General features: G+C 35.0%; 50 protein-coding genes (2 of these 50 cut by a window edge). 32 read left to right on the plus strand and 18 right to left on the minus strand.

The features are described 5' to 3' along the window. The 4 genes in view from STRMA_RS02865 to STRMA_RS02880 are tightly spaced (each overlapping or abutting the next) and all read left to right on the plus strand, a layout consistent with a single transcriptional unit that may run on beyond the window. Nucleotides 1–435 carry the final stretch of an ABC transporter ATP-binding protein gene (locus tag STRMA_RS02865; RefSeq protein ID WP_003078566.1) on the plus strand. The gene continues 720 nt to the left of window position 1, outside the view, so 435 of the gene's 1,155 nt are visible here — the last part of the coding sequence; its start codon lies beyond the left edge, outside the window; the stop codon is at nucleotides 433–435. Beyond that, nucleotides 419–1,213, plus strand: a complete 795-nt coding sequence (locus tag STRMA_RS02870) for an ABC transporter permease (protein ID WP_040841481.1) — start codon at nucleotides 419–421, stop codon at nucleotides 1,211–1,213. Before STRMA_RS02865 ends, STRMA_RS02870 begins: the two co-directional genes overlap by 17 nt. Further along, nucleotides 1,210–1,986, plus strand: a complete 777-nt coding sequence (locus STRMA_RS02875) for an ABC transporter permease (protein WP_003079130.1) — start codon at nucleotides 1,210–1,212, stop codon at nucleotides 1,984–1,986. Before STRMA_RS02870 ends, STRMA_RS02875 begins: the two co-directional genes overlap by 4 nt. After that, nucleotides 1,979–3,049, plus strand: coding sequence for an ABC transporter substrate-binding protein (locus tag STRMA_RS02880; protein ID WP_003078533.1), 1,071 nt, complete (start codon nucleotides 1,979–1,981; stop codon nucleotides 3,047–3,049). Before STRMA_RS02875 ends, STRMA_RS02880 begins: the two co-directional genes overlap by 8 nt. Nucleotides 3,050–3,268: 219 nt before the next feature. On the opposite strand, the gene STRMA_RS02885 is transcribed toward STRMA_RS02880, so the two are convergent. Beyond that, complete coding sequence (locus STRMA_RS02885) at nucleotides 3,269–3,778, minus strand: helix-turn-helix transcriptional regulator (protein ID WP_003081023.1); 510 nt, start codon at nucleotides 3,776–3,778, stop codon at nucleotides 3,269–3,271. Between the two features lie 490 nt (nucleotides 3,779–4,268). On the opposite strand from STRMA_RS02885, the gene STRMA_RS02890 reads away from it, so the two are divergent. The 19 genes from STRMA_RS02890 to STRMA_RS02980 all read left to right on the plus strand — a co-directional run bounded on the left by STRMA_RS02890 (nucleotide 4,269) and on the right by STRMA_RS02980 (nucleotide 32,686). Continuing rightward, nucleotides 4,269–5,678, plus strand: coding sequence for a collagen binding domain-containing protein (locus STRMA_RS02890; RefSeq protein ID WP_003079430.1), 1,410 nt, complete (start codon nucleotides 4,269–4,271; stop codon nucleotides 5,676–5,678). Nucleotides 5,679–5,822: 144 nt separating this feature from the next. Continuing rightward, complete coding sequence (gene cls / locus STRMA_RS02895; protein WP_040841749.1) at nucleotides 5,823–7,361, plus strand: cardiolipin synthase; 1,539 nt, start codon at nucleotides 5,823–5,825, stop codon at nucleotides 7,359–7,361. A 383-nt stretch (nucleotides 7,362–7,744) separates the two neighbouring features. Next, the gene (locus tag STRMA_RS02900) at nucleotides 7,745–8,821 is read left to right on the plus strand and encodes an aspartate-semialdehyde dehydrogenase (protein WP_003079115.1); all 1,077 of its coding nucleotides are present in this window, start codon (nucleotides 7,745–7,747) and stop codon (nucleotides 8,819–8,821) included. 17 nt (nucleotides 8,822–8,838) lie between these two features. After that, nucleotides 8,839–9,720, plus strand: a complete 882-nt coding sequence (gene dapA, locus STRMA_RS02905; protein WP_003080925.1) for a 4-hydroxy-tetrahydrodipicolinate synthase — start codon at nucleotides 8,839–8,841, stop codon at nucleotides 9,718–9,720. A 189-nt stretch (nucleotides 9,721–9,909) separates the two neighbouring features. Further along, nucleotides 9,910–10,248: an ATP cone domain-containing protein gene (locus STRMA_RS02910; RefSeq protein WP_003080675.1), complete on the plus strand. Its 339-nt coding sequence runs from the start codon at nucleotides 9,910–9,912 to the stop codon at nucleotides 10,246–10,248. Between the two features lie 176 nt (nucleotides 10,249–10,424). Beyond that, nucleotides 10,425–11,393 carry a hypothetical protein gene (locus STRMA_RS02915; protein ID WP_003080437.1) on the plus strand — a complete coding sequence of 323 codons (969 nt, stop codon included), beginning with the start codon at nucleotides 10,425–10,427 and terminating at the stop codon, nucleotides 11,391–11,393. A gap of 121 nt (nucleotides 11,394–11,514) precedes the next feature. Then, nucleotides 11,515–12,366, plus strand: coding sequence for a ribosome biogenesis GTPase YlqF (ylqF, locus tag STRMA_RS02920; protein ID WP_003082274.1), 852 nt, complete (start codon nucleotides 11,515–11,517; stop codon nucleotides 12,364–12,366). Continuing rightward, on the plus strand, nucleotides 12,353–13,126 hold the full coding sequence (locus tag STRMA_RS02925; protein ID WP_003079953.1) for a ribonuclease HII: 774 nt from the start codon (nucleotides 12,353–12,355) through the stop codon (nucleotides 13,124–13,126). The genes ylqF and STRMA_RS02925 overlap by 14 nt, the downstream gene beginning before the upstream one ends. 101 nt (nucleotides 13,127–13,227) lie before the next feature. After that, nucleotides 13,228–13,494 (plus strand): hypothetical protein, encoded by a 267-nt coding sequence (locus STRMA_RS02930; RefSeq protein WP_003080622.1) that lies wholly within the window; start codon nucleotides 13,228–13,230, stop codon nucleotides 13,492–13,494. A 3-nt stretch (nucleotides 13,495–13,497) separates the two neighbouring features. After that, on the plus strand, nucleotides 13,498–14,046 hold the full coding sequence (locus tag STRMA_RS02935) for a sugar O-acetyltransferase (RefSeq protein WP_003079462.1): 549 nt from the start codon (nucleotides 13,498–13,500) through the stop codon (nucleotides 14,044–14,046). A gap of 125 nt (nucleotides 14,047–14,171) precedes the next feature. Further along, nucleotides 14,172–15,008 (plus strand): DNA-processing protein DprA, encoded by an 837-nt coding sequence (gene dprA, locus STRMA_RS02940; protein ID WP_003081306.1) that lies wholly within the window; start codon nucleotides 14,172–14,174, stop codon nucleotides 15,006–15,008. A 101-nt stretch (nucleotides 15,009–15,109) separates the two neighbouring features. Beyond that, nucleotides 15,110–17,224, plus strand: a complete 2,115-nt coding sequence (gene topA / locus STRMA_RS02945) for a type I DNA topoisomerase (protein ID WP_003081026.1) — start codon at nucleotides 15,110–15,112, stop codon at nucleotides 17,222–17,224. A gap of 284 nt (nucleotides 17,225–17,508) precedes the next feature. Beyond that, nucleotides 17,509–18,843, plus strand: a complete 1,335-nt coding sequence (gene trmFO, locus STRMA_RS02950; RefSeq protein ID WP_003080974.1) for a methylenetetrahydrofolate--tRNA-(uracil(54)-C(5))-methyltransferase (FADH(2)-oxidizing) TrmFO — start codon at nucleotides 17,509–17,511, stop codon at nucleotides 18,841–18,843. A 198-nt stretch (nucleotides 18,844–19,041) separates the two neighbouring features. Then, on the plus strand, nucleotides 19,042–23,298 hold the full coding sequence (locus STRMA_RS02955; RefSeq protein WP_003079439.1) for a glycoside hydrolase family 70 protein: 4,257 nt from the start codon (nucleotides 19,042–19,044) through the stop codon (nucleotides 23,296–23,298). A 252-nt stretch (nucleotides 23,299–23,550) separates the two neighbouring features. Next, the gene (locus tag STRMA_RS02960; protein WP_003081055.1) at nucleotides 23,551–27,897 is read left to right on the plus strand and encodes a glycoside hydrolase family 70 protein; all 4,347 of its coding nucleotides are present in this window, start codon (nucleotides 23,551–23,553) and stop codon (nucleotides 27,895–27,897) included. Nucleotides 27,898–28,266: 369 nt separating this feature from the next. Then, complete coding sequence (locus tag STRMA_RS02965) at nucleotides 28,267–29,019, plus strand: ABC transporter ATP-binding protein (RefSeq protein WP_003081539.1); 753 nt, start codon at nucleotides 28,267–28,269, stop codon at nucleotides 29,017–29,019. A 1-nt stretch (nucleotide 29,020) separates the two neighbouring features. Continuing rightward, nucleotides 29,021–31,021 carry an ABC transporter permease gene (locus STRMA_RS02970; protein ID WP_003080046.1) on the plus strand — a complete coding sequence of 667 codons (2,001 nt, stop codon included), beginning with the start codon at nucleotides 29,021–29,023 and terminating at the stop codon, nucleotides 31,019–31,021. Between the two features lie 43 nt (nucleotides 31,022–31,064). Then, nucleotides 31,065–31,736 carry a response regulator transcription factor gene (locus tag STRMA_RS02975; protein WP_003078836.1) on the plus strand — a complete coding sequence of 224 codons (672 nt, stop codon included), beginning with the start codon at nucleotides 31,065–31,067 and terminating at the stop codon, nucleotides 31,734–31,736. Further along, nucleotides 31,733–32,686, plus strand: a complete 954-nt coding sequence (locus STRMA_RS02980) for a sensor histidine kinase (RefSeq protein WP_003079522.1) — start codon at nucleotides 31,733–31,735, stop codon at nucleotides 32,684–32,686. The genes STRMA_RS02975 and STRMA_RS02980 overlap by 4 nt, the downstream gene beginning before the upstream one ends. 157 nt (nucleotides 32,687–32,843) lie before the next feature. On the opposite strand, the gene xerS is transcribed toward STRMA_RS02980, so the two are convergent. Further along, entirely contained in the window at nucleotides 32,844–33,914 is a 1,071-nt protein-coding gene (xerS, locus tag STRMA_RS02985; RefSeq protein ID WP_003079238.1) for a tyrosine recombinase XerS, read from the minus strand. A 315-nt stretch (nucleotides 33,915–34,229) separates the two neighbouring features. Here xerS and STRMA_RS02990 point away from each other — a divergent pair, with 315 nt between their 5' ends. Both STRMA_RS02990 and STRMA_RS02995 read left to right on the plus strand, forming a co-directional pair. Next, a complete protein-coding gene (locus STRMA_RS02990) occupies nucleotides 34,230–35,138 on the plus strand; it encodes an ABC transporter ATP-binding protein (protein ID WP_003079899.1) in 909 nt (302 codons plus the stop codon). 18 nt (nucleotides 35,139–35,156) lie between these two features. Then, nucleotides 35,157–35,909, plus strand: coding sequence for an ABC transporter permease (locus STRMA_RS02995; RefSeq protein WP_003079121.1), 753 nt, complete (start codon nucleotides 35,157–35,159; stop codon nucleotides 35,907–35,909). A 35-nt stretch (nucleotides 35,910–35,944) separates the two neighbouring features. On the opposite strand, the gene STRMA_RS03000 is transcribed toward STRMA_RS02995, so the two are convergent. From STRMA_RS03000 to STRMA_RS03025, 6 genes are all read right to left on the minus strand, one after another. Beyond that, nucleotides 35,945–36,823 carry a sensor histidine kinase gene (locus STRMA_RS03000; protein WP_003078878.1) on the minus strand — a complete coding sequence of 293 codons (879 nt, stop codon included), beginning with the start codon at nucleotides 36,821–36,823 and terminating at the stop codon, nucleotides 35,945–35,947. Continuing rightward, nucleotides 36,823–37,512: a response regulator transcription factor gene (locus STRMA_RS03005; RefSeq protein ID WP_003080629.1), complete on the minus strand. Its 690-nt coding sequence runs from the start codon at nucleotides 37,510–37,512 to the stop codon at nucleotides 36,823–36,825. The genes STRMA_RS03000 and STRMA_RS03005 overlap by 1 nt, the downstream gene beginning before the upstream one ends. 594 nt (nucleotides 37,513–38,106) lie before the next feature. Next, nucleotides 38,107–39,090 carry a phosphate acetyltransferase gene (gene pta, locus STRMA_RS03010; protein ID WP_003081785.1) on the minus strand — a complete coding sequence of 328 codons (984 nt, stop codon included), beginning with the start codon at nucleotides 39,088–39,090 and terminating at the stop codon, nucleotides 38,107–38,109. Between the two features lie 15 nt (nucleotides 39,091–39,105). Beyond that, complete coding sequence (locus STRMA_RS03015) at nucleotides 39,106–40,002, minus strand: RluA family pseudouridine synthase (RefSeq protein ID WP_003080445.1); 897 nt, start codon at nucleotides 40,000–40,002, stop codon at nucleotides 39,106–39,108. Then, nucleotides 39,999–40,832: an NAD kinase gene (locus STRMA_RS03020; protein ID WP_003081143.1), complete on the minus strand. Its 834-nt coding sequence runs from the start codon at nucleotides 40,830–40,832 to the stop codon at nucleotides 39,999–40,001. The genes STRMA_RS03015 and STRMA_RS03020 overlap by 4 nt, the downstream gene beginning before the upstream one ends. Then, nucleotides 40,813–41,472: a GTP pyrophosphokinase gene (locus STRMA_RS03025; RefSeq protein WP_003079807.1), complete on the minus strand. Its 660-nt coding sequence runs from the start codon at nucleotides 41,470–41,472 to the stop codon at nucleotides 40,813–40,815. Before STRMA_RS03025 ends, STRMA_RS03020 begins: the two co-directional genes overlap by 20 nt. A 97-nt stretch (nucleotides 41,473–41,569) precedes the next feature. Here STRMA_RS03025 and STRMA_RS03030 point away from each other — a divergent pair, with 97 nt between their 5' ends. The 6 genes from STRMA_RS03030 to STRMA_RS03055 all read left to right on the plus strand — a co-directional run bounded on the left by STRMA_RS03030 (nucleotide 41,570) and on the right by STRMA_RS03055 (nucleotide 46,311). Continuing rightward, on the plus strand, nucleotides 41,570–42,157 hold the full coding sequence (locus STRMA_RS03030) for a CYTH domain-containing protein (protein ID WP_040841484.1): 588 nt from the start codon (nucleotides 41,570–41,572) through the stop codon (nucleotides 42,155–42,157). 186 nt (nucleotides 42,158–42,343) lie between these two features. Beyond that, the gene (locus tag STRMA_RS03035) at nucleotides 42,344–43,324 is read left to right on the plus strand and encodes a ribose-phosphate diphosphokinase (RefSeq protein WP_003078873.1); all 981 of its coding nucleotides are present in this window, start codon (nucleotides 42,344–42,346) and stop codon (nucleotides 43,322–43,324) included. A 2-nt stretch (nucleotides 43,325–43,326) separates the two neighbouring features. Continuing rightward, nucleotides 43,327–44,442: a cysteine desulfurase family protein gene (locus STRMA_RS03040; protein ID WP_003081125.1), complete on the plus strand. Its 1,116-nt coding sequence runs from the start codon at nucleotides 43,327–43,329 to the stop codon at nucleotides 44,440–44,442. A 2-nt stretch (nucleotides 44,443–44,444) separates the two neighbouring features. Continuing rightward, the gene (locus tag STRMA_RS03045; RefSeq protein WP_003079108.1) at nucleotides 44,445–44,798 is read left to right on the plus strand and encodes a DUF1831 domain-containing protein; all 354 of its coding nucleotides are present in this window, start codon (nucleotides 44,445–44,447) and stop codon (nucleotides 44,796–44,798) included. 157 nt (nucleotides 44,799–44,955) lie between these two features. Next, nucleotides 44,956–45,606, plus strand: coding sequence for a redox-sensing transcriptional repressor Rex (locus STRMA_RS03050; RefSeq protein WP_003081925.1), 651 nt, complete (start codon nucleotides 44,956–44,958; stop codon nucleotides 45,604–45,606). Nucleotides 45,607–45,615: 9 nt separating this feature from the next. Further along, entirely contained in the window at nucleotides 45,616–46,311 is a 696-nt protein-coding gene (locus STRMA_RS03055; protein ID WP_003080173.1) for a gamma-glutamyl-gamma-aminobutyrate hydrolase family protein, read from the plus strand. 6 nt (nucleotides 46,312–46,317) lie between these two features. On the opposite strand, the gene radC is transcribed toward STRMA_RS03055, so the two are convergent. From radC to STRMA_RS03100, 9 genes are all read right to left on the minus strand, one after another. Next, entirely contained in the window at nucleotides 46,318–46,998 is a 681-nt protein-coding gene (gene radC / locus STRMA_RS03060; protein WP_003082114.1) for a RadC family protein, read from the minus strand. A 135-nt stretch (nucleotides 46,999–47,133) separates the two neighbouring features. Next, entirely contained in the window at nucleotides 47,134–47,865 is a 732-nt protein-coding gene (locus STRMA_RS03065; RefSeq protein WP_003080122.1) for a DUF3307 domain-containing protein, read from the minus strand. After that, a complete protein-coding gene (locus STRMA_RS03070) occupies nucleotides 47,852–48,541 on the minus strand; it encodes a SatD family protein (RefSeq protein ID WP_003081618.1) in 690 nt (229 codons plus the stop codon). Before STRMA_RS03070 ends, STRMA_RS03065 begins: the two co-directional genes overlap by 14 nt. Before the next feature lie 198 nt (nucleotides 48,542–48,739). After that, nucleotides 48,740–50,293, minus strand: a complete 1,554-nt coding sequence (gene ffh / locus STRMA_RS03075; RefSeq protein ID WP_003080618.1) for a signal recognition particle protein — start codon at nucleotides 50,291–50,293, stop codon at nucleotides 48,740–48,742. A 34-nt stretch (nucleotides 50,294–50,327) separates the two neighbouring features. Further along, entirely contained in the window at nucleotides 50,328–50,660 is a 333-nt protein-coding gene (locus STRMA_RS03080) for a putative DNA-binding protein (RefSeq protein ID WP_003079156.1), read from the minus strand. Nucleotides 50,661–50,763: 103 nt separating this feature from the next. Then, the gene (locus STRMA_RS03085; RefSeq protein ID WP_003079541.1) at nucleotides 50,764–52,488 is read right to left on the minus strand and encodes an ABC transporter permease/substrate binding protein; all 1,725 of its coding nucleotides are present in this window, start codon (nucleotides 52,486–52,488) and stop codon (nucleotides 50,764–50,766) included. Nucleotides 52,489–52,490: 2 nt separating this feature from the next. Continuing rightward, nucleotides 52,491–53,723 carry a quaternary amine ABC transporter ATP-binding protein gene (locus tag STRMA_RS03090; RefSeq protein WP_003081939.1) on the minus strand — a complete coding sequence of 411 codons (1,233 nt, stop codon included), beginning with the start codon at nucleotides 53,721–53,723 and terminating at the stop codon, nucleotides 52,491–52,493. A gap of 104 nt (nucleotides 53,724–53,827) precedes the next feature. Continuing rightward, on the minus strand, nucleotides 53,828–54,460 hold the full coding sequence (locus STRMA_RS03095) for a GntR family transcriptional regulator (RefSeq protein ID WP_003081968.1): 633 nt from the start codon (nucleotides 54,458–54,460) through the stop codon (nucleotides 53,828–53,830). 7 nt (nucleotides 54,461–54,467) lie between these two features. Next, complete coding sequence (locus STRMA_RS03100) at nucleotides 54,468–55,166, minus strand: GntR family transcriptional regulator (protein WP_003079664.1); 699 nt, start codon at nucleotides 55,164–55,166, stop codon at nucleotides 54,468–54,470. A 250-nt stretch (nucleotides 55,167–55,416) separates the two neighbouring features. On the opposite strand from STRMA_RS03100, the gene guaA reads away from it, so the two are divergent. Further along, nucleotides 55,417–56,970, plus strand: coding sequence for a glutamine-hydrolyzing GMP synthase (guaA, locus tag STRMA_RS03105; protein WP_003079309.1), 1,554 nt, complete (start codon nucleotides 55,417–55,419; stop codon nucleotides 56,968–56,970). 155 nt (nucleotides 56,971–57,125) lie between these two features. Here the strand turns inward: guaA and STRMA_RS03110 are convergent, their stop codons facing one another. Continuing rightward, nucleotides 57,126–57,671: the 3' portion of an ROK family protein gene (locus STRMA_RS03110; protein ID WP_003081070.1), read on the minus strand. It continues 414 nt past the right edge of the window; the window shows 546 of its 960 coding nt (coding positions 415–960); its start codon lies beyond the right edge, outside the window; it ends in the stop codon at nucleotides 57,126–57,128.

Raw genomic sequence — 57,671 nt, forward strand, 5'->3', positions numbered from 1 at the left:
TCTAATATTTTATCAGCTATAATGATTGAAGACTATCTGGTAGAATTTAACGGTAAACGTTTTGAATCTGTTGACGGTGGTATGCGGCCAAATGAGCCAGTAGAAGTTGTTATCCGCCCAGAAGACTTACGGATCACACTTCCTGAGGAAGGAAAACTGCAGGTCAAGGTCGAAACCCAATTATTTCGCGGTGTTCACTACGAGATAATAGCTTATGATGATTTGGGGAATGAATGGTTAATCCATTCTACTCGTAAGGCTATTGAAGGAGAAATCGTTGGATTGGATTTCACGCCTGAAGATATACATATTATGCGTCTGAATGAAAGTGAAGCAGAATTTGATGCTCGTATTGAAGAATATGTTGAAAGTGAGGAACAAGAAGAAGGCCTAATTAATGCTATTGAGGAGGAGCGTTATGAAGAAAACGTCTAATTTGTTTTCCATCCCTTATCTTCTTTGGATAGGCCTTTTTGTTGTAACTCCGGTTATACTTATACTATATTACTCTTTTTTTGACATTGAGGGTCATTTTACTTTTACCAATTATCAAACTTTCTTATCCAGTTGGACTTATTTAAAAATGGGCCTTAATTCAGTTTTGTATGCTGGCATTATTACTGTTGTTACCTTGCTAATTTCTTATCCGACGGCTCTTATTTTAACGCATTTAAAACATAAACAGCTGTGGCTAATGTTGATTGTTTTACCGACTTGGATTAATCTCTTATTAAAAGCCTATGCTTTTATGGGTATTTTCGGCAATCAGGGAGCTGTTAATCATTTTTTGCATTTCATGGGGTTGGCACCTCAGCAAATACTGTTTACAGATTTTTCTTTTATTTTTGTAGCATCATACATTGAAATACCCTTTATGATTCTTCCTATTTTCAATGCTTTAAATGATATTGATCAAAGCCTTATTAATGCTAGTCGTGATTTAGGAGCGACAGAACGTCAAACTTTTCAAAAGGTTATTTTCCCTTTATCAATGAATGGAGTGAGAAGTGGTGTTCAGTCTGTTTTTATTCCCAGTCTTAGTCTTTTTATGCTGACACGTCTTATTGGCGGAAATCGTGTTATCACACTAGGAACAGCTATTGAGCAGCATTTTTTAACCACACAAAATTGGGGGATGGGATCAACCATAGGAGTGGTTTTAATCATTGCTATGCTAATCATTATGTGGCTGACCAAGGAGAAGACGAAATGAAAAAAGCGGCAAATTTATATTTAATATCTGTCTTTTTAATCCTTTATATTCCTATATTTTATTTAATTTTTTATTCTTTCAATCAAGCTGGTGATATGAATAGTTTTACTGGACTTACATTGAAATATTATAAAACAATGTTTAGTGATGGCCGTTTGATGCAGATCCTTATATCTACCTTTTTTTTAGCTTTTTTAAGTTCTTTATTAGCAACAATTATTGGGACTTTCGGCGCTATATTTGTCTATCAAACAAAAATACGATATCAAACTGTACTTTTGTCTCTTAATAATATTCTGATGGTGGCTCCAGATGTCATGATTGGTGCTTCATTTTTGATTCTTTTTACTTTTATTGGCTTTAAATTGGGAATGGTTTCTGTTTTGCTTAGTCATATCGCTTTCTCACTTCCTATTGTGGTATTAATGATCTTACCTCGTTTAAAAGAAATGAATGTTGATATGATTTATGCTGCTTATGACCTAGGAGCGACACGTTTTCAAATGCTCAAAGAAGTAATGCTGCCTTATCTAACACCAAGTATCATTGCAGGTTATTTTATGGCATTCACTTATTCTTTAGATGACTTCGCTGTTACTTTCTTTGTAACTGGGAATGGTTTCTCAACGCTTTCTGTCGAGATATATTCACGTGCTCGCCAAGGAATCTCATTGGAAATTAATGCTTTATCTACAATAATTTTTCTGTTTAGTATCTTACTTGTGATCGGCTATTATTTTATTTCACAGGAGAAGGAGATAAAACATGCGTAGACTTTATTCCTTTATGGCCAGTATTTTAATTATTGTCATACTATTAGCAGCTCTTTCTTTTTATATGAGGTCATCAAATAGCAGCAAACAAACAAACAAATTAGTTATTTATAATTGGGGCGATTACATAGATCCCAGTCTTTTAACAAAATTCACTAAAGAGACAGGGATACAGGTTCAGTATGAAACTTTTGATTCTAATGAAGCTATGTACACCAAGATTAAGCAAGGGGGGACAACTTATGACTTAGCCGTTCCCAGTGATTATATGATCAGTAAGATGAGAAATGAGCATTTACTGATAAAACTAGACAAATCACAGATTAAAGATTTAAATAATATTGATCCGCTATTTTTAGGAAAGCATTTTGATAAGCATAACGACTATTCTATTCCCTATTTTTGGGGAACTGTGGGTATCGTTTATAATAAAAAAATGCTAACTAAAATTCCCAAGCACTGGAATGATCTTTGGAGCAAAGAATATGCTAATAATATTATGCTTATTGATGGAGCTCGAGAAGTCCTTGGTTTAGGGCTCAATAGCTTAGGATACAGTTTAAATACTAAAAATTTAACTAAGCTTCAAAAAGCTGAAAACAAATTAAATCGCTTAAGACCAAATATTAAAGCCATCGTAGGTGATGAAATAAAAGGGTATTTAATTAAAGGAGATGCCCCCATTGGCGTAACCTTTTCAGGTGAAGCTCATGAAGTTTTAACTGCTAACAAAAATCTTAAATATGTAGTTCCTAGCGAAGGTTCTAATCTCTGGTTTGATAATTTAGTTATTCCTAAAACTGTTAAACATAAGCAGGAAGCGTATGCTTTTATCAACTTTATGCTAAAGCCTGAAAATGCAGCTCGCAATGCAAAATATATCGGCTACGCCACACCGAATGTAAAAGCAAAAAATCTTTTGCCAGCAGCAATAAAGAATAATAAGGCTTTCTATCCAGATAACGAAACGATTCGTCGTTTAGAAGTGTATAATAACCTTGGTAAAAAATGGCTCAGTATTTACAATGACCTTTATCTCCAATTTAAAATGTACCGCAAATAAACAATTTATGTCAGTGTTTTACTAAAAATATAACAATAGTGAGAATAGGTGAATTTTTTAAAACTTTCAAATTTAAAAAGAAGTAGAGCGAAATATATGGGCTCTTTGTCAACTGTAGTGGGTTGATGAAAAGCTAACATTGCGAGAGAACGAGATTCGTTCTCTCTTTTTTTATGCTAATATGTTTATCTTGTATCTTAGGTAGTTATAACTTTTAATTTAATCACTAATATCTTCCACAAAAGAGAAGGTCTTATAAATAGTGTTTATTGGACCTAATATGGATTGGATTAGAGGAATGACGGTTAAAATAGCATATGCTCTTTTTTCAAGTTCTGATAGCTGTCCTTTAGTTTTATTCTCTGCTATATAAGAAGCTTTAGAAGCTTTAGCTAATTGGGTCACTTTATCATCTTTAAAATCTCTTAATTTCATTAGTTCCTTTTCTTTTTTCATGTTATTAAAAAGATAGTTCATAGTTTCTCTCAGTATAGGATTATCAGTTTTAATGATTTCATTATCAATAACAGCACGTAAAGCTATATATTGAGTCGCATTCATTAAATTAGCTTTTCCATTTGAGTTTTCTATATTGCTTATTGTTTGCTTTGTAACACCAATTTTAGTTCCTAGTTCTTCAGCAGTCCAATTAGCAATAAATCTGATTGAGGCTAAATTTGCCTGTAAAGCTAGTATTTTAGGATTAACTTTTTCTAATCTTCTGGGCATTGTTATATCTTTCTATTATGTCAATTATTTAATATCATTATATCACTATTTTAGATAAAGTAAAATAAAGAAAAAGTATTATTAGTAAAGTATTTTATAGTATAAAATACTTTACTAATATATGGGGCCCTTCTTTCCTATTAACTTGGTCAAGTATTTTATATTAAAAAGTAAAAAAGTTATTTTTAGAGTTTTGGGAGGATGTGAATGCTTTCCTCTAATTCTATGTAATTATTTGTGATTTTTATTTTACACAGACAGGTCTCAATCTTCATTTATTTTTAAGAAATTATGCTTTAAATAAGAAATTTATATCTTATTTAAAGGTTTATATAAAAGTATTTAGCGGAATAATTAGAAAAAAATTAGAAAAAACAAAATAATAACAATTAAGTGAAAAGTGTCAAATATAATATTTTTATGTTAAAATGATGAGTGTAGATATATAAATAATAGCCTTCTACAAAAATTATTAGGGAGAAATTCTATTATGAAAATGAAACATAAACTTTTTAGCTTGGTTTCAATCCTTACAATTTTATTTGGTGCTTTTTTGATTTCATCAGAAGGAGCAAAAGCAAACCAAGTAACAAACTTTACAAATAAAGCGACTATTAGCAAATCTGATGGAACTCCTTTAACTCCTAATGCAAAAGTGAGTTACTGGGAACCTTTAGCTATTAGTAATTCAATCTCTATTCCTGATGATGTAGACATTCATTCAGGTGATACGATGACAATTAAATTACCTGAACAATTGAAATTTACAACAAAATTAGCGTTTGATGTTTATCATGCTAATGGTCAATTAGCAGGTAAAGCAGTGACGGATCCAAATACACAGTCAGTTACTGTTACTTTTACTGATATTTTTGAAAAATTACCTCTTAATAAAGTTTTATCTTTGAACTTTAATGTTCAAATGAATCATACAAATTCAGATCAAACTGGTCCAATTACCTTTAACTATAATGGTGTTGTTTATACAGTAATCGTTGGAGAAAAAGAAGTTGGGCCTGTAAGCCCAGTTATTTATAAAACAGGTTATCAAGATCAAGGTGACCCAAGTATTATTCATTGGAAAGTCTTGATTAATGGAAAGCAAGAAGCTATTGATAATCTTACTTTGACTGATACTGTTGGTGAAGGTCAGGAAATTGTTACTAGTTCTATGGTAGCAGCTCGCTTAAAACATGTTGAAGGTGACGATGTTGATTCACTAGATGAAGCTGCATCTAGACCTTATGAGGAAGACTTTTCTAAAACTTTGTCTTATAAAACCAATAATGCAGGCGCAGCAGTAGGATTTACTCATACATTTGCTAATGCAAATAAAAATGCCATTTTTATTTCTTATGATACTAAACTAACCCAATCTCAGTCTGTTGGTAACGATATGACAAACTCAATTTCTATATCTGGAAACAATGTCACATCTTCCAGCCAAGTAGGCTATGCACGTATTGAATCAGCATATGGACAGGCAAATTCTCGTCGCAGAAGTTCAACGCCATCAACTACAGTTGTTGAAACAACTACAACTAATAATACAACAACCAGTACTAGTGCAACAACAGAGACAACTTCAGCCACAACTAGCAACAATTCTTCAACAACAGAAACGACAACGAAAACAAACTCAACAACGACTGAGGCTAAAACTACAACAGAGTCAGGGACAACTACAACTGGTGCTAAAACCACAAGCAGTCAGTCTACTTCTTTACAAACTAACGTACCATCAACAACAAATGTTACAACATCTTCAAATCAAGCTTCTAAACGTCCAGTAACGTTTGCTTTGCCTAGAACAGGTGAACAAGCTGGTCTTTGGCTATCAGCTCTTGGTTTGGTAATTGTTACAGTGACAGGTATCTATTTCTATAGGGCACGCCGTTAGAAAATTCTAATTGAGATCCATTCATCTTGGATCTCTTTTTATTTTGCTTTTTTGGCAAAAGTGATTTTATGGTATAATAACAGTAATTTAGCTAGTCAAGGAGGGAGTCTTATTAGTACAAGCAGTAATAGAGTGAAAAGATTGCTGAAGAAAGGTAAGCGAAGTATTTTAAGAGGAATTTTCAGCCGTACGACGATAATTGTTTTTTTAATTCTTTTGCAGATTTTTATTTTAATTTCTTCTGTAATTTGGTTCCGTCAATATCAAATTCATTTTCAAATTCTCGGTATTCTTATGATGTCTGGTTCAATATTGTATTTAATAAACAGTCAGATGGATACTCTTTCTATTATTACGTGGTTATTGGTTATCTTACCTTTTCCTCATTTGGGAACCCTCTTTTTAATTTATACTAAACAGGATTGGGGTTACCGAGAATTAAAATCTCTAATAAAGCAGTCTACACAAGCAATTAAGCCTTATTTTGAACAAGATCAAGAAATCCTTGATAAACTTAAAAAAAGCCATGCTAGAACTTATAATTTAGCTCAATATCTTCATAGAAGCGGCGGTTTCCCAGTATACGAAAATACGAGAGTGACTTATTTCTCGAATGGAGAGACAAAATTTGAAGCTTTAAAAGACCAGCTTCTAAAAGCTAAAAAATTTATTTTTTTAGAATATTTTATTATTGCTGAAGGGGTTATGTGGGGGGAGATTCTTGCTATTTTAGAACAAAAGGTCAAGGAAGGTGTAGAGGTTCGTGTTATGTATGATGGAATGCTTGAATTTTCAACTCTTTCTTTTGATTATGTGAAAAGATTGCAAAAAATTGGTATCAATGCAAAGGTTTTCTCGCCTATTTCTCCCTTCGTTTCGACATATTATAATTATCGTGATCACCGCAAGATTTTGGTAATAGACAATAAAGTAGCTTTCAATGGCGGAATTAATTTAGCTGATGAATACATTAATCAGATCGAGCGTTTTGGTTACTGGAAAGATACTGCTGTAATGCTTGAAGGAGAAGGAGTAGCATCTTTTACTTTAATGTTTTTGCAAATGTGGTCTACTACTAATAGAGATTATGAATTTGCTCTTTATCTATTGCCTGCAGATAGCAGCATTGAAGCTAAGGGATACGTTATTCCTTATAGTGACTCACCTCTTGATCATGATAAGGTTGGTGAAAATGTATATATTGATATATTAAATCAAGCTCGTGATTACGTTTATATAATGACACCCTACTTAATTTTAGATAGTGAAATGGAACATGCTTTAAAATTCGCTGCAGAACGAGGTGTTGATGTTAGAATTGTTATGCCGGGTATTCCTGATAAAAAGGTTCCTTATGCTTTAGCTAAAAGATATTATCCTGCATTAATGGAATCAGGTGTTAAAATTTATGAATATACGCCAGGTTTTGTTCATGCTAAAGTTTTTGTAGCTGATAATATAAAAGCAGTGGTTGGTACGATAAACTTGGATTATCGCAGTCTTTATCATCATTTTGAATGTGCTACTTATATGTATCAAACTGACTGTATTGCTGACATTATTCTAGATTTTAAACAAACTATAAAAATGTCACGGCGTGTTACTCGATCAACTTTAAAAAAAGAAAAATTTTCTACCAAAATAATTGGCATTGTCGTAAAATTGGTTGCTCCACTTTTATAATAAATATTTGTCAGTACAGGTTTTTATGATATAATAAGTGTATGCGATGAGTCGATTATGGTTAAAGCCATATTTCGCTAAGGAGGTCAAAACGCAGAAAGCGGATCTTGAATAGTTGTGTGAACCTGCTATTCTCACTGGAAACAGTGCCTTTGAAGCAAGAACGAAAATCTTGCTTCTTTTTTTATTATCTTATACTTTAATACAAAGATTGGTGCTGAAATAGTCCACGCTCTCTTTTTTAGTTTTAACTTACTTTCTTTTGCTTTTCAACAATCACTCGCTAAGCAAATGGTTGTTTAATTGACGCTGTTACGGACTTTTATTTTTCTTTAAAAAGTAGTATAATGTAACCTAATATTAAGTAGAATATGAGGTAGGTTATGGGTTATACAATTGCTGTTGTTGGTGCTACTGGTGCTGTTGGAACACAGATGATTAAGATGCTTGAAGAATCCTCTTTACCAATTGATAAAATGAGATATTTATCTTCCAGTCGTTCTGCTGGTAAAGTTTTAAAATTCAAGGAACAAAATATTACTGTTGAAGAGACAAAAAAAGACTCGTTTGAGGGTGTTGATATTGCACTTTTTTCTGCAGGCGGCGGTACTTCAGCAAAATTTGCTCCTTATGCTGTAAAATCTGGAGCGGTTGTTGTTGATAATACCTCATTCTTTCGTCAAAACTCCAATGTTCCTCTTGTAGTTCCAGAGGTGAATGCGCATGCTATGGAGGAACATAATGGAATTATTGCTTGTCCTAATTGTTCCACTATTCAAATGATGGTAGCTCTTGAGCCTATCCGTCAGAAATGGGGGCTTGAAAGGATTATCGTTTCAACCTATCAGGCCGTATCAGGAGCAGGTTCTCTTGCTATTGAAGAAACGAAACGTGAACTTAAAGAGGCAGTTGTTGATGGTATTAATCCAAAAGATTTAAAAGCTGATATTTTACCAGCTAGCGGGGATAAAAAACACTTTCCTATTGCATTTAATGCTTTAGCCCAAATTGATGTTTTTACCGATAACGATTATACTTTTGAAGAAATGAAGATGACAAATGAGACCAAGAAGATCATGGAAGATGATTCTATTGCGGTTTCAGCAACTTGTGTGCGTATCCCGGTATTATCAGGTCATTCGGAGTCTGTTTATATCGAAACAAAAGATACTGCTGTAATTGCAGATGTCAAAAAGGCAATCGCAGAATTTCCTGGAGCAATTTTGGAAGATGACCCTTCTCAGCAAATTTATCCGCAAGCAGTTAATGCTGTAGGCAAGAAGGAAACTTTTGTAGGGCGTATTCGTAAAGATTTAGATGCTAAAAAAGGCATTCATATGTGGGTAGTGTCGGATAATCTTTTAAAAGGTGCTGCTTGGAATTCAGTCCAAATTGCAGAAAAACTTCATGAGCGCGGTTTGGTTCATCCAACAACAGAACTTAAGTTTGAGTTGAAATAGAAAGAAAGGGAAGAAGTATGGCAATTGAAGACTTTAAGGATGTTAAAATTATTACAGCTTTTGTAACACCATTTAATGAAGATGGGTCCATTAATTTTGAAGCTCTTCCAAAGCTTATTGAACATTTACTGGCCCATCATACCGAAGGGCTTTTGCTAGCAGGAACAACAGCTGAAAGTCCTACTTTAACCCATGATGAAGAATTGGAATTGTTTGCGGCTGTCCATAAAATTGTTAATGGAAGAGTGCCTTTAATTGCGGGTATAGGAACAAATGATACACGAGATTCTGTTGCATTCGCTAAGGAGGTTGCAGAATTCGGTGGATTTTCAGCCGGTTTAGCTATTGTTCCTTATTATAATAAACCCAGCCAAGAGGGACTTTATCAACATTTTAAGGCTATCGCAGATGCCAGCAGTCTCCCTATTATTATTTATAACATTCCAGGACGCGTTGTAGTCAAATTAGAAACTGAAACACTTTTACGTTTGGCTTCTCATCCTAATATTATAGGTGTTAAGGACTGTACAAGTTTAGATGAAATGACACTTTTAATCGAACATAAACCAGAAGATTTCTTAGTTTATAGTGGGGAAGATGGAGAAGCTTTTCATGCTATGAACCTTGGAGCTGACGGTCTTATTTCAGTTGCGTCCCACACAAATGGTGATGAGATTTATGAAATGTTCCAAGCCATTGAAAAGGGGGAAATGCAGAAAGCTGCTAAAATTCAGCGGCAATTTTTACCAAAAGTACAAGCTCTTTTCTCTGTAGCTAGTCCAGCACCTGTCAAGGCAGTATTAAATCATCAAGGTTTTGAAACCGGTCCTTTACGTTTGCCTCTTGTTTCTTGTACTGATGAAGAAGCAAGGGAAATTATTGCAATCGTTGAAAATTAAGTTTAATTATAGCTGTTTATTTGTACCTCAAAAAGTGATGAAAAAGATTCGCTTTAAGTGAGGTACTTTTTATTATGATTAGGAAATTTTTATATAAGATCATTGTATGAAAAAACTTGACAATTGTTTAAACAATTTAGATAATAATAGTAATTCGAATGTCTAAAAGACTAATAGAAAGAGGTTTATATGCAAGTTATTAAGCGCAGCGGTCAAGTCGTTGATTTCGATCCAGATAAAATTTATCAAGCCATTCTTGGAGCAGCACAAACAGTTTATATATTAGATGATGCTTTGCGCCAGGATTTGGCACAAGTTACAAAAAAAGTAGTGGTTGATTTAGAAGAAGCACAAATTGAGCGTCCTACTATTAGTATGATTCAATCGTTGGTAGAACACCGTTTATTGGATGCAGGTTTTATTAATATTGCTGAACATTATATTGCTTATCGTTTGCAAAGAGATCTTGAACGCAATGGCTATGGCGATCATATCAATGTTCATTTGCATTTTGAACAAGTTAAATGAGAGTGAAGAAAAACCTTACTCTCCTTTTTTATGTTAAGAAATAAGCTATAGTAGTATTGATTAATTTTTTCAAGACCTTTGTACATTTAAGCTAATATTGATATCTATTTAAGATTTCATGACAGGTCTTATTTTGATAATAATTTTGCTAAAATAGATTAAAAAAGGAGAAAACGATGTTAAAAGAAAGGCGAAATCAAGGATTTATTTTATATTTAGTCATTGGTGTTATCTTTTTGATTGGATCTCTTATAACTTTTGTTGTGACTCATCAAAATCAAAATAACCAACACCCTTCTGTTGTATATAATGGAGGATCGACAAAAGCTTCTTCTGGAGATGAAATTACTTTGGAAGTTAATGCTATTTATCCTAAGCCTATAGCCGATATTGATGGGCATAAAACAGTTATATGGCTAGTTGGTTATAAAAACGGTTATGTTGGTTTAGAATCTAAAAAGAATGACAAGAATGTCGCTAAGCTCTTGAAAGCGAGAACTTCCCTTGCCAAGCATCCTAAAAAAATTAAAGTGAAATTTTTCAAAGCGACTGCAAGCGGTAAATATGGTATCAGAAACTATTCTTTTTCACTAAGAGATATTCTAAGGAAGAATATGGAAGTTAGCCGTTACTTTTCCTTTGATGATTACCTTTCTTTGAGCAGCTTAAATGCGAATCAGCTGAATACATTCGTTATTTGTGGCTTTTTTGGATTTATGGGGATCCTTTTTATAGCTTTGGCCTTTTTCATCAAATCTAAAATTAATCGTGCTTATAATGACTTCTATGCAGCTTATCCTGAATTAAATGGTAATTTAGCGCAAGTAACTACAGAAGCCGCTTACTATGATGATAAACTCAATATTGTTATATATAAGAATCATTTAGTAAGTTATTATAGAGGTTTTGCTATTGTAGATTTAAGTCAGATCATACAACTTTACCATCGTATCATAAAAACAAAACGTTCTTTTTTGACGGTAAATCAGCACTCTTTTCTTGTGGCTGTTAAAAATGATAATAAAAAAGTTAATTTACCAATTCCAAATCACGGCAAAAAAACAGACAAAGAGCTCCAGCCATTATTTGAGCTTCTTCAAAGAGATTTTCCAAATATAAATCTAAAAAATGATAAACCGTTTTAATTCATGCTATTTAAAAACTTGGGTACTCTATCCAAGTTTTTTTAGCTTCTGACTTATGATATAATGATTGAGAAAGTCTCATTTGTTTTTATAATTAAATGATATAAGGAGAAAATGCTTTATGCCTACTATTCAATGGTTCCCTGGTCATATGTCTAAAGCGCGTCGCCAAATACAGGAGAACCTAAAATATATAGATTTTGTAACGATTTTAGCGGATGCACGTCTACCATTATCAAGTCAAAATCCCATGTTAAATAAAATTGTTGGCGATAAATCAAAATTACTGGTCTTAAATAAAGCTGATTTAGCCGATAAACAGGAAACGGCTAAGTGGTGTGCATATTATAAAAAAGAAGGACTAAAAGTATTAGCGATCAATGCCAAAGAACAAGGAGTTATAAAACAGATTAACGGGGCAGCTAAAGCTTTAATGTCAGCTAAATTTGAACATCTACATAAAAAGGGCATTCAAAGTAATATGATGAGGACAATGATCATTGGCATCCCAAATGTAGGCAAATCTACCCTTATGAATCGTTTAGCTGGTAAAAAGATTGCTTCTGTCGGAAATAAACCAGGTATCACTAAAGGGCAGCAATGGTTAAAAACAAATAAAGATTTGGAAATATTGGACACCCCAGGTATTTTGTGGCCGAAATTTGAAGATCAGTTTGTTGGTCTTAAACTAGCTTTAACAGGAGCTATTAAAGATAACATTTTACCGATGGATGAAGTAACTATTTTTGGTCTGAATTATTTTAAAAAGCACTACCCAGAACGTCTACAAGAATATTTTAACGGAATTGATTTAAGTGAAGAAGCGCCAGAAATCATTATGAATATGACACAAAAATTGGGTTTTAGAGATGATTATGATCGTTTTTACAGCTTTTTTATAAAAGCAGTCCGTAACGGGAAATTAGGACCTTATACATTGGATAAAGTGGTAGACTTAAATGGCAACAATTAAGGAAATTAAACAAATACTGGCTAATATTAATCAGTTTTCAGATCCGCAATTATTAGTATTTGAAAAGGATAAGCGTGTTGGTGTACAAAATGCTGTTAAACAACGTAAGAAAGAACTTCAGTTCAATCGAGATGAAGATTTACGTTTAGAAAATATGCTCTTCTACGAAAAAGAACTATACGCCAAAGGTTATCAATATATCGCAGGAATTGATGAAGTGGGACGAGGGCCTTTGGCTGGACCTGTTGTTGCAGCATGTGTGATTTTGCCTCGTATGAGTAAAATCAAGGGGTTAAATGACAGCAAGCAGATTCCTAAGAAAAAGCATGAAGCTATCTATCAAAGGGTTCTTAAAAAGGCTTTATCGGTTGGCATTGGTATCGTTAGTAATCAGATGATTGATCAGATTAATATTTATGAGGCTAGTAGACTGGCTATGCTGCAGGCAATCAAACAACTTTCTAAAGATGAAATTAAGCCGGATTATTTACTCATTGATGCCATGCATATAGATAGCGCTATTCCACAACGTTCTATTATTAAGGGGGATGCTAAATCTATGTCTATCGCCGCAGCCTCTATCGTTGCAAAAGTAACTCGTGATAAACTTATGGCAGATTATAATCAGATTTATCCTGGCTACGATTTTGCACATAATGCTGGCTATGGAACTAAAAACCATTTAAATGGTTTAAGGCAGTATGGAATAACACCGATTCACCGCAAAAGTTTTGAACCTATAAAATCAATGTTACTATAATATTCTTCATTCTTTAGCTGGCTTTTATGAAATCATAACTTTTGTCTGCTTTTACTTATGTTGTAATGTAGTCATTTTAATAATAAGGAAGGAGTTGTGTTATGAGTTTATTGACAAGGGGAATTGCTAAAAAGACCGTTGCTTCATTAAACGAGTCTAAACATCATATTTTCTATTCTATTATTATTTGTTTTGGTTTAGCCATTTTATTTTTATCTGCCGCAGTCTATAACATCATGACAGAAGCTACGAAAGACCCTAAAATACGTATTATTGGTATTATATTGTGTTTAGCATTAGCAGCTCTCTTTTTATTTTTAGGTCTAGCGCTGCTGCTTAAAGTAAAGAAAAAAACTAAAAAGAGGTAAAAAATGATAAGTGAAAAAGAAAAAATGCTGTCTGGACAGCTCTATAAGGCCAGTGATCCCGAGCTTTATCAGATGCGCCAAAAATCCCGTCAGAATATGGTAACCTTTAACAAAGAATTAGAACGCCAACAGGCCTGTCTTCTCTTAAAAGATTGGTTTGGAGCTACTGGAGAACATATTACTATCAATCCTCAGTTTACTTGTGATTATGGTTCTCATATTTATGTTGGCGAAAACTTTTATGCGAATGCGAATTGCACTTTTTTAGATGTCTGTGAAATACGCATAGGCAACAATGCTTTGATAGGACCTAATGTGCAAATGCTGACCCCTTTACATCCATTAAATGCTAAAGAACGTATTTCTGGCCTTGAATACGGTGCACCGATTATGATAGGAGACAATGTGTGGATTGGCGGAGGGGCGACAGTTCTTCCCGGTGTAACACTAGGTGATAACGTTGTTGTTGGTGCTGGAAGCGTTGTGACTAAGTCTTTTGGAAATAATGTTGCTATTGCGGGGAACCCTGCAAAAATTATCAAGTATTTATAAAGGATATAAAGAAAGCACTCAATACTTGAATAAGTTTTGATACAGAGTTCATTTATAAAAATAGGATAGTGAGGCCGAACTAATTTGGTCTTGTTTTCGAATAGTTTAAATAGGAAGGTGTAAAAATGGATAATTTTCAACTATTTAAACTAAAAAAAGCAGGACTGACAAATCTAAATATTTTAAAAATTATAGAATATCAAAAAACAAAGAAAAAATCTTTGTCTCTTCGTGATATGGCTGTTGTTTCCGGCTGTCGGGAACCTCTACTTTTTATGGAACAGTATAAAAACTTGAATAGCAGCGTATTGCGAAAGGAATTTAATCGTTTTTCCTCTCTGTCTATTTTTGATAAAGATTACCCATTGGAGCTAAAAAATATCTATAATCCTCCAGCGCTTTTATTTTATAAAGGTAATATTGATCTTTTACAAAGCAAAAAATTAGCAATTGTTGGCTCTAGATCTTCTAGCCAAAACGGTATAGATGCGGTTAAAAAGATTGTACAAGAATTGGGAAACCGGTTTGTTATTGTTAGTGGTTTGGCACGTGGAATTGATACAAGTGCTCATTTAGCTGTGTTAAGAAATGGAGGATCTAGCATTGCTGTTATCGGTACAGGACTAGATATGTACTATCCTAAAGAAAATAAACAATTACAAGATTATATTGCTCACAATCATCTCCTTTTATCAGAATATGGACCAGGCAGCAGACCCTTAAAATATCATTTTCCAGAACGCAATAGAATCATCGCAGGGCTGTCCCAAGGAGTTGTTGTTGCAGAAGCTAAACTGCGTTCAGGAAGCTTGATTACTTCTGAACGTGCCTTAGAGGAAGGAAGAGATGTCTATGCAATTCCTGGAAATATTTTAGATGGCTACTCAGATGGCTGTCACCATTTGATACAAGAGGGAGCAAAATGCATAACTTCGGGTCTTGATATCTTAAATGAATATTAAATCCCGAACAACTTCTTCTATAAGATAATCTTTGTTCTTGACAGGTTTCTAAAAATAATATATCATTCTAGAAGTTTAAAACTGATAGAAAGTGTGATATAGTGACAGCTCAAACAGCAACTAAAGCCAAAAAAACAAGTAAGAAACGCGCAACAGCTAAGAAAAATTTAGTTATCGTAGAGTCTCCTGCTAAAGCAAAAACTATAGAAAAGTATTTGGGACGCTCTTATAAAGTTGTTGCTTCTGTGGGGCATATTCGTGACCTAAAAAAATCAAGTATGTCAATAGATTTTGATAATAATTACGAACCTCAATATATTAATATTAGAGGTAAAGGTCCTCTTATTAATTCCTTAAAAAAAGAAGCTAAAAAAGCCAAACAAATTTTTCTTGCAAGTGACCCGGATCGTGAAGGAGAAGCTATTTCATGGCATTTAGCACATATTTTAAATTTGGATCCAAAAGAAAAAAATCGTGTCGTTTTTAATGAAATCACAAAAAATACTGTGAAAAATGCTTTTACTGAACCGCGTCAAATTGATATGGATCTTGTAGATGCACAGCAAGCACGTCGTGTTTTGGATAGAATCGTAGGTTATTCTATATCACCTATTCTCTGGAAAAAAGTTAAAAAAGGCCTTTCAGCAGGGCGTGTCCAATCTGTTGCTCTCAAGCTCATTATTGACCGTGAAAATGAAATAAAGAACTTTAAACCAGAAGAATATTGGAGTATTGATGGTTTATTTAAAAAAGGAAAAAAACAGTTTCAAGCCAGTTTTTATGGACTTGATGGAAAAAAAATTAAACTAAAAAACAAGGATGGAGTTAAAGAAGTACTAGATCGTATTACAGGAGATGATTTTCTTGTTAAGAAAGTCGAAAAGAAGGAACGTAAACGCAATGCACCGCTCCCTTATACAACATCCTCTTTGCAACAAGATGCTGCTAATAAAATTAGTTTTAGGACGCGTAAAACAATGATGGTTGCTCAACAGCTTTATGAAGGAATCAGGCTTGGTTCTAGCGGGCAGCAAGGTTTGATTACTTATATGCGTACTGATTCTACCAGAATTAGCCCTTTAGCTCAAAATGAAGCTGCTACTTATATTACAGAGCGTTTTGGCGCTCATTATTCGAAGCACGGGAATCGTGTGCGTAACGCCTCAGGAGCCCAAGATGCCCATGAGGCTATCCGCCCTTCAAATGTTAATCATACGCCTGAATCTATTGCTAAATATTTAGATAAGGATCAATTAAAACTTTATACTCTTATTTGGAACCGTTTTGTTGCCAGCCAGATGACAGCAGCTGTCTTTGATACAATGAAGGTCAATCTTGAGCAAAATGGCGTCCGATTTACTGCTAATGGCAGTCAAGTCAAATTCGATGGATATTTAGCTATTTATAATGATTCTGATAAAAATAAAATGCTTCCTGATATGACAGAAGGTGACTATGTCAAAAAAGTTTCTACTAATCCTGAACAGCATTTTACTCAGCCACCTGCTCGTTATTCAGAAGCAACTCTTATTAGAACTTTAGAGGAAAATGGTGTTGGCCGTCCGTCAACCTATGCGCCAACGCTAGAAACCATCCAAAAACGTTATTATGTCAAGTTAATTGCAAGACGTTTTGAGCCGACTGAACTTGGTGAAATTGTTAACAGTCTTATTATTGAATTCTTCCCAGATATTGTAGATGTCAAATTCACAGCTGAAATGGAAGGGAAACTTGATGAAATCGAAATCGGCAAGGAAGACTGGCAAAGGGTTATTGATCAGTTTTACAGGCCTTTTGAGAAGGAAGTTTCAAAGGCTGAAGAAGAAATGGAAAAAATTCAAATTAAAGATGAACCCGCTGGTTTTGATTGTGAAATTTGTGGTCATCCGATGGTCATAAAACTTGGCCGCTATGGCAAGTTTTATGCTTGTTCAAATTTCCCAGACTGTCATAATACTAAGGCTATTACTAAAGAAATAGGTGTTACTTGTCCCCTTTGTAAGAAAGGACAGGTCATTGAACGCAAGACAAAACGCAACCGTATTTTTTATGGCTGTGATCGCTATCCAGAATGTGAATTTACTTCATGGAATAAGCCTATTGGGCGAGATTGTCCTAAATCTGGAGATTTTCTAGTTGAAAAGAAAGTTCGTGGCGGTAAACAAGTAATCTGCAGCAATAATGAGTGCGATTATAAAGAAGAAATTATAAAATAAATGATCAGGAGTGAGATTTTTGTTTCACTCCTTTTTAATATTGAAAGCTGCTTTCTCATTATACAGTAGATGATTACTCACCTATAGTATATAGATAATAGAGGTTTTTATAGTCTGGAGGATAGTTGATAGCGGTAATAAAACCAATCAAAGCTTGTATCAAAACAATCTGAAAATACTTCCAAATGTTTTAGTTTAGGAAATTCAGGAATTAAGGTATAATAAACAGGTATCACAAATAGAAAGATTTGAGCTGGGATTTTCCTAGCAAAGAGGTATTGGTTTTGTCTCAATCTTACATAAATGTTATCGGGGCTGGCTTGGCTGGTTCTGAGGCGGCATATCAGATTGCCAAGCGCGGTATTCCTGTCAAACTCTATGAGATGCGCGGTGTTAAGCCGACACCTCAGCATAAAACCAGTGATTTTGCAGAATTGGTCTGCTCTAATTCTTTTCGTGGGGACAGCCTAACTAATGCTGTTGGTCTGCTTAAAGAAGAAATGCGTCGTTTGGATTCCATTATCATGCAAAAAGGTGAAGCCAACCGTCTGCCTGCTGGAGGTGCTATGGCGGTTGACCGCGAAGGTTATGCTCAAGCGGTAACTGCAGAACTCCAAAACCATCCCTTAATAGAGGTTATTCGCAAGGAAATAACAGAAATTCCCGAAGATGTGATTACAATAATTGCGACAGGTCCTCTGACAAGCGACAGTCTGGCAGAAAAAATTCACATATTGAATAATGGAGCTGGTTTTTATTTTTACGATGCAGCAGCCCCCATTATTGATAAAAGTACGATTGATATGGATAAGGTCTACCTCAAATCGCGTTATGACAAGGGTGAAGCGGCCTATCTTAACTGTCCTATGACTAAAGAAGAATTTATGGCTTTTCATGAAGCTTTGATAAAGGCAAAAGAGGCTCCGCTTAATTCTTTTGAGAAAGAAAAGTATTTTGAAGGATGCATGCCTATCGAAGTTATGGCTAAACGCGGTATCAAAACGATGCTTTATGGTCCTATGAAGCCAGTTGGGCTAGAATATCCAGAAGATTATAAAGGACCGCGAGATGGTGACTATAAGACACCCTATGCTGTTGTCCAACTGCGTCAGGACAATGCTGCAGGAAATCTTTATAATATTGTCGGTTTTCAAACACATCTTAAATGGGGAGAGCAGAAGCGAGTTTTTCAGATGATTCCTGGACTCGAACACGCTGATTTTGTCCGCTATGGCGTCATGCACCGCAACTCTTATATGGATTCACCAAATCTTCTAACCCAGACCTTCCAGTCCAAAAGACAGAGCAATCTCTTTTTTGCTGGTCAGATGACAGGGGTAGAGGGCTATGTAGAATCAGCAGCTTCTGGTCTTATAGCTGGTATTAATGCTGTTCGCTATTTGAAGGGAGAAAAAGCTGTAGTTTTTCCGCAGACAACAGCCATCGGTTCCCTACCTTATTACATTACACATACCAATAGTAAACATTTTCAACCTATGAACATTAATTTTGGAATTATAGCAGAATTAAAAGGTCCGCGTATTCGAGATAAAAAAGAACGTTACACTGCCATCAGCAAACGCGCTTTAAGAGATTTAGAACCATTTTTAAACTTTTAAGTTTTAGAAATAAATGCTAATAAAAGTCTTTGAAAATCAAAGGCTTTTATTAATTTTAAATAAGATAGTTATCGGCTTTTTTAGTGAAATTTAGAAAAAATTTATAAATATCAGTTACAAATATTTGTTAATTATTAAAAATATGTTACAATAATACTGTTTGATATAAAACATCTTTAATAATTTTGGAGGTTCCTAATGGACAAAAAAGTGCGTTATAAATTGCGCAAAGTAAAGAAAAGATGGGTAACAGTATCTGTTGCATCCGCTATGATGACTTTAACAACCCTTTCGGGTGGCTTAGCAAAAGCAGATTCTAATGAAGTAAAATCTCAGAATTCTGCTGATTCTAATAATATTATTAAAAGTCAGACTCAGACGACTACCGAATCAGTTACAAGCGAACAAAATGATTCAGTAACAACAAATAGTAGTTCTAATTCAGAAACAAGTTCTTCAGTAACACAGAGACAAACAACAAGCAATCCTTATATCTCTAATACAAGTGAACAAACAACTTCTAGCTCTGAACAGACACAACAGACACAAAGTCAGGTAGTCACTGAGGCAGATAAAAATTCTGAAGCTAAGAAAGAGACAACTAAGGCTGCAGATAAAGTCACAGAAAATACTGAAAAAGTCACTGAAGCTAATACAGATGACACTGATGTCAGTGATATACAATTGTTAGAAAGTATTTCAAACGTCAAAGAAGTTGATGGCAAATATTATTATTACGATGAAGCTGGTAAGGTAAGAACTAATTTTACTTTAATCGTTAATGGTAAGGCTCTGCATTTTGATGAAAGCGGTGCTTATACAGATACTTCAATTGACACTGTGAATAAGGATGTTGTCACAACAAGAAGTAATTTATATAAAAAATATAATCAAGTCTATGATCGTTCTGCTAAAAGCTTTGAACATATCGATAACTATTTGACAGCTGAGTCTTGGTATCGTCCTAAATATATTTTAAAAGATGGAAAGACCTGGACTAAATCAACAGAAAAAGATTTCCGTCCTATTCTAATGGCTTGGTGGCCAAGTCAAGAAACACAGCGCCAATATGTTAATTACATGAACAAACAGCTTGGAATTAACAAAACTTATGATGATACAAGCAATCAGGTTCAATTAAATATTGCAGCAGGGATAATTCAGGCTAAAATAGAAGCTAAAATTACAGCGACAAAAAATACAAACTGGCTGCGTTCTATTATTTCATCGTTTGTCAAAACACAAACGGCATGGAACAGTGAAAGCGAAAAACCATTTGACGATCATTTACAAAATGGCGCACTTCGTTTTGATAACAAAACTAGCTTAACGCCTGGTACTGGCTCTAACTACCGTATTCTTAACCGCACACCAACTAATCAAACTGGTAAGAAAGATCCTAGATATACTGCTGATAACACTATCGGCGGTTACGAATTCTTATTAGCCAATGATGTGGACAATTCTAATCCTGTTGTTCAGGCTGAACAGCTGAACTGGCTCCACTTCCTCATGAATTTTGGAAAGATTTACGCTAATGATCCTGATGCTAACTTTGACTCCATTCGTGTAGATGCTGTGGACAATGTGGATGCTGACTTGCTTCAAATTGCTGGCGATTACTTAAAAGTTGCTAAGGGTATTCATAAAAATGACAAAAACGCTAATGATCATCTGTCTATCTTAGAAGCATGGAGTGACAATGATACACCTTACCTCCATGATGATGGTGACAACATGATCAATATGGATAATAAGCTGCGTTTGTCCCTGCTTTATTCTTTGGCTAAACCTCTAAACCAACGTTCAGGTATGAATCCTTTGATCACTAATAGCTTGGTTAATAGGACAGAAGACAGTGCTGAAACGGCTGCTGTTCCTTCTTACTCCTTTATCCGAGCACATGATAGTGAGGTTCAAGATTTAATTCGTGATATCATTAAGGCTGAAATCAATCCCAATGTTGTCGGTTATTCCTTCACCATGGAAGAAATTAAAAAGGCCTTTGAGATTTACAATAAAGATTTACTAGCTACCAATAAGAAATACACGCATTATAATACAGCCCTATCTTATGCCTTGCTTTTGACCAATAAATCCAGTGTACCGCGGGTATACTACGGAGATATGTTTACTGATGACGGTCAGTATATGGCCAATAAGACAATTAACTATGATGCCATTGAAGCGCTCTTGAAAGCACGGATAAAATACGTATCTGGCGGTCAATCCATGAGCAATATGAGAGTAGGGAACTCTGAAATCATTACTTCTGTACGTTATGGAAAAGGGGCTTTGACTAAAGATGCTGTTGGGGATCAAACTACTCGTCTGTCAGGTATAGGAGTCATTGAAGCTAACCAACCAAGTTTACGCCTTAACGAAAATGAACAAGTCGTCTTGAATATGGGAGCAGCGCATAAAAACCAAGCTTACCGCCCACTGTTATTAACAACTAATCAAGGCATTGCGACCTATAATTCAGATCAAGAAGCAGCTGGTTTGGTTCGCTATACGAATGATAGAGGTGAGTTGATCTTTACGGCAGCTGATATTAAAGGCTATGCCAATCCGCAAGTCTCAGGTTACTTAGGAGTTTGGGTTCCTGTTGGTGCAGCTGCCAACCAAGATATTCGTGTGGCAGCGAGTGAAACTCCATCTACAGATGGCAAGTCTGTTCACCAAAATGCTGCTTTAGATTCACGTGTTATGTTTGAAGGCTTCTCGAATTTCCAAGATTTTGCGACCAAGGAAGACGAGTATACCAATGTGGTTATTGCTAAAAACGTTGACAAGTTTGCCGAATGGGGCGTGACGGATTTTGAAATGGCGCCGCAGTATGTTTCTTCGACAGATGGGACTTTCCTTGATTCTGTGATTCAAAACGGCTATGCCTTTACAGACCGTTATGACTTAGGTATTTCTAAGCCAAATAAATACGGTACGGCAGACCACTTGGTTAAGGCCATCAAAGCGCTTCACAGCAAGGGCATTAAAGTGATGGCGGACTGGGTGCCAGATCAAATGTATACTTTCCCAGAAAAAGAAGTTGTAACAGCTACCCGTACTGATAAGTATGGTACACCGACAGAAGGTTCTCGTATCCAAAGCAGCCTTTATGTGACAGATACGAAAAGTTCAGGAAAAGATCAACAAGCTAAATACGGCGGTGAATTCTTGAAAGAACTTCAGGAGAAATACCCAGAACTCTTCACTAGGAAACAGATTTCAACGGGTGTTGCGATGGATCCGACTGTTAAAATTAAGCAGTGGTCAGCCAAATACTTCAATGGAACCAATATTTTAGGACGCGGTGCGGATTATGTCCTAAAAGATCAAGCTACTAATTCTCATTTCAATATTTCAGATGATAAAGAAACAAATTTCCTTCCTAAATCATTACTAAATCAAGACAGCCAAGTCGGCTTCTCTTATGATGGAACTGGATATGTTTACTATTCAACCAGTGGTTATCAAGCTAAAAATACTTTTATCAGTGAAGGTGACAAATGGTACTATTTTGACAAAAATGGTTACATGGTGACTGGTGTTCAAAATATTAATGGTGTTCATTATTACTTCCTGCCTAATGGCCTTCAATTGAGAAACGCTATTCTTAAGAATGAAAATGGTACTTATGCTTATTATGGAAATGATGGACGCCGATATGAAAATGGCTATTATCAATTTACCAGCGGCGTTTGGCGTCATTTTAAGAATGGAGAAATGAGTGTTGGCTTAACTGTTGTTGATAATGAGGTTCAATATTTTGATGAGATGGGTTATCAGGCCAAAGGTAAATTTGTCACAACTGCTGATGGCAAAATAAGATACTTTGATAAAGAATCTGGCAATATGCACCGAAATCATTTCATTGAAAATGAAAAAGGCCAATGGCTCTACCTTGGTGTCAATGGTGCAGCAGTAGTAGGCAATCAAACGATTAATGGCCAACGCCTCTACTTTAAAGCTAACGGTATTCAAGCCAAAGGTGAGTTTATCACAGATCAGCAAGGCCGTATCAGCTATTATGATGCTAATTCCGGGGATCAAATCCGCAACCGTTTCGTTAGAAACAGCCAAGGCCAATGGTTCTACTTTGACAATAATGGCTATGCCGTAACAGGAGCAAGGACTATTAATGGTCAACGTCTCTACTTTAAAGCTAACGGTGTTCAGGCCAAAGGTGAGTTTATCACAGATCAGCAAGGCCGTATCAGCTATTATGACGCTGCATCTGGTGATCAAATCCGCAACCGTTTCGTTAGAAACAGCCAAGGCCAATGGTTCTACTTTGACAATAATGGCTATGCCGTAACAGGAGCAAGGACTATTAATGGTCAACGTCTCTACTTTAAAGCTAACGGTGTTCAGGCCAAAGGTGAGTTTATCACAGATCAGCAAGGCCGTATCAGCTATTATGATCCTAATTCTGGCGATCAAATTCTGCTTTAATCAGTGATTAAAACAAGAGAATAGGATGACAATCATGTTTTTTGTCCTTCCTATTCTCTTTTTTGTTTAAAAAATTCTTAAGGTAAGTTCAGTTATTTTTTAATACTTATCATAAATTTATAATGAATTTATTTTTTTAGAAAAAATTAAAAAAATTTATTGTAATTTAATTACAACACATTGTCTTTTTGTTATAAAAATGTTACAATAACTATGTTTTATATCAAAACACTTAAATATTTTGGAGGATGTATGGAAAAGAAAGTACATTTTAAATTACGTAAAGTGAAGAAGCGATGGGTAACAGTATCAGTTGCCTCTACCGTCTTGGCTTTGACTTCTCTTTCAGGTGGATTTGTAAAAGCAGATTCTAATGAAGATAGTAATCAGGTTGTTAATGACTCTCAAACAGGTCTTGTGACAACAAGTAAGGAAACGACTAAAGAAGACTCTGCCTCTTCTGGTGCAGCAAATACTGCAACTTCAGAGCCTAAAGTAACTGAGAACAATCTCAAGAATAATGCAGCTACTAAAACTGCAGATGCTAATGCTGCTGTAAATGCTCAAGCAGCAGTGAGTCAATCAAAATCTGTCAGTGATAAAATAGTTGCTGCTTCGCCAAAAGCTGCAAACCGTACAGCAGCCAACAATAAAGTTGCTGCAGCAAATACCGCAGCAAATGTACGCCGATCTGTCACTGCTAAATTTGTTCCTAACAAACCAAAAGATATAAAGATAAATCAATCAGGATTGTTGGGCCGAGATAATGTTGAAGCACTTAACAGTGTTAAAAACATTAAAAATGTTAATGGTAAATATTATTATTACAAAGAAGATGGCACTGTTCAAAAAAATTATGCCTTGAATATTAATGGTAAGATATTTTACTTTGATGAAACTGGTGCCTTATCAGATAGTTCTTTACCTAAGAGAGGATCTACATCTGATTTCACTGATAAGACTAGTGATTTTGCAAAACATAATCAGGCTTATAGTACGGCTGCAGAAAGTTTTGAACATATCAATAACTATTTAACGGCTGATTCTTGGTATCGTCCAAAGAGTATCTTGAAGGACGGAAAGACCTGGACTGAATCTACAGATAAAGATTTTCGTCCTATTCTTATGTCCTGGTGGCCTGACCAAGAAACACAGCGTCAGTATGTTAACTATATGAACACGCAGCTTGGAATCAATAGAACTTATAACTCTTCTACTAGCCAAGCACAATTAGATTTGGCTGCACAAACAGTACAAACCAAGATTGAAGAAAAAATCACGGCGACAAAAAATACAAACTGGCTGCGTTCTATTATTTCATCGTTTGTCAAAACACAAACAGCTTGGAACAGTGAAAGTGAAAAACCATTTGACGATCATTTACAAAAGGGTGCCCTTCTTTATAGTAATAATAGTAAGACAAGCCCGCATGCTAACTCAAATTATCGTATTCTTAACCGCACGCCGACTTACCAAACTGGTAAACACGATCCACGTTACACAGCTGATCCAAGTATGGGAGGCTATGAGTTTTTACTAGCTAATGATGTGGACAATTCTAATCCTGTCGTTCAGGCTGAACAGCTGAACTGGCTCCACTTCCTCATGAATTTTGGAAAGATTTACGCTAATGATCCTGATGCTAACTTTGACTCCATTCGTGTAGATGCTGTGGACAATGTGGATGCTGACCTGCTTCAAATTGCTGGCGATTACTTAAAAGCTGCTAAGGGTATTCATAAGAATGACAAAAACGCTAATGATCATCTGTCTATCTTAGAAGCATGGAGTAATAATGATACACCTTACCTCCATGATGATGGTGACAACATGATCAATATGGATAACAAGCTGCGTTTGTCTCTGCTTTATTCTCTGGCTAAACCTTTAGGAGAACGTTCAGGCATGAATCCTTTGATCACTAATAGCTTGATTAATAGGACAGAAGACAGTGCTGAAACGGCTGCTGTTCCTTCTTACTCCTTTATCCGAGCACATGATAGTGAAGTGCAGGATCTGATTGGCCGGATTATCAGAGCTGAAATCAATCCCAATGTTGTCGGTTATTCTTTCACCATGGAAGAAATTAAAAAGGCCTTTGAGATTTACAATAAAGATTTACTAGCTACCAATAAGAAATACACGCATTATAATACAGCCCTATCTTATGCCTTGCTTTTGACCAATAAATCCAGTGTACCGCGGGTATACTATGGAGATATGTTTACTGATGATGGTCAGTATATGGCCAATAAGACAATTAACTATGATGCCATTGAAGCGCTCTTGAAAGCACGGATAAAATACGTATCTGGCGGTCAATCCATGAGCAATATGAGAGTAGGGAACTCTGAAATCATTACTTCTGTACGTTATGGAAAAGGGGCTTTGACTAAAAACGTTGTTGGAGACCAAACCACTCGTTTATCAGGAGTTGCTGTTATTGAAGGAAATAATCCTAATCTTCGTTTGAATAGTTATGACCGTGTTGTCGTCAATATGGGAGCAGCGCATAAAAACCAAGCTTACCGCCCACTGTTATTGACAACTAATCAAGGCATTGCGACCTATAATTCAGATCAAGAAGCAGCTGGTTTGGTTCGCTATACGAATGACAGAGGTGAGTTGATCTTTACGGCAGCTGATATTAAAGGCTATGCCAATCCGCAAGTTTCAGGTTACTTAGGAGTTTGGGTTCCTGTTGGTGCAGCTGCCAACCAAGATATTCGTGTGGCAGCGAGTGAAACTCCATCTACAGATGGCAAGTCTGTTCACCAAAATGCTGCTTTAGATTCACGTGTTATGTTTGAAGGCTTCTCGAATTTCCAAGATTTTGCGACCAAGGAAGACGAGTATACCAATGTGGTTATTGCTAAAAACGTTGACAAGTTTGCCGAATGGGGCGTGACAGATTTTGAAATGGCGCCGCAGTATGTTTCTTCGACAGATGGGACTTTCCTTGATTCTGTGATTCAAAACGGCTATGCCTTTACAGACCGTTATGACTTAGGTATTTCTAAGCCAAATAAATACGGTACGGCAGACCACTTGGTTAAGGCCATCAAAGCGCTTCACAGCAAGGGCATTAAAGTGATGGCGGACTGGGTGCCAGATCAAATGTACGCTTTCCCAGAAAAAGAAGTTGTTGAAGTAACGCGAGTGGACAAATATGGAAGAGTTATTGCTGGTTCTCAAATTAAAAACACACTTTATGTGGTGGACAGTAAGAGCTCAGGAAAAGATCAACAAGCTAAATACGGCGGTGAATTCTTGAAAGAACTTCAGGAGAAATACCCAGAACTCTTTACTAGGAAACAGATTTCAACGGGTGTTGCGATGGATCCGACTGTTAAAATTAAGCAGTGGTCAGCCAAATACTTCAATGGAACCAATATTTTAGGACGCGGTGCAGGTTATGTCTTAAAAGATCAAGCAACAAACACTTACTTCAGCTTAGCTGCAGATAAAACTTTCCTTCCTAAGTCTTTGTTAACAGATCGTTCGTCAACTAACTATACAACTGGTTTTGTACATGACGGGAAAGGCTATACTTACTATTCAACTAGTGGCAATCAAGCAAAAAATACTTTTATCAGTTTAGGTGATAAATGGTACTATTTTGATAAAGATGGTTACATGGTAACAGGTGCTAAGTTTATCAATGGCGCAAACTATTTCTTCCTGTCAAATGGTATCCAATTGAGAAATGCCATTTATAATAATGGTCATAATGTTTTTGCTTATTATGGAAACGATGGGCGCCGATATGAAAATGGCTATTATCTCTTTGGACAACAGTGGCGTTATTTCCGAAATGGTGTTATGGCTGTTGGTTTAACGACTGTCAACGGAGGAGCAGTTCAATACTTTGATAATTCTGGATTCCAAGCTAAAGGACAGTTTATTACGACATCAGATAATAAATTACGTTACTTTGATAGAAATTCAGGAAATCAAATTTCAAATTCATTTGTAAGAAATTCTAAGGGAGAATGGTTCTTCTTTGATCAAAATGGGGTAGCTGCCACAGGAGCAAGAACTATTAATGGCCAACGCCTCTACTTTAAAGCTAACGGTGTTCAGGCTAAAGGTGAATTTATCACAGATGGAAATGGCCGCGTGAAGTATTATGATGCCAATTCAGGTAATGAAATCCGCAACCGTTTCGTTAGAAACAGCCAAGGCCAATGGTTCTTCTTTGATAACAATGGCTATGCCGTAACAGGAGCAAGAACTATTAATGGCCAACGCCTCTACTTTAAAGCTAACGGTGTTCAGGCTAAAGGTGAATTCATTACAGAAAGCAAAGGCCGTGTCAAATACTATGATCCTCAATCAGGTATTGAAGTGCGTAACCGTTATATAAAGACATCATCAGGAAATTGGTATTATTTCGGTAATGATGGTTATTCTCTTGTAGGTTGGCACATAGTTGAAGGAAAATGGGCTTATTTTGATGAGAATGGTATTTATCGCTATAACAATGATTACCAAAGAGGAAATCGAAATCCTAATCGTACAATAAATCGCGGAAGTACGAATGATTTCCGTTTCAGACCTAGATATGATAGATTTTTCCCTGGTTTCTTTAGATTCTAATATAAACAGCTAATGACTATCTGTCATTTGCGGGAAAATAGCATCATTGACTTTTCCTTATCTAAAATTCCTTTGCTTGTTATCAAGCGGTAAAGGTAATAAAATAATTAGTAGAGGCAGGACTTTGGTCTTGTCTCTATTTTCTTATGTTACTTATTTTCCAAAAGTTATTTTTTCTTCAAAGCAAGAGGAGAAGGAAATTCTTGCTTTTATAAAAATTACAATTTTGTAAGGTTATTGTTTTTTAATGTAAGGATCAAAGACTTTTTTTCCTTTAAAATAATAGGTGTTCGCAATAAATAGTTAACTTGTTTAAATGCGGTTAATACAGAGTAATTATTTTTAGTATAATGGTTTAAAGGAGAAATTATGCTTTTAGAGATTAATCATTTAGAAAAAGTATTTCGGACACGTTTTTCAAAAGAAGAGACACGTGCTTTACAAGATGTTGATTTTAAAGTTGAGAAAGAAGAATTTATCGCCATAATGGGGGAATCCGGATCTGGTAAAACAACCTTGCTTAATATTCTAGCTACCTTAGAAAAGCCAACCAATGGTTCTGTTGTCCTAAATGGTGAAAATATTATCAAAATCAAAGAAAACCGGCTAGCTGCATTTCGTCTTAAAAATCTAGGCTTTGTTTTTCAAGAGTTTAATCTTTTAGATACTCTTTCTGTTCAAGACAATATTTTTTTACCTTTAGTGCTTGATCGCCAAAATTACAAAGAAATGGAAAAGCGTTTATACCGCCTTGCTCCTAAACTTCGTATTCAAGATCTGCTGGAAAAGCGTCCCTTTGAACTTTCAGGAGGCCAAAAACAACGTGTCGCTATTGCTCGCAGCCTTATTACTAAGCCTCAAATCCTTTTAGCAGATGAACCGACAGCAGCACTGGATTATCGCAATTCGGAAGATTTACTGAATTTATTTGAAGATATTAATGCAGATGGCCAAACCATTTTAATGGTTACTCACTCAGCCAACGCAGCAAGTCATGCTAAACGTGTTCTTTTTATTAAAGATGGGCGTATATTCCATCAGCTTTACAGAGGAAATAAAAGCAATCAAGAATTTAATAAGGATATTTCTTTATCTATGTCAGCACTTTTAGGAGGTGAGTAAAATGTTTTATCTTAAACTTGCAGTTAATAATATTAGGCAGTCTTTTAAACATTTTGCTCCTTTTTTCCTTGTTAGCATAACAACCTTTATGTTTAGCAGTATTACACTGCTTATTATGTTAAGTAAGACTGCTAAAACAATGGGAACAGGCAGCTTTGCCCTAGGGTTGGCTTATATTGTTTTAAGTATCTTTTCAGCCATTATGTGCTTCTATAGTTATCATTTTTTCTTAAAGCAGCGCAATCAAGAATTTGGACTTTATAACATCTTGGGAATGAATAAGAATCAAATCATTTGGCTATCTACCATAGAACTACTTATCATTTATGCTATCACAATGTTATTGGGGGTCGTTTTCAGCCTTATCTTTGCTAACATCTTTTATCTTGTTTTCGTTAATTTGATTCACTATAATAATTTAAATTTTTCAGTCAATTCAATTGCCTTTGTGATTAATATTATTTTATTCTCAGGTATTTTCTTCTTACTTGAGCTAGTAAACATTTTTAAAATCCGTAAAACTTCTGCCCTGAATCTTTTCAGTAATCAAAGTCAAGGAGAGCGTGAACCAAGAGGAAATATCATTTTAGCTCTTATTGGTCTCTTAGCGATCGGCTATGGATATTACTTATCAATTTCATCAGCTCATTTAAGCGCCTTGACAGGAATCAGCCGTTTCTTTCAAGCTATATTGGCTGTTATATTAGGTACTTATTTATTTTATATTAGTTTTATGACTTGGTATTTGAAATTTCGCCGTAAAAATAAGAGTTACTTTTACAAGCCAGAACATTTTGTCAACACTTCTCAAATGATTTTTCGTATGAAACAAAATGCAGTTGGTCTTGCTAATATCACTTTATTAGCCATTATGGCTTTTGTAACGATTTTTTCAACAGTAGCTTTATATAGCAGCAATAACTCTCTAGTTAATGATACTTATCCTAAAAATTCACGCATTGAATTTATAAAAATTGATAAGCCCAAAGAAGCTGAAGAAGTTATTAATCATAATGTTGTCCAGTCTTTAAAAAAAACCTACCCAAATTTTAATAAAAACTTTGCACAGTATAAGTCCGCCTCTTTTGCTATTCCATATAACAATCAAAAAAACATTAATGTGCAACCTTCTTTTGTTGCTAATGCTTATGCTCACCTTGATAAAGTTGCTTCTATCGAAGTTATAACGCAAAAAGATTTTCGCAAATTAGGCAATAAACTACCAAAACTGTCTAAAGGTCAGGTCGCTTTCTATGATTATAATCAAAATAAAAGTTTCTCCTTTTCAGGTATCAATTGGTTAGGCCGCTATTATAAAAAGGGATACACGATAAAGAAGGTCAAAAATGTAGCTCTTAGTAATATGGGAATACCTGCAGGTATTTTAATTGTCTCAGACGAACAAACGCTTGCTGATATGTTAACGGTTTATAATAAAAACACTCAAAGGAAAGTTAGCTATAATTATAAGGCCTTTGCTGATTTATCGAATAAAGAACAAAAAGTATTAACTGATTTTTTCACTAAAAACAAGGGACAGTTTACTAAACAAGGACATACTATTTATACTAATTTTACAACAGCTAAAGAGTTTCGTGAAGAAGGATTGAAAATGACAGGCGGATTTCTCTTCACAGGTTTTCTGCTAGGGATCGCCTTTTTATTGGGGGCAGCCTTAATTATTTATTACAAACAGTTATCTGAAGGAACCCAAGATAAACGTTCTTATCAGATTTTGCAGGAAGTAGGGATGAGTTTGAAGCAGGTAAAGAAAACGATCAATTCACAGATTGTATTAGTGTTTTTCATGCCTTTAATCCTTGCGATTATGCATTTTCTCTTTGCTTTACCAATTTTGAAAAAGCTTTTACTGAATTTTGGTGTACAAGGTGATCGTTTTATTTATACAGTCAGTGTATTAACTATCTTAGGTATCTTAATCATCTACTTTATTATCTATAAAGTAACTAGTAGGACTTATTATAAAATAATTGAAAGATAGGAGAAGTAGCGATTTTTCGCTGCTTTTTTGGTAGAATGAGAGTATGAGAAACCAAGAAAGAATTTTTATTGTAGAAGATGACGTTACAATTGTTGGACTTTTGCAAAAACATTTGAGTCAGCACTATTATATTAAATCTGTTATTAATTTTCGGGCCATTATCCAAGAGGTTGAAGAGTTTCAGCCTGATCTTATTTTGATGGATATCACATTGCCATACTTTAACGGCTTTTATTGGACCACTGAGATTCGCAAGACGATGACTATGCCCATTATTTTTCTCTCCAGTGCTGATGATGAGATGAATGCGGTGATGGCCATGAATATGGGCGGTGATGATTTTGTCAGCAAACCTTTTTCTCTCCCCATACTGGATGCTAAAATTGCAGCCTTTCTGCGTCGTGCAAATAGTTTCTCCAAACAAAAGTATAAAGTAGAACACTATCAACTTAGCCTAAATGGTATTCTTATTAATAATGAAACACACGAAACCATTCAATTGACACCTACTGAAACCAAAATATTATCACTATTGATTGAACACCAAGGACAGGCTGTTTCAAAAGAAGCACTGCTAAATCATCTTTGGGAAGGAGAAGATTTTATTGACCAAAATACGCTGAATGTCAATATGACAAGGCTTCGCAAAAAAGCTTTATCGCTAGGTTTTGATCGTATCCATACAGTGAGAGGAGTAGGTTATTTAATACAATGATTAAAAAATATTGGCGAGAATATGGTGTTTGGTATGGTATTTATTTTTTTCTCAGCATAAATTTTCTATTGATTTTTTACCTTTACCACCTGCCTTTTTCTTATTTTCAAGCAAGTTTTATTTTCAATTTAACCTTACTATTCTTAGTGACGCTTTATTTTTATTGGAAATTTTATCAAAAATGCAAAGATTTACATCATTTTATTTATGTAAAAGAAGTGGAGGCTATAAAAAAATACACATTACCAAGTGATGATGCCTACCAGGCTATTATTCAACAGACTTTACAGGAGCATAGTTCCGCCATCCATTCTTATAAATTAAAAGACAAGCACTATCAGGATCTCATTAAAATGTGGGCTCACCAAATGAAAGTTCCCATCTCAGCTATTTCATTAATGGCTCAAACTGAACAATTAGATAAAAAGGAAGTTCAAGAACAGCTTTTGAGACTAGAAAATGATATTGCACGTCTTTTAAACTATATAAAATTTAGTCAAAACCACAGTGATTTTCTTTTTGAAAAATGCCGGATACGTTCTCTCTTTATTGATCTTATCAAAAAAAATAAAACTTTCTTTTTAAAAAAGGATTTATCGGTTACTATTGATGGTGATTGGGAAATCATTTCAGATAAAAAATGGCTGTCTTTTGTTTTTTCACAGATTTTGGATAATGCAATTAAATATAATAAAAAAGGCGGACACATTATAATAACGGTGAAAGAAGGTCGGATTTTGATTGAAGATACTGGTATCGGTATTTTAAAAGAAGATATCCCAAGACTTTTTGAGGAAGGATTTACAGGCTATAATGGCCATGAACATCAAAAAGCTACAGGATTTGGGCTCTATATGGTCAAAAAAATACTAAATAATCTAGAATTAGATATTAAAATTGAAAGTCAAATCGATAAAGGGACAAAGGTTATTATTGAAAAAGAAGAATAAGAATAAAAAGAGTCAAAATACACTGACTCTTTTTATTATATTATTGGATTAATAGTTAGTACTAATGTTATTACCTTTCTGGGATAATAGACTGGAGAATCGAAAATAAAGCAGAAGGGGATGTATAATCAGTTTATTTTACATAAATATTTTTACGTTATAATTTATCTAGAGCATCTTTTTGTTCATCATTAACAATGTGCGTATAAAGATCGGTTACTTGAGTAGAAGCATGGCCTAATTGATGGCTGACCAAAACCTGTGATTTGGTAGCATCATATAGCCTTGTTGCCAATGTATGCCGTAATTTGTGAGGAGTAACACGGATTTTGAAGTCTTCTGAATATTTAGCAACCATTTTTTCGATAGAAGAAGCATCCATACGATTAGGACAACCGCGATATTCTGATAGAAAGAAAGCTAAATCTGTTTTTTCAGCTTTATAACGACCTTTCCTAATATGAATATAGTTTTCTAAGTAAGGTTTAGCAAAACCGGCAACATTGACTGAATCGCGTTTTCCGCCCTTACGAGTAACCTCAATAATCATCATATTTAAATTAACATCTTTAAGATCAAGATTAACAGCTTCTGAGAGTCGGACGCCAGAAGCTAGCAGCAAAGCAATAATAGCTAAATCTCTTTCTTTATTTTTTCGGAAAGATGAAAGGGCACGTTTGGAAAGTTTGTGTTCATATTCACAATCAACATATTCTAAAAATGCCATGGTTTCATTGCCTAAAAAGAGTTTTTGCTTAATATTTTCAGCCCGTGCAGCCAATGTTTCTTTTTTCTTTTTGGTTGCTACCTTTTTCATGACATTTCGATAAAAATAAGGTTCACCAGCAGCATTTTCAACCTCCTCAGTTAAGTATTTATAAAGGCTGGATAGAGCTGAAAGAGTGCGGTTTATGGTTGTTTGAGAGACACCTTGGCGTTTACTTTGAGCATTTAAAAGAGTACGTTCTCGTAAATATAAAATGAAAGATTCCATATCTTTTTTACTGAGATTTTCCAAAGTCTCTAGCGGGATATCAGCAAGCTTATTCGCGTCAGAAACATCTGAATCAATTAACCATTCAAAAAAACGGCGATATTCTTTTAAATACTCATATAAAGTTGTAAAACTGTAAGGAACGGTTAATTTAGATTGATAATATTCCAAAACATACCAGGGCATTAGTTCTTTGAGTTCATCAATTTTTTCAAGTAAAAGTTCACGCCTCATTCTGATATATCTCCCTATATTATATTGATAATTGATATTAGAAGTATAACATATCTATAAACATTTTTCAAGAAAATTATAGTTTTTCGGAAAGATGATAAGATGCAAAATGCAATCAATAATGATCTATAATTCCTTGTTTTTTAGATTTATAAAAAAGTTTAAGAAGATAAAATTTTAGAGATATTTGAGAATTGATTGATACTTATTTGATTTTCAAGTTCTATACTTAAATAAAAAAGGAATACAGTTATAAAAAACAGCTAACACATTACATTAATAACATTTTGCTAATTACAAGGAGGTAAAGCAATTATGGAAAAGGTACTTAAAATCAGACACTTGTCCAAACGATATGGACAGCAATTAGCACTTGATAATGTTAATCTTACTATCCAAAAAGGGGAAATTTATGGATTAATTGGTAAAAATGGTGCAGGCAAAACAACTCTCATTAAGGTCATTACAAAACTCATCCAACCAAGTCAAGGGAGTGTTTCGGTCTTTGGTTCTAGCACCCAGAGCGAATGGACACATGCTCTTAAACGTGTTGGCTCTGTGATCGAAACACCTGTTGCTCTTAATCATTTGACCGCTCGTCAAAACCTACACTACTACTGCAAGGCGCGTCATATTCCTAATATTGACAAGGTGATTGATGAAAGTTTAGCATTGGTTGGTCTTACGAATACAGGTAAGAAAAAATTCCGCAGTTTTTCACTTGGTATGAAACAGCGTCTAGGTATTGCTATCGCTTTGATCGTCAAACCAGATTTTCTCATCTTGGATGAGCCAATTAATGGTCTGGATCCTGTAGCCATCAAAGAATTCCGCCACATGATAAAAAAACTTAACGAAGAACATGGTATGACGGTCATTATTTCTAGTCATATCCTATCTGAGCTTTATCAAGTTGCTACTAAGTTCGGTATTATTGAAAATGGTTATATTGTCAAAGAAATTAGTAAGGCTGACTTTGATACCCAAAGCGAAGACTATATCGTTTTAAAAACTGGTCAAATCAATGAAGCAAGTCAAATCCTTCAGGATAAGATGAATTATCGTATTAAGGTCATCAACGCGGACAGCGAAATTCATGTGTTCGGACAATCTCATAGTATCAAACGTATTGTCAAAGAACTGGTTGCAAACGCTATTGATATTGATGAAATCTATTACAAACGCCAAGATTTGGAAGACTACTTCACACAAATTGTAGATTAAAGAAAGGAGAAATCTCTTATGTTACACACCATTCAAGCTGATTTCTATCGTCTATTTCGCTCCAAAGGTTTTTGGATTTCAGAAGTTCTTTTACTATTAAATATTATCTCTGGTGTCTTTCTTGGAGCTGCAGGGAATATTGGTGTTCAGCGGTCGTCACAAGAAACTCTAAACACAGATACCTGGACCGGTTTTAAATCTCTTGTCAATTACTCAAATAATATTTCCACTACGCTTTTGTTTACTCTAATTATCATTGCTATTGTTGTTGGTGTAGATTTAAATCAACGGTTATATAAAAATAGTATTACTTGCGGCGTGTCACGAACTAGCTATTTCTTTGCGAAAGCTTCTGTTATCATCGCTATCTCATTTAGCCAACTTCTTTTGTCATATGCATTAGCTTTTATCTTAGGAACAATTGCTCATGGTTTGGGTACAGCACCTCATAATTTTGCTGCTTACTTTACGATAGCAGTTCTTATCCAGCTGCTATGCAGTCTTGCTTGGGTTAGCATTGCTACCTTTGCACTTTACATAACTCACTCAATCGTGGCTATCTTTGTAACTTTTATCCTTGGAACTGTCGTTTTAGGTCTCCCTCCTGTTCTCTTTCCTAAAATAGAATTGTTTAAGTACATTAGTTTAAACTTCAATTTTTCTCTTGCAAGTGACGCAACTACCGCACAAAATTCGGCTTTGGCTGCTCTTGGATTTATTGTTATCTTTACCTTATTTGGTTTAATTATTTTTAAAAAACAAGACTTATAAAAAGAAGATTCAAGTTTGATACTTGAATCTTCTTTTTATAGCGTTACCGTTAAGATAAACCAATTATCATTAGTTGCCAAGTCTAAGCTTCCTCCAAGAATACCAACTAAATGTTGAATGATATAAAGTCCCAAACCTGAAGATTCTTCCGTATCTGACATATTTTCTGAGTAAAAACGAGTTGTCAGCTGGTTCAAATGTTGGATGGGCTGTTTGACTATGTTTTTGACTTGCAGAACAATTTCTTGATCTGTTTGCTTCAAAGTTAGCTGTGCCTGTTCCTTACCATGTTTCAGGACATTGCTAATAATATTTTGAAAAAGACGTTTAAAAATATCTGGATCTGTCTCAAATGAAATCTCTTCCTCAATCTGTAAATCAAGTATTATATCAACTTGTTGAAACATATCGTAATATAAAAGAATACTCTTGGTAACCAGATGTGACAGCGCAACTTTTTGCATCTCCGTTTGGATAGTCCCTTCTGTAAGACGGCGATATTCCAAAAGAGCTTCAAGACGTTTAGAAACTATGGTCAGATTTTCAGAAATTTTTTCCAAATCAGCCGCGTTAACAGTTTCTTTGCGTAACCCCTGTTGGGTATAACCGCTAGCAATTGTTAAAGGAGTACGGATATCGTGGGCAATATTACTAATGGCCATATCTAAGGTCTTCTTTTCTTGGAGAGCTATGAGGTTTGTCTTTTCAATCTGCTCAAATAGACTTTCAATTTTATTTGCCAGTTCAGTAAGACTCTGAGGCTGATTTATCAATGTTAATCGTCTCTGACTAGTATCATCTATTTTCTCTTCAATTTGTTGACTCAAGGATTTCACTGCCAAATGGTATCGTATAAGATAGATTATAGCTATGGCAAGTATAAGGCTTAAAACAAAAAGTAAAATCATACTCATCAATCTTCTCCTTTTAGCCGGACACCTAATCCCCAGATAGTTTCGATATAATCTGTGCTATCATCAACCTGTGCGAGCTTTCTGCGAAGATTGCTTAATTGTGCATTTAAAGTATTGTCCCCAGGTAGGTAAGGCTCTTTCCAAACCGATTCATACAAGTCTTCCTTGGTAAATATTTTCTTAGGATGCTGAAGTAAGGCATGGAAAATCTGAAATTCTTTTTTTCCTAATCTGACAGATTTTTCTAAATGGGAAATTTCAAAAGTATCTGAATTGACAGTAATATTTTTAATTGATAAATTCGTTTGTTTAGTCGCTTGCTTTCGGCTTTTCGTCACACCGCGTAGTTGAACTGTCACTCGAGCATAAACTTCTCCAAGATCGAAAGGTTTGATGATATAATCATTAGCCCCTGCAAGTAAATATTGACTGATCAGCTGTTTGTCGCCAAGAGCTGTTAGCATTATAATAGGAACAGAGCTGATTTCGCGAATTTCTTGAAGAACTTGTTCACCGTTTTTTCCAGGTAACATGATGTCTAAAAGAACTAAGTCAACGTTCTCTATCTCAAACAGCCGCAGTCCTTCGGTTCCTGAATATGCTTGGATAATCTCATGTTCTTCTGAAAGAAAGTCTCGTAGAATTTTCTGGATATCATCATTATCTTCAATTTGTAAAATACGTGCCATTATTATCATCTCCTAATAAGATTCAACTTAGCTACAGCTAAAACTAATAGTCCAATGAGATAGTAACCATCATTCATCTTAGTTTTACTGTAAAGGCGTTTTATTAGCAAAAGGTTTCAAAATTAAAATCTCTGTAGGGGGAATCGGAAACCTGTTGATTTTATTATATCATATTCGTTGAAATACAAGAGATGGCTTCAAGGACACTATAAATTTGTTTTTTCAGATTTATTTACGATAGCTGTTTTCCGAATCCGCTATCTTTGAATATAAAGATAGACTTCATTAAAAGTATATAACTAAATACTCTACTTACTTTCTTACTGTATCGTCTAAAGTCTAAATAGCTTGAATTTTGAACTTTATCATATGTGAACCTGGGGACAACTTGACAAATAGAATCTAATTGTTACTCCGAATAAATAAAAATAAGCTTAGTAGGCTAAGGAAAGCTACTAGCTTATAAGATAGTATTTGAAAAACAGTAATATACTTGGCAAATGGCAAAAAAGAGCCTCTTTAAATAGCTTTCGGTTTTTATATCCCACTTATCTAGTCAATCCTATAAGACAAAATTTCTCAGCTTTCTAAAGTTTAAAGTTTGTCAAGCGTTTGTGCAGCTGTTATAATGGCTAATTTATAAATATCTTCGTCATTTGATCCACGTGATAAGTCGTTGACAGGTTTATTCAGTCCCTGAAGGATGGGGCCAATCGCTTCAAACATTCCCAAGCGTTCAGCAATTTTGTAACCAATATTTCCAGATTGTAAGTCTGGAAATATGAAGACATTAGCATATCCAGCGACTTTACTACTAGGAGCTTTAATTTTTGCAGCAGCTGGAACATAAGCAGCATCAAATTGTAATTCTCCATCAAGACGTAAATCTGGCCGTAAGTCTTGGGCTATATGAGTAGCTTCTACGACCTTATCAACAGCCGGAGACTTTCCGCTTCCTTTTGAAGAAAACGAAAGCATAGCAATATTAGGATCAATATCAAATATTTTAGCTGTGTCAGCAGTATTTATTGCTATCTCTGCTAACTCTTGCGAAGTTGGATTAATATTAATGGCGCAGTCTCCAAAAATTAGTTTTTCTTTGGTGCTTTCTCGATTCATGATAAAGATACCTGAAGTTCGTGATATACCAGGCTTTGTTTTAATAATTTGCAATGCTGGCCGTACCGTATCAGCTGTTGAGTGGGCAGCTCCGCTGACCATCCCATCAGCTAACCCCATTTGAACCAGCATAACTCCAAAATAATTAGCATCTTTGAGAATATCAGAAACTTGGTTTTCATCCACTTTACCTTTACGTATCGTCAAAAATTTCTGCTTCATGTCTTCAAAATGAGCATAAGTTTTAGGATTAATAACCTTCACGTAACTGCTAGTATAACCAGCTTTAATTAAATGCTCTTTTATTTGTGTTTCATCACCTAAAATAATAGGGACTAAAAGACCTTCTGCTCCTAGCCTTCCTGCTGCATGAATGACTCGAGGATCATCACCTTCAGGAAAGACAATCTTAATATTTTTTCCATTAATTTTTTCAATCAAACTTTTAAATAATGACACAAACCAACCAACCTTCTAATGAGATATTTTTTTCAATTTCATGATAACGCTTTCAATATCATCTGTCAAGGAACTGCTATAGGTATTGAGCCCTCCTGTATAAGGATCGGTAAAGGATAAATAATGGCAATGCAAGGCTTGTCTCTTTAAGCCGTGATTCATATCTCCTCCATAAAGCTCATCCCCTAAAAGCGGGAAACCAATATGAGAAAAGTGTACACGGATCTGATGCGTACGGCCTGTATGAAGTCTAATGTCAACCAATCGAACTTCTCCATATTGAGCAATGACTTCATAGGAAGTATGGGCATATTTTCCTAATCGGTCAACACAGCGGGTAATAATACTGTTTTTATCTCTGGCAATGGGAGCTATAATATCTCCTTGAGCCGCAAGTTTTCCCTTACCAGAGACTAAAGCATAATAACGTTTATCAATAGTTTTAGATTGTAGCTGTTTATCTAATCTAGCATGTGCATAACCATGTTTTGCAAATAGCATTAAACCACTTGTATCTTTATCTAATCTAGTGACAATATGAATTTGCTTATTGGGATAATGATTTTCCAGATAATAATTTTTTACAAAATTAGCCATAGTGTTAGTGTGCAAGATGCTAGGGATACTAGCGACACCGGCAGGTTTATTCACAATAAGATAGTGTTCATTTTCAAAACAAATATCTAGAGGGTATTCAACTGGCTGTAAGCTATTATGTGATTCTTCATTAGGTATAGTAATAGTAACTTGATCGCCTGCTGTAAGCAGATAAACAGCATTTTCTTCTTTTCCATTAACTAATATTTGGCCGCCTTTAAATTTGATTTTAGCCAGCAGAGCTTTTGAAATATCATGTCCCTTTAAAAAAGTTTTAACCTTGACTCTTCTATCAGCTATAAATTTGAATTTCATGAATCCCATTCTCCGATAAAGGAATCTTTAACCCTCTCCCAGAAACTTGTATGACTTGGCGTTGAAACAAAACTGATTTTTTTATTGTCTATTTTATATTCGATTTTACTAATATTTCGATGTGTATAGGTCTTGTTATCAATAGACAAAACATAAGAACCTAAACGTTTAGGGATGATTTCAATCTTATCTTTTTTAGGAATAATAATCGAGCTTCCTAATGTCCTGAAAACACGATTATTAAGGCTGGAAATTTCTGTCAATTGTAAAGCTTCAATCGTAGGATGCAAGATAGCTCCCCCCAAAGATTTATTGTAAGCTGTACTTCCCGTCGGGGTAGAAACAGAAATACCATCTCCGCGAAAACGTTCAAATTTAACATCATTGATGACAACGTCTGCTACCATTGTTTTCTCGATACGCTTAACAGTTGCTTCATTAAGAGCTCTTGAGGTGATCTGATGGCCATTAGATAAGGTAACGGTTACTTTAAGAATAGGGTAAGAAATTTTTTCACCTTTATCGGTATAAAGATTTTCCAATAAAGTATCCACTTCAAAATCTCGATAGTCTGTATAAAAACCTAAATGGCCTGTATGGATGCCCACAAAACGAACACGGTCTAATTGTTTTTCATACATGTGAAAAGCGGATAAAAGCATACCATCTCCGCCAATCGAAATAACAATATCGGGATTTTTTTTAGTTAAATAAAAGTCATCTGCATCTCTAAAGGTATTAAAAAGTTTAGTTGCTAAGCGTTTACTTTGATATTTTCCGTTAGCAATAATAGCAACTTTTGTTTTAGTGTTAAAAGTCATCTGTGTCATCACTGTTTCCTGTACCGTTATTCCGCTTTCTTTTTTCAGATTCATAAAATAATTGTGCTTCTGTGATATCATCTCGGATTTGCCGCATCTCCTCATCAAGCTGAAAGGCAATTTTTGAGGTGATTTCTAAGCGTTTCTTAATATCTTCCGGAAATTCACCATGATATTTGTAATTAAGTGAATGTTCAATCGTTGCCCAAAAATTCATTGCGAGTGTTCTAATTTGAATTTCAGCAAAAATAAGCTGCTGGCCGTTGATGGTATCAACAGGATATTCTATAACAACGTGATAAGAACGGTAACCACTTGATTTTAGATTACTAATATAATCACGTTCATAAACTATTTTCATATCTTGACGATGGCGCAAAAGCTCCAAAACTTCATTAACATCATCAACAAATTGCACCATAATGCGCAAACCGGCAATATCCTGCATATCTTGTATAAGATTCTCTTCTTTGATACCTCTTAAAGCCATCTTTTCTTTGATACTTTCTACTGGTTTTACACGTCCAGTTACAAATTCAATTGGGGAATACCGATTTTGTTTGAGAAATTGTTTACGGATGCCTCGAAATTTTATTTTTAATTCTCCAACAGCTTGGATATAAGGGTCGAGAAAAACTTCCCAATCCATAAGATTTTCACTCCATTCTTGTCAAAAATAAGACTTTTTTATAGAATTAAACTAATAATTCATTATACCATAATAAGCTTAACAAAGGAAAAGAATGATGAACCATCTTGAAATAGAATTTAAAACACTTTTAACCCAGAAAGAATTTAAAAGCATTGAAAAACAGCTGCAAGAAGTTGAACCTATCGTTCAAACCAACTACTACTTCGATACTGAGAGCTTTGATTTAAAATATCATAAAATGTCTCTTCGAATACGTATTTTTAACGATAAAGCTGAATTGACCTTAAAAATTCCGCAAGCAGTTGGAAATTTTGAATATAATCATTATTTAACTGTATCAGAAGCGGAGCGCATGATAGACACTAATGATATACACAATACTTTTTGGGATTCAGATTTAGAATTGATGCAGCCTATTAAAGAAGCAGGAATTGAATTAACGGATTTAAAATTATTAGGAAGTTTAACAACAACACGCCGAGAAATTTCGACTAAAATAGGCCTCATGGCACTTGATTATAATTATTATGGCGGTTTTGAAGATTATGAACTAGAATTGGAAGTTAACGAAGCAGAAAAAGGGAAAAGAGACTTTAAAGCCTTTTTAGAATCTAACAATATTAAATTTAAATATGCTAAGAGCAAAGTGGCACGTTTTAGTGCTACTTTAAATAAACCATAAAGCTGCGGGCCATTTCTGCAGCTTTATGGTTTATTTTGTAGTATTGATAGAGCGAGGCAGTATAAAAGGAATATTTAACGTAATGAAATAGCTTATTATAGGCAGTCATCATCCTGTCATAAAAGATGAAAAAAATGAATAATTTTGATAAAATGGGATTAGATTAATAAAAGGAGCCGTTCCATTATGCTTAATGCATGTTCTGACAAACAACTCAAATTATTTTCTCTAACTTCGAATACAGCCATTGCAGAAAAAATTGCTGAAGCTGCAGGACTTCCTCTAGGAAAATTATCTTCTCGCCAATTTTCAGATGGGGAAATTATGATTAATATTGAAGAAAGTGTCCGTGGATCTGATATTTATATTATTCAATCAACAAGCAATCCCGTTAACGATCATCTCTGGGAATTATTGATTATGGTTGACGCCTGCAAGCGAGCAAGTGCTAACAGTGTTAATGTTGTCATTCCCTATTTTGGCTACTCACGTCAAGATCGTATAGCTGCTGCTCGTGAACCCATCACAGCAAAATTAGTAGCCAACATGCTGGTTAAAGCAGGTGTTGATCGTGTTCTTACTTTAGATTTACATACCGTTCAAGTACAAGGTTTCTTTGATATTCCTGTTGATAATCTTTTTACTATTCCGCTGTTTGCTAAACATTATATTCAGCAAGGACTATTCGGAGAAGAGGTCGTAGTTGTCAGCCCTAAAAATTCAGGAATCAAACGCGCACGGAGTTTAGCCCAATACCTTGATGCTCCTATTGCTATTATCGATTATGCACAAGACGATGATTCTTTACGAGAAGAAGGCTATATTATTGGTGAAGTTGAAGGAAAAAAAGCCATTCTCATTGATGATATTCTTAACACTGGAAAAACTTTTGCTGAAGCTTCAAAAATAGTTGAACGCGGAGGCGCAACTGATATTTATGCTGTAGCAAGTCATGGACTATTTGCTGGCGGCGCAACAGAAATGCTTCAGTCTGCTCCCATAAAAGATATCCTTATTACAGACTCTGTCTGCACTAATGAAAAACTCCCTGACAATGTACATTATTTATCTGCTAGTAAATTAATCGCTGATGCTATTATTCGCATTCAAGAGAGAAAACCGCTCAGTCCGCTATTTGCTTATGATCGTAAAGGAGATGAATCTTAAATTTGTTTTATTTTGATAATGCTGCAACAACTCCGCTTACAGATACAGTTATTGAGGTTATGTCTCAAACGATGTCTTCTATTTTTGGCAACCCTTCCAGTACCCATGCTTATGGGAGGAACGCTAATAAATTACTGCGAGACTGTCGTAATCAAGTTGCGCAGATATTTGCTACAGACCCTCGAAAAATTATCTTCACTTCAGGTGGTACAGAAAGCAATAATACTGCCATTAAAGGTTATGCCTTAGCCAATCAAGATAAGGGAAAGCATATTATATCCACAGCAATTGAACATCATTCTGTCCTTCATACACTTGATTATTTAAAAGAGCGTTTTGGTTTTGAAATTACTTACTTAAAGCCAATTAAAGGCCAAATTTTTTCACAGCAAATTCAGGAAGCCTTAAGAGATGACACTATCTTAGTCTCAACCATGTTTGTTAACAATGAAACAGGTGACATACTTCCGATTCAAGAAATTGGAAGTATTTTAAGAGAACATCAGGCTGTTTTTCATGTTGATGCTGTTCAAGCGGTTGGTAAATTCCCTGTTCATCCAGAAAAACTAAATATTGATTTTCTTTCTGCTTCTGCTCATAAATTTCATGGTCCAAAGGGGACAGGAATTCTCTATGCAAACTCTCTTCACTTTGATAGTCTTCTTCATGGAGGTGAACAGGAAGAAAAACATCGAGCCAGTACTGAAAATCTTGTCGGAATAAAAGGGCTTACTCAAGCACTTCTTTCTTGCCATAAAAATCAAGAAAACTATCTGCAGCATGTCAAGAAACTTAAAAGTATTTTCTTGAGAGAATTATCAGAAATAGATCACTATTTAAATTCTGAAGAAACCGCTTTGCCCCATGTTGTTAACATCGGCTTTCCTAATTATAATAATGACGCTTTATTGGCACAGTTGGACTTATCCGGCTTTGCTGTATCAACAGGATCTGCTTGCACAGCAGGGACGGTTTCCCCTAGCCATGTTCTTATGGCAAAATATGGCAGCAATTCTCAACGTTTAAAAGAGTCTATTAGGATTAGCTTTTCAGAACAAAATACTTATGATGAAGTTGAAGCACTCTGCAAAAAAATTAAGGAGATAGTAGGAAAATAAAAATGGCTTTTGAACAGACAATACAATTACCAAATTGCAACTATAGTTACACTATCAGCCCAACCATAAAAAAGTATACTCTACGGGATACAACTTTTACTCAAAATAGGCTAGGAAATTATGAACTGACTCGTTTGTTAGAAAAGGTTCCAAATAGCGGTGATGGTTTTCCTTTAAAAATTGTTATCAATAAAGACTTAACAGCTTTCAAATTAACAATTACAGACAAGTCAGGACTGCGAATTGTTAATATTTTTAACTCTGAAGATAATAGAATACTCCAAGAGAAGTTTTATTTTTTAATGGATAGTTTAGTTGATCGCGATATTTTTGTTAAAACAAAAAACAAAGGATAATATTGTTTTAAGCAGAAAAAAATCATTACTAAAATAGATATGATTACCTTAGAGATATTAGAGACAAAAGATTTATATATCTGGAATTAGAGAAAAAATGTTGCTATTTTCACAAAGTTTTTTTACAATAGTATTACTAAGTAAAGGAGATGATACAGTGACATTTGATAAAGCAATTCCAAAAGCTACCGCCAAACGCCTATCACTTTATTATCGCATATTTAAACGTTTTAATTCAGAAAACATTGAAAAAGCTAGTTCAAAGCAAATCGCTGAAGCCATTGGTATTGATTCTGCTACTGTTCGTCGAGATTTCTCTTATTTTGGTGAACTTGGACGTAGAGGCTTTGGTTACGATGTCAAAAAATTAATGAATTTTTTTGCTGATATTTTAAATGATACGTCTACTACTAATGTATTGTTAGTGGGAGTTGGTAATATTGGCAGAGCCCTCCTGCACTATCGTTTCCACGAACGCAATAAGATGAAGATAACTATGGCCTTTGATACAGATGATAATAAGCAAGTTGGTCAATCAACGAAGGATGGAATACCTATCTATGGAATTTCTAGTATAAAAGAACGATTAGCCAATTCAGATGTAAAAACTGCTATTTTAACTGTTCCTAGCCCAAAGGCACAAGAAGTTGCTGATATCCTTGTTGATGCTGGAATAAAAGGACTTCTTTGCTTTTCACCTGTTAATCTTTTACTTCCCAAAGGCGTTGTTGCTCAATATGTTGACTTAACCAGTGAACTACAAACATTATTGTATTTTATGAACCAAAATTCTAAAATTAATGAATAAGGAGACTTTATGACCAAACCTGTGATAGGTATTTCAGGTAATGAGAGACCGCATGCAAAATTCCCTGATATCTTGTGGTCTTACACCCCTTCAGGTTATGTGAAAGGGGTTCAAGAAGCTGGCGGCATACCGCTTATTCTTCCTATTAGTGATCCAAGTTTTGCAGCCCACTATGTTTCTATGATTGATAAACTTATTTTAACTGGCGGTCAGAACGTAGATCCTGTTTTTTATGGTGAAGAAAAACAAACCTCTGATAATGATTTCAATTTAGAAAGAGACTTGTTTGAATTTGCACTCGTAGAAGAGGCTCTAAAGCAGGAAAAGCCAATTTTTTCCGTTTGCCGTGGAACTCAGTTAATGAATATTGCTTTAGGCGGCTCTTTAAATCAAGAAATTGAAAACCATTGGCAAGACCAACCCACGGATTATCTCAGTCAAAATATGCTAGTTACCTCAGGGACCGCTCTTGAAAAAATTTACGGTAGCTCTACTTCTATTAATTCCTTCCATCATCAAAGTATTAAGCGTTTAGCAGATGATTTAAAAATCATCGCTTATGATCCTGCTGATAATACTGTCGAAGCTGTTATTTCTACTAATCAGGATATTAATTTTCTAGGAGTTCAATGGCATCCTGAATTGCTACTTGAATCTCGTAAAGAGGACAAAGCTCTTTTTGATTACGTGGTCAATGAACTTTAGAGCTTTCTAAATAATATCCGTCTCTTCACGAAAACTATAGTATCCTTTTCTACCAACGATTATGTGATCTAAGAGGACAACTCCTATATCATCACATGATCGTTTTATTTTTTCTGTAAAATATAAGTCATTCTCACTAGGATAAGTTTCACCTGATGGATGATTATGAACAATTATTAGAGAAGTTGCCATTGTTTTACAAGCATAGTGAAGAATTTCGCGAGGCTCGGCTATAGATCTTCTAACACTGCCAATAAAGATAGTTTGCTTTTTAATAATATAGTTTTGTGTATCAAGGTATAGAGCAACAAGATGCTCTTGCTTTTTTTCGCCCAACTCAGCAATCATCAGTTTTGCCAAGCGTTCACTGCTTAAGATACGTTCTTTTTTGTTATATTCAGATGAAAAAATCCGTTTAGATAATTCAAGCATGGCTTTTATCTCAATAGATCTAATCTTTCCAATACCATCAATTGACTGCAATTCTTCTAGAGAATAGCTTTGAAGATCTGCCAGACTTTCCAAATTACTTAAAATCGTATTTGAAAGACTAAGAACATGTTCTTTCTTAGTGCCTGTTCGAAGAAAAATGGCTAATAATTCTTGATTGCTTAAATTTTCAGCACCGTAAGTCTCTAAACGTTCTCTTGGCAAAAGTGCTTCTTTTTGAAATTGAATTGTATACATATTTGCTTTTTCCCTCCATTATTAACATTCGTGATGTAGGGAAAAAACAAAAAAATTAGAGAAAAGAACCCACACTTCAAAATTTTAGACATAAAATTTAACAATTAAATAGGGTTGTTTCTTTGCTCTAATTTTTTATAGTATACAGATGGCATAAATAGTTAAAACACTGATAATACTAAATAAAGAACCGATTAAATAATACTCCGCAAAAGCTTGATTTTTCGAAATTTTATCGTAACGAGCGATAGACTTAGCTGCAAATACTAAGCCAATAGAAGCAAATTGACCAAATAAGAGAAAGATTCCCATAATAAAGCGTTCTAGTACTCCAATTGTAGCACCTGCTCCTATAATGGTTTCATCTTCAACTTTATCTTTAACTTGGTATTTGTTGAAAAAAAGCTTAAAAATAATATTAATGGGTTTAGTAATAAGTACTAGAAATAAAAATAGTTTTAGAAAATAATTTAAATTTGCTGGCCAAAACGAAAGCGATTTTCCAAATATTTGATATAATATAAAATTAATTAACAAATGCAAAGTTTGATCAATGATAAAAATTTCTTTGGCTAATGAATGCGACTTATATAAAGGATAAAATAATAATTTAGCTGTATCAATAACGGCATGACTGATAAAAATCAAAAAGACTAAAAATAGAGAACGCGGCACTAAAAAAGCAATAAGTATTAGAGGTAGAGCAACAATAAAAAGATGCTTTAAAAGATAAGCCCATTTATAGGACTTTAACTCTGCCATCTTTTGACTTTGCCATTGAAAATCAGCTAAGAAATGAGCTATTAAAAGAAGAGTCAATACGGGGTTATTTGTCAAGAACTGTGAAAACATACTAAGACTGGTCATTCTTCACTTCTCCCTTCTTTTTTTCAAAAGCTTTAAGCAATAAGTCTGAAGCCAGCTTTTTATTTCTTAAATAAATTTTTAAACCACTCGATTTTAGTCGCTTATTAAAACTACTCGGACTAAGGCCAAGTAGTTGAGCCATATTTTTATGAGAAAATTTTTCTTCATAAATTCCCTCTTTTAAAAGACCTTCTAAAATCTCATACTGACTGGTTGTCCATTTAGATTTTATAAACTCACATGCTGATAAAACAGCATTAATATATTCTGTCATATTACTGTCGTCTAAGCTGACTGCTAAATGATTAATACCATAATCATTTTTATCGTGAATATAATTAATAGCACTTCTAGCCTGCCAATAGGCAGGTCCATCAGCACCGATACTTTGCTGAGGGTTGATATCTGTCAAAATGGATCCTAGGCCAATTCCAAAACGGATTTGATAAGGCTGAAACTGCATGGATATAGTATCAATAATTTTAAAAACAATGCTATTAGGCAGCAGCAAGGCCTGAAACTCATCGCCTGTTGTTATTGTAAAAGGAGATGTAATAACAGAAGCATAATAGGTATTAATCTCCTCAAGTATCCGCTGGAGTTTTTTTTGAACTTCTGGGCGTTGTTCTATTTTTTTCGAAGAGATAATATCTCCAATAATAGCTATGTAAGTCATTTCATACCTCCAATAATGTCTATTATAACGGAAATTTTAAATAATGTCTATTATAACGGAAATTTTAAATAATGTCCATAGTATGATGATCAACAACGATTATACACTGCCAAATAGTAAATTACAGCAAATTAGGATTTAGCTGTTGTATTTAAAGAATTTTCACATAGAATTTATTGAAACGATTTATATGAACTTTTATGATTTCCGGCGTTTTTTAGCCTTTTTCATTCTTTTGGCCATTTTTTTCATTGACTGTTTCATGGCAAATTCTCCTACTTTACCTTTAAGACCACCGCCAAACATTTGGCTCATGTCCATATTACCATTGCCTAGTGCAGACATATCAGGCATGCCGCCTTGTCCCATCATACCATCTAAAGCTGATTTATCCATATTTTTGGGCATATTATTAGGATTTATCCCCATTTGTTTCATCATCTTATTCATATCACCAGACATTGCTCCTTGCATCATTTGTTTAGCCTGGTTGAAATCTTTAATAAATTTATTAACATTAACAAAAGTGTTGCCGGAACCTGAAGCAATACGACGCCTGCGGCTTGGATTTAATAATTCAGGATTTTCACGTTCTTCTGGTGTCATAGAAGATACAATAGCTCGTTTTCGTGCAATCTCCTGTTCATCAACTTTAATATTGGCTAAGGCAGGATTATTGGCCATTCCTGGAATCATTTTTAGAATATCTTCCATCGGTCCCATATTCTGAACTTGATCTAGCTGGTCAACAAAATCATTGAAATCAAATGTATTTTCCCGCATTTTTTCCGCTAATTCTGCGGTTTTTTGTTCATCATAATCTTGGCTAGCTTTTTCAATAAGTGTCAGCAAATCTCCCATGCCAAGGATACGACTGGACATGCGATCAGGGTGAAAAGTTTCAATATCAGTAATTTTCTCACCCGTACCAGTAAATTTAATAGGTCTACCTGTAATTTGGCGAACCGAGAGAGCTGCACCGCCACGAGTGTCTCCATCAATTTTAGTAAGGACAACACCTGTGATATCTAGTTGTTTGTTGAATTCGTAAGCAACATTAGCAGCCTCTTGACCGATCATACTATCTACAACTAAAAGAATTTCATTAGGCTGTGCTAAAGCTTTTACATCACGAAGCTCAGCCATTAATTTTTCATCAATTTGTAACCGACCAGCTGTATCAATCAAGACATAATCATTATGATTTTCTCTGGCTTGAGCCAAACCTTGACTTACGATCTCTACTGCTGAATGTTCTGTTCCCATATCAAACACCGGTACGTTTATTTGTTCACCCAATGTTTTTAATTGATCAATAGCAGCGGGTCTATAGATATCAGCTGCGATCAACATAGGACGGGCATTTTCATCTTTTATTAACTTATGGGCAAGTTTACCAGCAAAAGTAGTTTTCCCGGCACCCTGAAGACCAACCATCATGATAATAGTAGGAATTTTAGGTGACTTTATGATTTCAGCCGTTTCCGAGCCTAAAACAGCAGTCAGTTCCTCATTGACAATTTTAATAATTTGTTGGGAAGGATCAAGTGTATCAATAACTTCATGTCCAATAGCGCGTGAACGAACTTGCTTAATAAATTCTTTTACTACCGGTAAAGCAACGTCGGCTTCAAGAAGAGCTAAGCGAATTTCCTTTGTGACTTCTTGAACATCTTTTTCCGATAGTTTTCTTTTTCCTCGAATATTTTTAAAAACATTTTGCAAACGTTCTGTTAAATTTTCAAATGCCATAATTTAGCTCCTTTTTCGTAAAATATAGTTGTGTTCATTCTTTATTATCAATATGTATTAGTAGTGAAATTTTATCTCGAATATAGGGATCATCTGGATATTTGCCCATTAAATCATCTAATATTTCACTTCGTACAATATAGTCAGAATACATATGTAACTTCATCTCATAGTCTTCCAAAATTTTCTCTGTGCGCTTAATATTATCATAAACAGCTTGACGGCTAACTTGGAATTCCTCAGCAATTTCCGCTAGACTATAATCATCAGCATAGTAAAGTTCTATGTAATTCATTTGTTTATCAGTTAACAAAGCTGCATAAAATTCAAAAAGAGAATTCATACGGTTGGTTTTCTCAATTTCCATAACTCATATTTTATCATATTCACTATTTAAAATCATCTGTAAACAAAGCTAAAAATAAGAGCAGGACGACAGCCCCACTCTCATTGAGATAAATTTAATAATCTTATTTTGTCCAAGAAGCAACCTTTTTAGGATGCTCTTTGATCCATTTTTTGGCTGCTTTTTCTGGAGACATACCATTATTGATATCCAGCATAACAGCTTCCATATCTTTTTGTGACCAATTAAATTTATCAATAATTTTATTTGCTTTTGGTCTATCCTTCTTGAAACCTTTACGTGTAATGGAATGAATACTTTCAATACTTCCAAAGTCTTTCTTAGGATCTTTTAAATATTTCATTTTATATTTAGCAAACATCCAGTGTGGAGACCAAGCAGTTACAACAATATCCTTTTTATTTTTGTAAGCTTGATCCAGTGCTGTTGTCATCGCACCAGTTGAAGATGATACTAATTCCCAACCGGATAAGTTGCTATAAGACTTCAAAGCTTTATTAGCAGCTTTCATGATACCTGCTCCAGGTTCAATACCTGTGATCTTTTTCCCAGCTTGATCAGATAAATCTTCAATACTGTTAACATTCTTCATGTATGTTGGCACGGCAAGACCCAGTTTGACACCTTTAAGGTTTTGACCTAAATCAACGATGTCCTTCTTATATTTCTTATATTGATCGCCATGAGTATTTGGTAACCAAGCACTGACCATAGCATCTGTTTCGCCCTTAGCAACGGACTGCCACATAACAGCATTATCAAGAGGAGTCATTTCAACTTTGTAACCTTGATCTTTTAGAACTTGTCCTAAAACATTTGTTGAAGCAACTTCAGAATCCCACTCAACATAGGATAGTTTGACAGTTTGTCCTCCGCCTGCCGATTGTCCTTGAACAAAGATACGAGCAATGCCGGTACAAACAAATAATATGATGGCCGTCAGAGCTACAATAGTATTTGTTTTTGAGGACTTTTGACTAGCACTACCTGCTTTCTGGTTAGCTGTTTGGCTAAAGCGATCAATAATGATAGCTAAAATCACCAAAGCAAGACCATTGACAAACCCAGAACCAATATCAGCATGTTGAAGAGCTGATAAGACACCGCGTCCAAGACCAGGAGCTCCAATCATTGAACCTGTTACCACCATTGACAGGGCTAACATAATAGTTTGATTAATACCAGCCATAATAGTATTTTTGGCTAAAGGTAATTCAACTTTAAATAATTTTTGGCTAGACGTACTACCAAATGCTTCGGAAGCCTCAACTAGTTCTGTTGGAATTTCACGAATAGCAAGGTTCGTAAAACGAACTGTTGGTGGTAAAGCAAAAATAACAGAAGCAAAAACGCCAGGGATTATTCCAATACCAAAAAAGGCAACGGAAGGAATCAGATAAACAAAGGCTGGCATAGTTTGCATAAAGTCTAAGATTGGATTAATAATCTGCTTGACAGTATTATTTTTAGCCATCCAAATTCCCAAAGGAATCCCAATAACAATTGAGACAAAACTAGATACTAAAACTAAAGTAAAGGTGTTTATCAAATCATCCCAAAGACCTTGATTATAGATAAAAAGCAATCCAACTAAAGTGAAGGCAGGCAATGTCCATCTTTTTCTAGCTAAGAAAAAGGCTGCTACTGTAATAAGAGCAATTAAAAGAAACGGGTTAACAAATAAAAGAGTATTTGTAATTCCATCCATGATGAAATTTCCGACTGATTGAATAAAATTAAACAGACCCGAGAAAGTTTTAGTAATCCAATTTGTTAGATCTTCTATCCAATTAGCAACGGGCAGTTTTCCTAATAAAAGTATATTCAAAACTATTCTTCCCCTCCTTCTACTTCTGTATCATCTTTTGTATTAGCGAGAGCTTCAATAACACGGCCTTTGATGATAACTCCCAATAGGCGATTATCATCATCAGTTACTGCAATTGGCGCAGCTGAATCATAAATCAAAGGCATAATATCAGTAATAACAGTGTCTTTGGAAACAGTCCTAACATCACGATCAACGACTTCTGATAGAGGAAGGTCTTTTTGTCTTGCTTCAATTGCAGCCTCTGCTGTCACAGAACCAACTAATTGTCGGCGTCTATCTGTAGCCATTAACATGCTGACTTCTTCATTATGCATCCTTGTCAAAGCAACTTGAGGACCATCAACTTCAATAGCCGTTGTCAGTGGCTTAATCATAATATTCTGAGCTGTTAAGACTTTTGAGCGATCAACGTCTTCAACGAATTCACGAACAAAATCATTGGCTGGTTTTGTTAAGATTTCTTCACCTGTACCAATCTGCATGATTTGTCCATCCTTCATAAGAGCAATGCGATCACCAATTCTAAGAGCTTCATTCAAATCATGGGTAATGAAGATGATTGTCTTATGAACTTTTTCCTGTAAGTCTAAAAGTTCATCTTGCATTTCTTTTCTAATCAAAGGATCAAGAGCTGAAAAGGCTTCGTCCATTAACAGAATTTCAGGATCATTGGCTAAGGCACGAGCAAGGCCAACACGCTGCTGCATCCCGCCAGAAAGCTGGCTAGGATACTGGTCCTTAAATGCTAAAAGATTTGAATTATCAAGGGCACGCTCAGCGCGCTCAGTACGTTCTTCTTTAGGAACACCTCTTAATTCTAACCCAAACTCCGTATTTTCCAAAATAGTCTTATGCGGAAAGAGTCCGAAATTTTGAAAAACCATATTGAGTGTATGACGGCGAACTTCACGAAGTTCTTCTGTATTCATTTTAGCAATGTCATTGCCGTTGATATAAATATCACCTGATGAAGGTTCAATCAAGCGATTAAGCAAACGAATCAGAGTTGATTTACCAGAGCCGGAAAGCCCCATGATAACAAAGACTTCTCCTTCATTAACTTCAAAGCTAACATCATAGACTCCGACTGTTGCTCCGGTTTTCTCTAATATTTCCGTTTTACTTTTTTGTTCCTTGATCATCTCAAAAGCTGCTTTTTGTTTTTTACCAAAAATTTTTGTGAGATGCTTTACTTCAAGTTTACTTGTTTTCTTGTCCACTTTATCCCCCATTTCTAATCTGATAAATATAAGTGACCATACTATTATAATATTATATGGTTACTATGTCAAAAAAATCGTCATAAAATTCTTATTTTCAATATTAAATTTCCTTATCAGGAGATGTCAAACAGATGTTGCATACGAACAAAGGAGGATTCATCTCCCACAAAATAAAGAGTATCGTCCTTTCGCACTGTTGCATATGGTCCCGGAGATAAGAGCAGCTCTTCTTTACTTTTTAAAGCCACCACTGTTGCTCCTGTCTGATGCCACAGATTTAATTCGGATAGGCTTTTATTAAGGTTGTCGCTTTCTTTATTTAAATGTAATTCAAAGGGTTCAAAAGGAAATTTCTTGCGCAGCTGTGTTGCTTGAGAAAGAAAAGTTTCTGTCAGTTTGTCAATTGTTTCTAGCTCTTGTTTTTGTCTAGCAATGCTGGTTTGAATATCTTTTTTGATTTCTTTTAACGAAAAGGTTACTTCAAATTTTTGAAGAAATTCCGCTGCTTTATCTTTAGAAACTACAACAACGCCGCTTCCTTGTCTGATGGAGACTATATCTAAATCAGCTAAAACATTAATTGCTTTTCTAGCTGTTTCAGGGGATACATTGAAATAACTAGAAATAGTAGAACGCGATTTAATTTTCTGTCCTACGGAGAATTTTCCATCTACAATCCGTTGAGCAATTCCTATTGCTACTTTTTGATAACGAGGATTACTAATTGTTTTATCTTTCTTTGCCATATTATACTTACTTATTTTCTAAATAAAATTCAAAACGCTCACCAACATATTGACTGCGTACGTATTCAAAAGGAATTCCGTCTTCAAAATAAGAAACCTGAGTCAAACTTAAGACAGCTTGGCCTTTTGATATTTCAAGAAAATGCGCTGTTTGTTCATCAGCATTTCTTGCAGATATTGTTTGCTGGCTCTTGTCAATCACAAAGCCATTATCAGTTAAAGTTTGAAAAAAATGCTCTGTGATATCTTCTTTTTTAAAATTTTTTATAATTCGTTCAGGAATCGCAGTAATTTCAAACACCACCGGAAGGTCATCAGCATATCTGACACGCTTCATGCGGATAACATATGAATTGGGCTTAATATTTAAAAAACCTGTTTCTTGTTCATTAGGGTGTACCCGCTGATAGGAGATAACTTTAGTAGAAGGTATTTTTCCTTGAGAGCTGACAATTTGCGTGAAACTGGTTGTTCCAGTCATTTTTTCCTGAACACGGCTGCTGGCTACATAAGTACCGCTTCCAATACGTCTTTCTAAAATTCCCTCATCAACTAAAAGAGTTATAGCTTGACGTAAAGTCATGCGGCTAACTTTAAATTGATCCGCCAGATCGCGTTCACTTGGGAGACGATCTCCTATTTTCCATAAACTTTTATCAATTTCCTTTTTGATATGATCATGAATACGAATATAAGCGGGCAGCATCTTTTCTCCTTGCCTGTTAAAGATTTTTTACTAATAGTATCAAATTTTTGCTTCATTTGTAAAGAGCCTTTCTAATACATGTTGTGGGAAACCGTATTAGAATATGTCCCTTTGGAACTTTTAAGTGAACTTCCTTTTCTATCATTTCCATTTTCCCTAAAAGCTACTGAAAAATGTTTCAATTTGTGTTAAAATAAGATTACTATGTTTTTGCTAAAACTTTAGCAAATAATAAATAGAAAGGAACATAATGACTGATATTAGTGATATTCAGAAAATTATCGTACTTGATTATGGTAGCCAGTACAATCAATTGATTGCACGTCGTATTCGTGAACTAGGGGTTTTCTCAGAGTTAAAGAGCCATAAGATCACAGCCGATGAAGTGCGTGCTATTAATCCTATTGGTATTATTCTTTCAGGTGGGCCAAATTCAGTTTATTCTGAAGACGCATTTGATATTGACGAAGAAATTTTTGAGCTTGGAATTCCAATTCTTGGTATCTGCTACGGTATGCAGCTGTTAACCTCTAAATTAGGCGGAAAAGTTGTCCCTGCCGGACAGACCGGCAATAGTGAATACGGTCAGTCCACCTTGCATTTGGTAGATGAATCGCCATTATTTGAAAATACACCAAAAGAACAGATTGTATTAATGAGCCACAGCGATGCAGTTACAGCCATTCCAGCTGGGTTTCAATTGATAGGTGAATCAAACGACTGTCCCTATGCTGCTATTGAAAATCCAAAAAAGAAAATTTTTGGCATTCAATTTCATCCAGAAGTACGTCATTCTGAATACGGTCATACTGTTTTGCGTAATTTTGCCTTAGATATCTGCGGAGCTAAAGGTGATTGGTCTATGACCAATTTCATTGACATGGAAATTTCAAAAATTCGTGAAAAGGTGGGCAGCCGAAAAGTTCTTTTGGGTCTTTCAGGCGGAGTAGATTCGTCAGTCGTTGGTGTCCTTCTTCAAAAAGCTATTGGAGATCAATTAACATGTATTTTTGTTGATCACGGCCTTCTTCGTAAAGGTGAAGGTGATCAAGTGATGACAATGCTGGGCGGAAAATTCGGTCTCAACATTATCCGAGTAGACGCTTCTCAACGTTTCTTAGACCTTCTTTCTGGGATTGAAGATCCAGAGAAAAAGCGTAAGATCATTGGAAATGAATTTGTTTATGTTTTTGATGATGAAGCCAGCAAATTAAAGGGAGTTGATTTTCTTGCACAAGGTACTCTCTATACAGATGTGATTGAATCAGGTACTGAAACAGCACAAACAATTAAATCTCATCATAATGTAGGCGGCCTGCCGGAAGATATGCAATTTGAGTTAATTGAACCTCTTAACACACTTTTTAAAGATGAGGTTCGTGAACTTGGTACTGCATTAGGAATGCCAGACGAGATCGTTTGGCGTCAGCCCTTCCCAGGACCTGGTCTGGCTATTCGTATCATGGGAGAAATTACTGCTGAAAAATTAGAAACCGTTCGTGAATCAGATGCTATTCTTCGTGAAGAAATTGCTATAGCAGGTTTGAATCGCGATGTTTGGCAATATTTCACTGTTAACACCGGTGTTCGCTCAGTGGGAGTTATGGGAGATGGCCGCACTTATGATTATACGATTGCCATTCGCGCTATCACTTCCATTGATGGTATGACTGCTGATTTTGCCCGCCTCCCTTGGGAAGTACTTCAAAAAATTTCAGTTCGTATCGTAAATGAAGTTAATCATGTTAATCGCGTCGTTTATGATATTACAAGCAAACCGCCTGCAACTGTTGAATGGGAATAAAACCTTTGATTTTACAGTCATAACACATTTATTGTTATCATCAAATATTAAATAAAGCTTAATTGCACTAAACCAAGCATTTGTTCAATACATGAACTTTTGGTATCTAGTTCAATATAAGCTTTTTTATATTTAAAAAATAACCTCAAAAAATATTATTCCAATTTATTAAGATCTTGAAAATGACAGAAAGCCCCTATTAAATTAGCATGATTATGAAAACGGCAAGAATCAATACAACAGCTTTCTAGGCAGCTAGCCCATTTTTCTTCTGTTAAAAGTTGGGCATACTGTTTTCTTATTCCTTCGATCAGTAGCTTTTGACTGCTGATTCCACCTCCTATTAACAATTTTTTTAGGCGGAAAATAGTTTGTAAATTTAAAATTAAATAGGCGATTTCACGACAATAACTTTCAAATAGGGCCGTCAACTCTATTGTAGATTTAGTGGTTAAAGCCTCGAATACTTTTTGACCATCTGCTGACGGAAGATTCAAGCATTTACTTGCTTTATCAATAAATTGAACAGCAGAACCACTGTTTTCTAAAAGACTCTCAATGCCTTTTTGACCTAATTTGAAAACTTCTTTTTGTATTAACTGTTTATCTGGTTTGGTCAATGAGCTTGGATAACGCCTTTTGGGACTAACCAAAATGTCATTGGCTTGAAAATTTTTGAAACTTAGCAGATTTCCATTTGA

The organism is Streptococcus macacae NCTC 11558, from assembly GCF_000187995.2.
Classification (GTDB): Bacteria; Bacillota; Bacilli; order Lactobacillales; family Streptococcaceae; genus Streptococcus; species Streptococcus macacae.

What these genes read in the sequence shown, in the direction of transcription:
- STRMA_RS02870 (WP_040841481.1), top strand. Translation starts at nt 419, where the DNA reads ATGAAGAAAACGTCTAATTTGTTTTCCATCCCTTATCTTCTTTGGATA.
- STRMA_RS02875 (WP_003079130.1), top strand. Translation starts at nt 1,210, where the DNA reads ATGAAAAAAGCGGCAAATTTATATTTAATATCTGTCTTTTTAATCCTT.
- STRMA_RS02880 (WP_003078533.1), top strand. Translation starts at nt 1,979, where the DNA reads ATGCGTAGACTTTATTCCTTTATGGCCAGTATTTTAATTATTGTCATA.
- STRMA_RS02885 (WP_003081023.1), bottom strand. Translation starts at nt 3,778, where the DNA reads ATGCCCAGAAGATTAGAAAAAGTTAATCCTAAAATACTAGCTTTACAG.
- STRMA_RS02890 (WP_003079430.1), top strand. Translation starts at nt 4,269, where the DNA reads ATGAAAATGAAACATAAACTTTTTAGCTTGGTTTCAATCCTTACAATT.
- STRMA_RS02900 (WP_003079115.1), top strand. Translation starts at nt 7,745, where the DNA reads ATGGGTTATACAATTGCTGTTGTTGGTGCTACTGGTGCTGTTGGAACA.
- dapA (WP_003080925.1), top strand. Translation starts at nt 8,839, where the DNA reads ATGGCAATTGAAGACTTTAAGGATGTTAAAATTATTACAGCTTTTGTA.
- STRMA_RS02910 (WP_003080675.1), top strand. Translation starts at nt 9,910, where the DNA reads ATGCAAGTTATTAAGCGCAGCGGTCAAGTCGTTGATTTCGATCCAGAT.
- STRMA_RS02915 (WP_003080437.1), top strand. Translation starts at nt 10,425, where the DNA reads ATGTTAAAAGAAAGGCGAAATCAAGGATTTATTTTATATTTAGTCATT.
- ylqF (WP_003082274.1), top strand. Translation starts at nt 11,515, where the DNA reads ATGCCTACTATTCAATGGTTCCCTGGTCATATGTCTAAAGCGCGTCGC.
- STRMA_RS02925 (WP_003079953.1), top strand. Translation starts at nt 12,353, where the DNA reads ATGGCAACAATTAAGGAAATTAAACAAATACTGGCTAATATTAATCAG.
- STRMA_RS02930 (WP_003080622.1), top strand. Translation starts at nt 13,228, where the DNA reads ATGAGTTTATTGACAAGGGGAATTGCTAAAAAGACCGTTGCTTCATTA.
- STRMA_RS02935 (WP_003079462.1), top strand. Translation starts at nt 13,498, where the DNA reads ATGATAAGTGAAAAAGAAAAAATGCTGTCTGGACAGCTCTATAAGGCC.
- dprA (WP_003081306.1), top strand. Translation starts at nt 14,172, where the DNA reads ATGGATAATTTTCAACTATTTAAACTAAAAAAAGCAGGACTGACAAAT.
- STRMA_RS02955 (WP_003079439.1), top strand. Translation starts at nt 19,042, where the DNA reads ATGGACAAAAAAGTGCGTTATAAATTGCGCAAAGTAAAGAAAAGATGG.
- STRMA_RS02960 (WP_003081055.1), top strand. Translation starts at nt 23,551, where the DNA reads ATGGAAAAGAAAGTACATTTTAAATTACGTAAAGTGAAGAAGCGATGG.
- STRMA_RS02965 (WP_003081539.1), top strand. Translation starts at nt 28,267, where the DNA reads ATGCTTTTAGAGATTAATCATTTAGAAAAAGTATTTCGGACACGTTTT.
- STRMA_RS02970 (WP_003080046.1), top strand. Translation starts at nt 29,021, where the DNA reads ATGTTTTATCTTAAACTTGCAGTTAATAATATTAGGCAGTCTTTTAAA.
- STRMA_RS02975 (WP_003078836.1), top strand. Translation starts at nt 31,065, where the DNA reads ATGAGAAACCAAGAAAGAATTTTTATTGTAGAAGATGACGTTACAATT.
- STRMA_RS02980 (WP_003079522.1), top strand. Translation starts at nt 31,733, where the DNA reads ATGATTAAAAAATATTGGCGAGAATATGGTGTTTGGTATGGTATTTAT.
- xerS (WP_003079238.1), bottom strand. Translation starts at nt 33,914, where the DNA reads ATGAGGCGTGAACTTTTACTTGAAAAAATTGATGAACTCAAAGAACTA.
- STRMA_RS02990 (WP_003079899.1), top strand. Translation starts at nt 34,230, where the DNA reads ATGGAAAAGGTACTTAAAATCAGACACTTGTCCAAACGATATGGACAG.
- STRMA_RS02995 (WP_003079121.1), top strand. Translation starts at nt 35,157, where the DNA reads ATGTTACACACCATTCAAGCTGATTTCTATCGTCTATTTCGCTCCAAA.
- STRMA_RS03000 (WP_003078878.1), bottom strand. Translation starts at nt 36,823, where the DNA reads ATGAGTATGATTTTACTTTTTGTTTTAAGCCTTATACTTGCCATAGCT.
- STRMA_RS03005 (WP_003080629.1), bottom strand. Translation starts at nt 37,512, where the DNA reads ATGGCACGTATTTTACAAATTGAAGATAATGATGATATCCAGAAAATT.
- STRMA_RS03015 (WP_003080445.1), bottom strand. Translation starts at nt 40,002, where the DNA reads ATGAAATTCAAATTTATAGCTGATAGAAGAGTCAAGGTTAAAACTTTT.
- STRMA_RS03020 (WP_003081143.1), bottom strand. Translation starts at nt 40,832, where the DNA reads ATGACACAGATGACTTTTAACACTAAAACAAAAGTTGCTATTATTGCT.
- STRMA_RS03025 (WP_003079807.1), bottom strand. Translation starts at nt 41,472, where the DNA reads ATGGATTGGGAAGTTTTTCTCGACCCTTATATCCAAGCTGTTGGAGAA.
- STRMA_RS03030 (WP_040841484.1), top strand. Translation starts at nt 41,570, where the DNA reads ATGAACCATCTTGAAATAGAATTTAAAACACTTTTAACCCAGAAAGAA.
- STRMA_RS03035 (WP_003078873.1), top strand. Translation starts at nt 42,344, where the DNA reads ATGCTTAATGCATGTTCTGACAAACAACTCAAATTATTTTCTCTAACT.
- STRMA_RS03045 (WP_003079108.1), top strand. Translation starts at nt 44,445, where the DNA reads ATGGCTTTTGAACAGACAATACAATTACCAAATTGCAACTATAGTTAC.
- STRMA_RS03055 (WP_003080173.1), top strand. Translation starts at nt 45,616, where the DNA reads ATGACCAAACCTGTGATAGGTATTTCAGGTAATGAGAGACCGCATGCA.
- radC (WP_003082114.1), bottom strand. Translation starts at nt 46,998, where the DNA reads ATGTATACAATTCAATTTCAAAAAGAAGCACTTTTGCCAAGAGAACGT.
- STRMA_RS03065 (WP_003080122.1), bottom strand. Translation starts at nt 47,865, where the DNA reads ATGACCAGTCTTAGTATGTTTTCACAGTTCTTGACAAATAACCCCGTA.
- STRMA_RS03070 (WP_003081618.1), bottom strand. Translation starts at nt 48,541, where the DNA reads ATGACTTACATAGCTATTATTGGAGATATTATCTCTTCGAAAAAAATA.
- ffh (WP_003080618.1), bottom strand. Translation starts at nt 50,293, where the DNA reads ATGGCATTTGAAAATTTAACAGAACGTTTGCAAAATGTTTTTAAAAAT.
- STRMA_RS03080 (WP_003079156.1), bottom strand. Translation starts at nt 50,660, where the DNA reads ATGGAAATTGAGAAAACCAACCGTATGAATTCTCTTTTTGAATTTTAT.
- STRMA_RS03090 (WP_003081939.1), bottom strand. Translation starts at nt 53,723, where the DNA reads ATGGGGGATAAAGTGGACAAGAAAACAAGTAAACTTGAAGTAAAGCAT.
- STRMA_RS03095 (WP_003081968.1), bottom strand. Translation starts at nt 54,460, where the DNA reads ATGGCAAAGAAAGATAAAACAATTAGTAATCCTCGTTATCAAAAAGTA.
- STRMA_RS03100 (WP_003079664.1), bottom strand. Translation starts at nt 55,166, where the DNA reads ATGCTGCCCGCTTATATTCGTATTCATGATCATATCAAAAAGGAAATT.
- guaA (WP_003079309.1), top strand. Translation starts at nt 55,417, where the DNA reads ATGACTGATATTAGTGATATTCAGAAAATTATCGTACTTGATTATGGT.